Source organism: Fulvivirga ligni (assembly GCF_021389935.1).
GTDB lineage: Bacteria > Bacteroidota > Bacteroidia > Cytophagales > Cyclobacteriaceae > Fulvivirga > Fulvivirga ligni.
In genome coordinates, this window is the sequence record NZ_CP089979.1 from 6198530 (window position 1) to 6256200 (window position 57671).

47 protein-coding genes and 2 pseudogenes (1 of these 49 cut by a window edge) are annotated in these 57671 nt (G+C 39.6%); 23 read left to right on the forward strand and 26 right to left on the reverse strand.

The features are described from left to right. The first annotated feature begins 68 nt into the window (after window positions 1-68). Complete coding sequence (locus tag LVD16_RS26340; protein WP_233771285.1) at window positions 69-776, forward strand: hypothetical protein; 708 nt, start codon at window positions 69-71, stop codon at window positions 774-776. A gap of 11 nt (window positions 777-787) precedes the next feature. On the opposite strand, the gene LVD16_RS26345 is transcribed toward LVD16_RS26340, so the two are convergent. The 7 genes from LVD16_RS26345 to LVD16_RS26375 form a co-directional block, all read right to left on the reverse strand. Continuing rightward, window positions 788-1351 carry a DUF3347 domain-containing protein gene (locus LVD16_RS26345; protein ID WP_233771286.1) on the reverse strand — a complete coding sequence of 188 codons (564 nt, stop codon included), beginning with the start codon at window positions 1349-1351 and terminating at the stop codon, window positions 788-790. 276 nt (window positions 1352-1627) lie between these two features. Next, entirely contained in the window at window positions 1628-3340 is a 1713-nt protein-coding gene (locus LVD16_RS26350) for an efflux RND transporter periplasmic adaptor subunit (RefSeq protein ID WP_233771287.1), read from the reverse strand. Further along, window positions 3327-4577 carry a TolC family protein gene (locus tag LVD16_RS26355; protein ID WP_233771288.1) on the reverse strand — a complete coding sequence of 417 codons (1251 nt, stop codon included), beginning with the start codon at window positions 4575-4577 and terminating at the stop codon, window positions 3327-3329. Before LVD16_RS26355 ends, LVD16_RS26350 begins: the two co-directional genes overlap by 14 nt. 17 nt (window positions 4578-4594) lie before the next feature. Next, entirely contained in the window at window positions 4595-8401 is a 3807-nt protein-coding gene (locus LVD16_RS26360; RefSeq protein WP_233771289.1) for an efflux RND transporter permease subunit, read from the reverse strand. 126 nt (window positions 8402-8527) lie between these two features. Then, window positions 8528-8947, reverse strand: coding sequence for an HYC_CC_PP family protein (locus LVD16_RS26365; RefSeq protein WP_233771290.1), 420 nt, complete (start codon window positions 8945-8947; stop codon window positions 8528-8530). 789 nt (window positions 8948-9736) lie between these two features. Beyond that, window positions 9737-10390, reverse strand: a complete 654-nt coding sequence (locus tag LVD16_RS26370; protein WP_233771291.1) for a hypothetical protein — start codon at window positions 10388-10390, stop codon at window positions 9737-9739. Between the two features lie 12 nt (window positions 10391-10402). Continuing rightward, the gene (locus LVD16_RS26375; RefSeq protein ID WP_233771292.1) at window positions 10403-11059 is read right to left on the reverse strand and encodes an ATP-binding cassette domain-containing protein; all 657 of its coding nucleotides are present in this window, start codon (window positions 11057-11059) and stop codon (window positions 10403-10405) included. Window positions 11060-11504: 445 nt separating this feature from the next. On the opposite strand from LVD16_RS26375, the gene LVD16_RS26380 reads away from it, so the two are divergent. Beyond that, window positions 11505-14093: a beta-mannosidase gene (locus LVD16_RS26380; protein ID WP_233771293.1), complete on the forward strand. Its 2589-nt coding sequence runs from the start codon at window positions 11505-11507 to the stop codon at window positions 14091-14093. A gap of 44 nt (window positions 14094-14137) precedes the next feature. On the opposite strand, the gene LVD16_RS26385 is transcribed toward LVD16_RS26380, so the two are convergent. From LVD16_RS26385 to LVD16_RS26405, 3 genes are all read right to left on the reverse strand, one after another. Further along, window positions 14138-15223 carry a serine hydrolase domain-containing protein gene (locus tag LVD16_RS26385; protein WP_233771294.1) on the reverse strand — a complete coding sequence of 362 codons (1086 nt, stop codon included), beginning with the start codon at window positions 15221-15223 and terminating at the stop codon, window positions 14138-14140. Window positions 15224-15445: 222 nt separating this feature from the next. Then, window positions 15446-17404, reverse strand: a complete 1959-nt coding sequence (locus LVD16_RS27820; RefSeq protein ID WP_305038994.1) for a carbohydrate-binding protein — start codon at window positions 17402-17404, stop codon at window positions 15446-15448. A gap of 447 nt (window positions 17405-17851) precedes the next feature. Beyond that, window positions 17852-20389, reverse strand: a complete 2538-nt coding sequence (locus LVD16_RS26405; RefSeq protein WP_233771295.1) for a carbohydrate-binding protein — start codon at window positions 20387-20389, stop codon at window positions 17852-17854. Window positions 20390-20711: 322 nt separating this feature from the next. On the opposite strand from LVD16_RS26405, the gene LVD16_RS26410 reads away from it, so the two are divergent. From LVD16_RS26410 to LVD16_RS26425, 4 genes are all read left to right on the forward strand, one after another. Continuing rightward, the gene (locus LVD16_RS26410) at window positions 20712-21446 is read left to right on the forward strand and encodes a copper homeostasis protein CutC (protein ID WP_233771296.1); all 735 of its coding nucleotides are present in this window, start codon (window positions 20712-20714) and stop codon (window positions 21444-21446) included. A gap of 15 nt (window positions 21447-21461) precedes the next feature. Then, window positions 21462-23732 (forward strand): GH92 family glycosyl hydrolase, encoded by a 2271-nt coding sequence (locus LVD16_RS26415; protein WP_233771297.1) that lies wholly within the window; start codon window positions 21462-21464, stop codon window positions 23730-23732. Between the two features lie 112 nt (window positions 23733-23844). Beyond that, complete coding sequence (locus LVD16_RS26420) at window positions 23845-24210, forward strand: BlaI/MecI/CopY family transcriptional regulator (RefSeq protein ID WP_233771298.1); 366 nt, start codon at window positions 23845-23847, stop codon at window positions 24208-24210. Continuing rightward, on the forward strand, window positions 24200-25942 hold the full coding sequence (locus LVD16_RS26425; RefSeq protein ID WP_233771299.1) for a M56 family metallopeptidase: 1743 nt from the start codon (window positions 24200-24202) through the stop codon (window positions 25940-25942). The genes LVD16_RS26420 and LVD16_RS26425 overlap by 11 nt, the downstream gene beginning before the upstream one ends. Here the strand turns inward: LVD16_RS26425 and LVD16_RS26430 are convergent. Continuing rightward, window positions 25914-26366, reverse strand: a complete 453-nt coding sequence (locus LVD16_RS26430; protein ID WP_233771300.1) for a DUF1801 domain-containing protein — start codon at window positions 26364-26366, stop codon at window positions 25914-25916. The genes LVD16_RS26425 and LVD16_RS26430 overlap by 29 nt on opposite strands. A gap of 157 nt (window positions 26367-26523) precedes the next feature. Between LVD16_RS26430 and LVD16_RS26435 the strand changes: the two are divergent. The 8 genes and pseudogenes from LVD16_RS26435 (at window position 26524) to LVD16_RS26470 (ending at window position 31152) form a co-directional block, all read left to right on the forward strand. Next, window positions 26524-26966: pseudogene (locus LVD16_RS26435) on the forward strand (IS200/IS605 family transposase). Between the two features lie 304 nt (window positions 26967-27270). Then, a complete protein-coding gene (locus tag LVD16_RS26440) occupies window positions 27271-27657 on the forward strand; it encodes a hypothetical protein (protein WP_233771301.1) in 387 nt (128 codons plus the stop codon). A 203-nt stretch (window positions 27658-27860) separates the two neighbouring features. Next, window positions 27861-28250, forward strand: coding sequence for a group III truncated hemoglobin (locus tag LVD16_RS26445; protein WP_233771302.1), 390 nt, complete (start codon window positions 27861-27863; stop codon window positions 28248-28250). 11 nt (window positions 28251-28261) lie between these two features. Next, window positions 28262-28594: a hypothetical protein gene (locus tag LVD16_RS26450; protein WP_233774633.1), complete on the forward strand. Its 333-nt coding sequence runs from the start codon at window positions 28262-28264 to the stop codon at window positions 28592-28594. Beyond that, a complete protein-coding gene (locus tag LVD16_RS26455) occupies window positions 28503-28769 on the forward strand; it encodes a GNAT family N-acetyltransferase (RefSeq protein WP_233771303.1) in 267 nt (88 codons plus the stop codon). The genes LVD16_RS26450 and LVD16_RS26455 overlap by 92 nt, the downstream gene beginning before the upstream one ends. A 50-nt stretch (window positions 28770-28819) precedes the next feature. Beyond that, entirely contained in the window at window positions 28820-29866 is a 1047-nt protein-coding gene (locus LVD16_RS26460) for a potassium channel family protein (RefSeq protein WP_233771304.1), read from the forward strand. A 34-nt stretch (window positions 29867-29900) separates the two neighbouring features. Continuing rightward, window positions 29901-30467: a pseudouridine synthase gene (locus tag LVD16_RS26465; RefSeq protein WP_233771305.1), complete on the forward strand. Its 567-nt coding sequence runs from the start codon at window positions 29901-29903 to the stop codon at window positions 30465-30467. A gap of 67 nt (window positions 30468-30534) precedes the next feature. Then, complete coding sequence (locus tag LVD16_RS26470) at window positions 30535-31152, forward strand: hypothetical protein (protein WP_233771306.1); 618 nt, start codon at window positions 30535-30537, stop codon at window positions 31150-31152. A 50-nt stretch (window positions 31153-31202) separates the two neighbouring features. On the opposite strand, the gene LVD16_RS26475 is transcribed toward LVD16_RS26470, so the two are convergent. The 3 genes from LVD16_RS26475 to LVD16_RS26485 are packed head-to-tail and all read right to left on the reverse strand — an operon-like array spanning window position 31203 to window position 34269. Next, window positions 31203-32369 carry a porin gene (locus LVD16_RS26475; RefSeq protein WP_233771307.1) on the reverse strand — a complete coding sequence of 389 codons (1167 nt, stop codon included), beginning with the start codon at window positions 32367-32369 and terminating at the stop codon, window positions 31203-31205. Between the two features lie 6 nt (window positions 32370-32375). Continuing rightward, window positions 32376-33104 carry an SdiA-regulated domain-containing protein gene (locus LVD16_RS26480; RefSeq protein ID WP_233771308.1) on the reverse strand — a complete coding sequence of 243 codons (729 nt, stop codon included), beginning with the start codon at window positions 33102-33104 and terminating at the stop codon, window positions 32376-32378. 4 nt (window positions 33105-33108) lie between these two features. Continuing rightward, the gene (locus LVD16_RS26485) at window positions 33109-34269 is read right to left on the reverse strand and encodes a hypothetical protein (RefSeq protein WP_233771309.1); all 1161 of its coding nucleotides are present in this window, start codon (window positions 34267-34269) and stop codon (window positions 33109-33111) included. Between the two features lie 166 nt (window positions 34270-34435). Between LVD16_RS26485 and LVD16_RS27795 the strand changes: the two genes are divergently transcribed. Then, a complete protein-coding gene (locus LVD16_RS27795) occupies window positions 34436-34558 on the forward strand; it encodes a hypothetical protein (RefSeq protein WP_255697750.1) in 123 nt (40 codons plus the stop codon). A gap of 87 nt (window positions 34559-34645) precedes the next feature. Here the strand turns inward: LVD16_RS27795 and LVD16_RS26490 are convergent, their stop codons facing one another. The 3 genes from LVD16_RS26490 to LVD16_RS26500 all read right to left on the reverse strand — a co-directional run bounded on the left by LVD16_RS26490 (window position 34646) and on the right by LVD16_RS26500 (window position 38936). Beyond that, window positions 34646-36013, reverse strand: coding sequence for a M28 family peptidase (locus tag LVD16_RS26490; RefSeq protein WP_233771310.1), 1368 nt, complete (start codon window positions 36011-36013; stop codon window positions 34646-34648). Between the two features lie 106 nt (window positions 36014-36119). Beyond that, window positions 36120-36752 carry a hypothetical protein gene (locus LVD16_RS26495; protein ID WP_233771311.1) on the reverse strand — a complete coding sequence of 211 codons (633 nt, stop codon included), beginning with the start codon at window positions 36750-36752 and terminating at the stop codon, window positions 36120-36122. Window positions 36753-36782: 30 nt separating this feature from the next. Beyond that, a complete protein-coding gene (locus tag LVD16_RS26500) occupies window positions 36783-38936 on the reverse strand; it encodes a TonB-dependent receptor (RefSeq protein ID WP_233771312.1) in 2154 nt (717 codons plus the stop codon). A gap of 261 nt (window positions 38937-39197) precedes the next feature. Between LVD16_RS26500 and LVD16_RS26505 the strand changes: the two genes are divergently transcribed. From LVD16_RS26505 to LVD16_RS26520, 4 genes are all read left to right on the forward strand, one after another. After that, complete coding sequence (locus LVD16_RS26505; RefSeq protein ID WP_233771313.1) at window positions 39198-39788, forward strand: RNA polymerase sigma-70 factor; 591 nt, start codon at window positions 39198-39200, stop codon at window positions 39786-39788. Window positions 39789-39809: 21 nt separating this feature from the next. Next, the gene (locus LVD16_RS26510; protein ID WP_233771314.1) at window positions 39810-40811 is read left to right on the forward strand and encodes a FecR domain-containing protein; all 1002 of its coding nucleotides are present in this window, start codon (window positions 39810-39812) and stop codon (window positions 40809-40811) included. Continuing rightward, window positions 40798-41916 carry a hypothetical protein gene (locus LVD16_RS26515; protein WP_233771315.1) on the forward strand — a complete coding sequence of 373 codons (1119 nt, stop codon included), beginning with the start codon at window positions 40798-40800 and terminating at the stop codon, window positions 41914-41916. Before LVD16_RS26510 ends, LVD16_RS26515 begins: the two co-directional genes overlap by 14 nt. Before the next feature lie 65 nt (window positions 41917-41981). Further along, window positions 41982-43961: a PKD domain-containing protein gene (locus LVD16_RS26520; protein ID WP_233771316.1), complete on the forward strand. Its 1980-nt coding sequence runs from the start codon at window positions 41982-41984 to the stop codon at window positions 43959-43961. Window positions 43962-44034: 73 nt separating this feature from the next. Here the strand turns inward: LVD16_RS26520 and LVD16_RS26525 are convergent, their stop codons facing one another. Beyond that, the gene (locus LVD16_RS26525; protein WP_233771317.1) at window positions 44035-45084 is read right to left on the reverse strand and encodes a UDP-glucose--hexose-1-phosphate uridylyltransferase; all 1050 of its coding nucleotides are present in this window, start codon (window positions 45082-45084) and stop codon (window positions 44035-44037) included. 149 nt (window positions 45085-45233) lie between these two features. Between LVD16_RS26525 and LVD16_RS26530 the strand changes: the two genes are divergently transcribed. After that, window positions 45234-45464, forward strand: a complete 231-nt coding sequence (locus tag LVD16_RS26530; protein ID WP_233771318.1) for a DUF2188 domain-containing protein — start codon at window positions 45234-45236, stop codon at window positions 45462-45464. 183 nt (window positions 45465-45647) lie between these two features. Here LVD16_RS26530 and LVD16_RS26535 read toward each other — a convergent pair whose 3' ends face one another. From LVD16_RS26535 to LVD16_RS26545, 3 genes are read right to left on the reverse strand one after another with little or no spacing between them, the layout of a single operon-like run. Continuing rightward, the gene (locus LVD16_RS26535) at window positions 45648-46076 is read right to left on the reverse strand and encodes a hypothetical protein (RefSeq protein ID WP_233771319.1); all 429 of its coding nucleotides are present in this window, start codon (window positions 46074-46076) and stop codon (window positions 45648-45650) included. A 23-nt stretch (window positions 46077-46099) separates the two neighbouring features. Then, window positions 46100-46681: a chorismate--pyruvate lyase family protein gene (locus LVD16_RS26540; protein WP_233771320.1), complete on the reverse strand. Its 582-nt coding sequence runs from the start codon at window positions 46679-46681 to the stop codon at window positions 46100-46102. Further along, a complete protein-coding gene (locus tag LVD16_RS26545) occupies window positions 46678-47388 on the reverse strand; it encodes a class I SAM-dependent methyltransferase (RefSeq protein WP_233771321.1) in 711 nt (236 codons plus the stop codon). Before LVD16_RS26545 ends, LVD16_RS26540 begins: the two co-directional genes overlap by 4 nt. A 637-nt stretch (window positions 47389-48025) precedes the next feature. On the opposite strand from LVD16_RS26545, the gene LVD16_RS26550 reads away from it, so the two are divergent. Further along, window positions 48026-48907 carry an alpha/beta hydrolase gene (locus tag LVD16_RS26550; protein ID WP_233771322.1) on the forward strand — a complete coding sequence of 294 codons (882 nt, stop codon included), beginning with the start codon at window positions 48026-48028 and terminating at the stop codon, window positions 48905-48907. A gap of 256 nt (window positions 48908-49163) precedes the next feature. After that, a complete protein-coding gene (locus LVD16_RS26555) occupies window positions 49164-50051 on the forward strand; it encodes an alpha/beta hydrolase (protein ID WP_233771323.1) in 888 nt (295 codons plus the stop codon). Window positions 50052-50125: 74 nt separating this feature from the next. Here the strand turns inward: LVD16_RS26555 and LVD16_RS26560 are convergent, their stop codons facing one another. The 3 genes and pseudogenes from LVD16_RS26560 to LVD16_RS26565 form a co-directional block, all read right to left on the reverse strand. Further along, entirely contained in the window at window positions 50126-51322 is a 1197-nt protein-coding gene (locus LVD16_RS26560) for a M57 family metalloprotease (RefSeq protein WP_233771324.1), read from the reverse strand. Between the two features lie 248 nt (window positions 51323-51570). After that, window positions 51571-51732 (reverse strand): annotated as a pseudogene (locus tag LVD16_RS27920) (GNAT family N-acetyltransferase); the annotation flags it as partial. A gap of 12 nt (window positions 51733-51744) precedes the next feature. After that, window positions 51745-52137: a hypothetical protein gene (locus LVD16_RS26565; protein ID WP_233771325.1), complete on the reverse strand. Its 393-nt coding sequence runs from the start codon at window positions 52135-52137 to the stop codon at window positions 51745-51747. A 317-nt stretch (window positions 52138-52454) separates the two neighbouring features. Between LVD16_RS26565 and LVD16_RS26570 the strand changes: the two genes are divergently transcribed. Then, window positions 52455-54956, forward strand: coding sequence for a Kelch repeat-containing protein (locus LVD16_RS26570; protein WP_233771326.1), 2502 nt, complete (start codon window positions 52455-52457; stop codon window positions 54954-54956). Window positions 54957-55012: 56 nt separating this feature from the next. On the opposite strand, the gene LVD16_RS26575 is transcribed toward LVD16_RS26570, so the two are convergent. Further along, complete coding sequence (locus LVD16_RS26575; RefSeq protein ID WP_233771327.1) at window positions 55013-57532, reverse strand: glutaminase domain-containing protein; 2520 nt, start codon at window positions 57530-57532, stop codon at window positions 55013-55015. Between the two features lie 63 nt (window positions 57533-57595). Further along, window positions 57596-57671: the 3' portion of a hypothetical protein gene (locus tag LVD16_RS26580; protein ID WP_233771328.1), read on the reverse strand. Its footprint extends 2129 nt past the window's final position; 76 of the gene's 2205 nt are visible here — the last part of the coding sequence; the start codon falls outside the window, past its right edge; it ends in the stop codon at window positions 57596-57598.

The window sequence follows — 57671 nt, forward strand, 5'->3', positions numbered from 1 at the left end:
ATTCTGCTCCCTGTTTATTTTCATTCAATTAAAGATTTTATACTATCTTATATGAAAATCACTGCATTATGTTAAGAGATCCATTTTTTAATATATATTATGTTATTTCAGAAAAACTAGATAATATAAGCCATTATTCTGAATTCTTAAATTCTAGTCTATATCAAGAGCACGGAAGATTAGATAAATTAGAAAAAGACTCAAGGTTCAATCAACAAGAAATATACGAAGATGATTATGAAGATAAGGTCGCAGCTCACCTGATGGAAAAATATAATATCAATGATGTCTTCCCTCAACAAATATTTATTTCGACTATACTTTTATCTTATGGAGCATTTGAATATTTACTAATCTACTTATGCAGCTATTACGATAAAAACGTTGATATAGAAATAAAATATGAACTGAATACCTTTAAGAAGGGGCAATTTCTGAAAATTTCCGAGTGTGTACAATTTCTCGATAAGAATTTTACTACTGACTTAACTAATAATCCATCATTGGAATTTCTCTCTCAAATTAGAGAATTAAGAAATACTTACGCCCACGACAATGGCAAGTTAAAGAAAAACTCTAAGCGATATAAAGAAATAGATTCTCTCGCACAAAAACACCCCAACGTAATACGCTTAGTTCCCTTAATTGATTTATTTGATCATAATAATAATGAGAAAACTCATTATCAAGTTCAGATTCTGAATAGTGACATCAACTATATCACCATTCAGAATTTTAAACGATTTTTTGAAGATTTAGAAAAAGAGCTTCCCTGAAAACTTAAAAGTTACTCAATAGTCTCGTCTACCTTACCACAGTGAAGCATTTTATCTCCGAAGTAAGGATTGTTCACTTCTTCTTCCATGCTTAACCAATAAGCACCTTCGTTATTAAAAGCCATTGGGCAAAACTGTCTGTAAACGGTAGCATCATTAGCTTTAGTAGATTTCACCAAGGTGTACATATGCTCAGAAAGCTCGTTGAAATATTTACGTTGTGTTTCTACATCTTTTACGTTGGCAATATTCTGAGCATCAGCGTATAGTGTTTCTGCTGAGCTGGCATCATTAGCCTTTAGCGTATTGGCAATTTCAGCAGCGGCACTGCTCGCCTCTTCTGCATTGGTTTTTACTAATGCATTCTTTACTTTAAGATATGAGACAAGCACCGCTTTGGCATCTTCTTGAGACATTACACCTGCTTCGCTTTCTTCGGCAGGGGCTTCTGTGGCTTCGGCTACTACTTCTGTTTCTTCTGTGTTTTCTTCTTTTTTAGTGTCGCCACAAGCTGTTATTGATAGAGCGATGGCGGCAGCCACAAATAGTGATGGGATTAATTTCATAGTTTTCATATTGTTGTTTTGTTTTAATTCAATTGTTTACAAATAGTATTCTTCTTTAAAGCCACTGTTTGTGTCTTCACAAACAGTATTCTCTACATCATTTGCATGTCCTATGGCCGGACGGGCCCATACTTTTTTCATTCGATAAAAAAGTATGCAAAAAATCTTAAAAGTTTGAAACTCGCTGCGCTCAGACAGCAAACTTTTATTTTTTTGCTTACCGTTTATGCAAGCATAAACAGTATCGCTGATTAAATAGCCTCGGTTCGTTCTAACGAATCGCAACTACTCAATCACCTTTGTTACTTCTCCGCAGGTGAGCATGGATGCACCGAAGTATGGATTTTTTACTTCTTTCTCACTGCTCAGCCAATCGGCCCCTTTATTATTATCTGCCATGGGGCAGTGTTGTACATAAAGTGTTGAGGCTGACGGGTTCATTCCCTGGATCAAGGCTATCATTTTTTCTGAAAGCGATATAAAACTTGCCCTTGCTGCCCCAATATCTTTGCTGTCAGCAATTAGTGCTGCGGCCTCTTTGAGGGGTTTAGCCTGCTTCATCCACAGCATATGAGCATCTCCAGTAAACACTTCCATATTAACGGCCTTTAAACCCGCCAATAATTCACTAGCCTGTGATTTCCCTTCATTGAAATTGTCACTTACCAGAGCATCTTTCAATAAGAGGTATTTATTGATAACTGGTTTTAGAGCACTCTTTGCATCATTAGAAATATCCATTTGCTTACTAGCTTCCTTTGGATTCATCATGCTGGGTTTACCTGCTAACTGAGCTGCGGCATCTATGCTGAAAGTACCGTTTACCACTACCCTTTCTCCAGCTTTCAATCCACTTTCAATCACATAATGATCTCCTTTTTCTGCTCCTAATATCACCTCTCGATATTCAAAAGTGGGCTGATCGTAGTTATCCAGCTTCACATATACCAAAGAGCGTTTTCCTGTCCAGAGAACAGCTGATTGAGGAACGGTAATCACCTCGCCACCATTTGATTGATTATCATTTTTAATAGCTGCCCTAACGAACATTTCTGGTTTTAACTTTCCTTTGTCGTTAATCACTTCAGCCCTAATACCTGCCACGCGATTCGATGGATCAATAAAGGGATCAATGAATGTCACCTTCGCTTTAAAGTTTTGTCCAGGTAATGAAGGAACAGTGAACGTTACTAAATCACCTTCTGAAATATGGTTCAAATCCTTTTCATAAGCATCTAAAACTACCCAAAGCTTGCTGAGATCAACAATTCCGAACAATGACTCTCCTTTATTTACATTATCTCCCGCTGAAACATGGAGCTCGCGCACCACACCCGCATAGCTTGAACGAACAGGTACTGCAATACTAACTTCTCCGGTCGATTCAATCTTATTGATCTCAGCATCGGCCACCTGCAGGTTTTTCAGTTTATTTCTGACCGCCTGATAGATAGCTGGGCTAGAATCCTTGTATTTGGCAGCTTCTAATAATTCCTGCTGTGCGGTAATCAATTCAGGTGAATATATGGTAGCCAATACCTGACCTCTTTTTACTTTTTCGCCAGTAAAATTCACATACAGCTTTTCTATTCTGCCTTTAAATTGAGCCGAGACTTGAGAAATATTCCTTTCATCGGCCTCAATTTTTCCGCTGAGCTGCAGGTTTTTAGAAGCCGCTGCTCCCTCCCCCACCACTATGGTCTGAACATCTGCCAAAGCTGCTGCTGACTCACTCATTTGAAGGGCCTCATTGGAAACCAGCTTTCCTTTGCTATCGCTTAACGGAATCAATTCCATACCACAGATTGGGCACTTACCAGGCTTTTCTTGTCGAATTTGAGGGTGCATGGAGCAAGTCCATACTGTAGACTCTTCAGAAGCCTCATTTTCTGCATGCTGGTGTTCATCATCCTTTCCTCCGAAGAAGAGGCTTCCGAGCAACACCCCTACTGTCAGGGCGGCCAGCATCAATAGTATTGTTGATTTATTTAGTTTCATGATCAATATCAATGTTTTTAGCCCATAATTTTTCAAGTAATGCTATCGCAATGTGAACGTTAGCCTTGGCCTGCTCTGAAGCCAGCTCATAGCGCAGCATCTGCTGTTCTATATCCAGCACTTTTTCATAACTACCATCTCCTCCTGCATAAGCCTGAGTAATAATATTAGATGCTTGTCGCGATTGGATCAACAGCTCATCATAAAGTTTGCGCTTACGCTCGGCATCTTTGTATTGGTTAATAGCCTGGATCAGCTGAGCTTCCAATGAATTTTTCTTTTGCTCAATCTGCTGCTGCAAACTTTGCTGCATATAATCCACCTCACTAATCTTCGCTTTATATTTTTTACGATACAAAGGAATACTCACCGTAGCCATTGGCATGAGAATATCCTGACCGTTTTGTGGCACATCCATATCAGTACGTGGCGTTACCAAACCATAATTCACACCTACTCCAAAAGAAGGCTGACCTTCCTTTATAGCAATATTCTTCTGGCTTTCCAAGGCTGTATTCTGCTGATATAGAGCGTTTAACTCAGGATTTTTCAATAGCACGCTATCCAGCATCATCTGATCATCCACAGGCAGAGATAAGATTTGCAGGCTGTCTTGCATATGCACCTCTTCACGAATAGGTCTACTTAGCAAAGCATTGAACTGAGCCGTTTGCGTTTGCAGCTGATCTTTTAAAGCCTCGAGTTGAGCCACTCGCTCCTTATTTTCCATCTGCACCTGCAGCACATCCACCATAGAGCCTTCTCCTCCTTCAATTCTCCCAAGACTTACCTGTTCATCCCTATCCAGAATTTCCAGGTACTTCTCAGTAGTAGCTATGCTTTTTTGGGTGATATATATCTGATAATAAGCCGATTTAACCTGATAAAAGAGCTCATTTTTCGTCTTCAAAAATTCCTGATAGCTCACTTCTGCCTGCTGAGAAGCGGCATCTCTTTTCGCTGCCAGTGTACCAAACCAAGGGAACGACTGCGACAGTTCAAGCCCTAAAACCCGCTCTCCCACTCTGGTTTCGGTGGGTAAAATGGCATAACTAAGACTAGCCTTTGGGTCTGGCAATGCTCCAACCTGAGGAACCTTCTGCAAGTCAGCATAATACCGATGAAACTGTGCCTGGAGCATGGGGTTATGATCGGCGGCTTCTTTTAGGTATTGATTTAGCTGAGCATGGCTATGGAAGCTTAGTGCCAGCAACATCATTATTATCAATGCTTTCATTCTATTAATTTTGAAAATCATTTCTCTACCCTCCTTTCTTGCCACATGCTGTAAAGCACTGGCACTACAAACATGGTCATCACCTGAAGGAGCATGCCTCCAAAAGCGGGGATGGCCATGGGCACCATAATATCCGAACCCTTTCCTGTGGATGAAAGCACTGGGAGAAGAGCGATAATGGCCGTAGCCGCGGTCATCATGGCTGGTCTCACACGCATCATTCCTGCGTGCAATACAGCTTTTCGAACCTCCTTTTTAGTAGTTGGCTTTTCCTTTTCAAAAGTCTGTGTGAGGTAAGTTCCCATGATCACACCATCATCGGTAGCAATACCAAACAAGGCAATAAATCCTACCCAAACCGCAACACTGAGGTTAATAGTATGCATCTGAAAAAGATCACGCAGGTTGGTTTCCGCAACCGAAAAATTCAGGAACCAATCTTGTCCATAAAGCCAAATCATTAAAAACCCACCAGAAAAGGCCACGAATATTCCTGAGAACACCATGGCCGACATGGTTACAGATTTGAACTGAAAATACAGGATCAGAAAAATGATGATAAGCGATAAAGGCACTACAATCAGTAGCCTTTTAGTGGCTCGCACTTGGTTTTCATAATTACCGGTAAACTGGTAGCTAACGCCTGCAGGTATACTTAAGCTTCCATCATCTATTTTTTGTTGAATGGCGGCCTGGGCTGCCTCCACCACATCTACTTCAGCAAAACCTTCCTTCATATCAAAAATCACATAGCTCACCAGAAAGGTATTCTCGCTTTTTACATTTTGTGGTCCTTGTGTGTATTCAATAGTGGCGAGCTGGCCCAAAGGAATCTGAGCTCCGGACGAAGTAGGAATTAAAATATCCTTCACTGCCTGCGGACTATCACGATACTCCCTTGCGTACCTCACACGGACAGCAAATCGTTCTCTGCCCTCCACGGTTGACGTTTGCTCCATACCGCCAACAGTGCCACTGATATAGCTCTGAACATCCTGAATGGTAAGTCCATATCTGGCAATAGCCTCTCGGTCAATATCAATATTTAGATATGGTTTGCCTACTACCCGATCAGCGAAAACTGTAGGGCCATCGATGCTGGGTACTTCTTTTAGAATTTTCTCCAATTCAAAACCAACTTTCTCAATAGTTTTTAAATCCGGCCCATACACTTTTATGCCCATTGGAGCACGCATGCCGGTTTGCAACATCACCAGTCTGGTTTGAATGGGCTGCAACTTAGGAGCCGAAGTAAGCCCTGGATAGTCCGACTGAGCGACTATCTGCTGCCAAATATCATCAGGCGATTGAATTTCCGGCCGCCACTGGCGAAAGTATTCACCATTGGGATCATCCACCAGAGATTGGGAGTCAAACTCACTCAGATTCCCAGTCTTAGGATCGAAATAACTACCATCACTCAGTTCAAACTGATCATCTGCATTGACTTTAAAGCGCTTTCTATGGCCTTCTTCATCCAGTATATATTCTGGTTTATAGTTAATGATGTTTTCAAACATGGAAACCGGTGCCGGGTCTAAAGCGCTATTGGTTCGACCCCATTTACCCACCACGGACTTCACCTCTGGAATAGCATTTACTCGCATATCCAGCTGCTTGATGACCGCCACATTTTGTTCTACACCTGTATGAGGCATAGTGCTAGGCATTAAAAGAAAAGAACCTTCATCTAACGTGGGCATAAACTCCTTCCCTACTCCTGGAAAAGCATCTGTCATGGATTGCCAGGCTTCACTATCTCTAACCTCCCAGCCGATTTTTTGTGCACCATCGGCTGCAAAGCCAAACACCTTATTAAAGCCTTGCCAAACGAGTATCCCAAACAAGATACTAATGATGGGTATGGTTAAGAATGTCCATTTATTATCAAGACACCAGGGTAAAATTCTAGGGTAGAAATGTACAACCGATAAAAGAAAACCGAGAATTCCGCCGACCAGGATTACCACAAAAAGGAAGTTAATGATCAAGCTATTCTGCGGTCCTAGAGGCATCCATTCCTGGGTAAGGAAGAACACCACAATGAGTACAGAAAGGCCGATATTAATCCGGCCAGGTATGTGCGGATTTCGCTGTGCCCAATACTCATGAGTAAGCGCAACTACTCCAAATAATGACAGTAGCAAAGCCATCCACTCACCAAATACCATAGAAAGCACTACGCCAGCAATAATTAAAAGCACTCCCCAGATCTTACGTGATCTATTTTTATCGATCCGAATGGAAAATACTAATTGTGCCAATGCCGGAATGACAATAAGACCCAAAGCCAAAGAAGAAAGAATAGCAAAGGTTTTGGTAAAGGCCAACGGTCTAAAGAGCTTGCCTTCAGCAGCTTCCATAGCAAAAACAGGGATGAAGCTCACTACAGTAGTAGCCAAGGCCGTCATAATAGCAGGTGCTACTTCCTTTGCCCCTTCATACACAACTTTTTGCAACTGACTTCCTTTTACTCCTTCATTTTCAGGCAGTTCCAGATGTCTTACAATGTTTTCAACAAACACAATCCCGACATCCACCATAACCCCGATGGCTATGGCAATACCTGATAGCGCCACCACATTGGCATCTATGCCGAAGTACCGCATGCTTATGAAAGTGATCAGTACTCCAATGGGTAGTAAGCTGGAAATAAGGATGGAAGCCCGTAAGTTCATCACCAAAACAATTACCACCAAAATACTGATGAGAATTTCATGAGATAAAGCAGATTCCAATGTTCCTAATGTCTCATGAATCAACCCTGAACGGTCGTAGAACGGCACGATGGTCACTTTGGAAATAGTACCATCCTCGAGAGTTTTTTGAGGCAAACCGGAGCTGATCTCATCAATTTTGGTTTTCACGTTATTGATGACCTCCATCGGATTAGCGCCATATCTGGCCACTACCACGCCTCCCACAGCCTCAGCGCCACCTTTATCCAGTCCGCCACGCCTTGGGGCAGGACCAAAAGACACATGAGCGACATCCTGTATTCTGATCGGCACATTATCACGAACTGTGACAACGCTCTCCTTGAGGTCATCCAGATTTTTGATATAGCCTAAACCGCGAACCAGGTATTCGGCTTTGTTAAATTCAATGGTCCGAGCACCTATGTCGAGGTTGCTCTTTTTTACCGCCTGCATAATCTGGGCTACGCTCACCTTGCTGGCCTTCATAGCATCAGGATCGATATCTACCTGATACTCTTTCACATAGCCACCAACAGAAGCTACCTCTGCCACTCCACTAGCCGAGGTAAGACCGTACTTCACAAAGAAGTCTTGCAGCGTTCTCAGCTCTTGCGGATCCCAGCCCCCCGTTGGCTTACCCGTTTTCGGATCACGACCTTCAAGCGTGTACCAGTAGATCTGACCAAGAGCTGTAGCATCTGGCCCTAAAGCAGGTGTAGCCGCTTCAGGTAGCGTTCCGGCCGGCAGTGAATTCAGTTTTTCCAGTATTCTTGTTCGGCTCCAATAAAACTCAAGGTCTTCATCAAAAATGATGTAAATGCTGGAGAAGCCAAAAACAGAGTTGCTACGAATGGTCTTCACCCCGGGAATACCCAGAAGGGCGGTGGTGAGCGGATAGGTGATCTGATCTTCAATATCCTGAGGAGAGCGACCTTTCCATTCTGTATAAACTATTTGCTGGTTTTCACCTAAATCTGGGATGGCATCTACCGGAACAGGATCGCGGGGCAAGCCAATATCCCAACCAAAAGGAGCTGTAACGATACCCCAGACAATCAGCGCCAGAAGCAGCAGAAAAGTGACCAGCTTATTTTCTAAGAAGTATTTAATGATTTTATTCAACATGATATAGTGTCATATAAGACAAGAATGAGATCAAAGAGATCTATCAACTAATTTGCTGGATGGGCAGCGTTGATTAACGCGCAGACCATTCCTGCAGGCTTTTGCAAGCCTCTCTATATCATGTATTTATAAAAGAAACGACTGATTCAGGATATGTAAATCCTGATCCAGCAACGGAGGGGGATCAATGGTTTGAGGATACTCTACATCGGCATTTACCGGCTGTAGATTAAAATGGGTATAAGAAAAAGCAACCAGAAACTGTAGGTTAATACCATCAAAGGCCACTTTTGATATAACAGAATCATCAGCACTCACGGTCTGATATTCATTATCGCAGCATTTTTTGATAGGCTTACCAATGGTTTCTAAAGGGGACGAAGCTGAGCATTTCATATCCATTTGCATACCACAGCCCAGTTCGTGCTGCCCAAGCATCACCTCTGAGCTCATCGCATGCCCACCACAGTAGTGAGTAGCCAGAGTGACCCCAGTGCTAGCCATCAGCATCAAAGACGCCAGGAATATGGATAATAGTTTTCTCATGCTTTCATTCTCCCTTACGTGAAAGACCTTGAAAAAGGTTCATTTGGCAAGGGTTAATGTAAAGGTAGTGAATTTTTGGGAATGGTGGAGGGAGTGATAAATGCTAGCCTTCGTTAGAAAAAAAATTGGGAAGACAGCAAGTAGTTTCGTAGGTGAAGACACCTACGAAGGCGAAGTATAATCAGGTCAGCAAATTTTAAGGTGTCACACGGGAAATAGGGATGCAATCCTGATCGTCTACCCTTCGACGGGGCTCAGGGTGACTCGGTAATGCAGTAAAGCTTGCTGCCCAGTCGGGCGGTGAAAGAATATTAAAAAACAGGCTCATCTCAAGTCCTTAGTGGCAGGCCATATCTATGAAATACTCTCGGAAGACCTTGCAGCAAAAAAGACTTTTTTGTTACTTTTTTGGTCGATTGCAAAAAAGTAAGGGAAGCTTAGCTATGAAATGAAACCTCAGCAATAATCGCATTACAAATGCTCGATTCTACAAATCCTCGTTGGAAACAAGGATTAGGTTGGATCGGCAGGCAGTTTCGTAGGTGGAGACACCTAGGAAGGCGAAGTATAGATAGTTCGGCAAAACTTGAGATACCGGGAATAAGGATGCAATCCTGATCGTCTACCCTTCGACGGGGCTCAGGGTGACTCGGTTATGCAGTAAATCTTGCTGCTCAGTCGGGCGGTGAAAGAATATTAAAAAACAGGCTCATCTCAAGTCCTTAGTGGGTGAGAGAACCTTAATTCCAAACTATCTTCCTAACATAGAATGGAATTGATTTGGCGATACTAATCCATTGACCTATCAAACTCCTGGAGCATGTTAAAAAGCTGATATACTTTTAGGCTTTGATTATAATCTAGAAACAACCCTCTATCATCTTCTATTTGATTTTCACCGAATCTGAAATAGGCTATGCTTTGGCCATGAAATATTATGATATTATGCCATGTTTGATGTGAAACTAGAGATTCTGTAAAGGAGATTCTTTCATCTTTCCTAAAAGCCTTAATAATAACTGGCATAAAGAATTCTGATTGGATTTCAACGTAATTGCTTTCAGCATAAGTCAGTATCCTATCTTCTATTTCAACTTCATTTCCTTTGCATTCGCCATTAAGGTTTTGAGCATAATACTTCCCTTTTTCACCCCACAGAAACCAATAATTTGACATTGATTCCCTTAGACAAGGACCAATAGAGCCATAACCAGGATAACTCACAGAATAAACAATGAAAAAATCCGGCCTTTTCCCCGCTATTTTGTCTAATAATTTAAGAGCCTCATCATTCAGGAAGACATCGAACAAAGAGTCATTCTGTTCAAGCCCATTAAAATTAGGGTAAGCTGCTAATGCTTCTTGCATTGATAATTCCTGGCAATGGCTTCGATTCACCATTGACACCATTACTAATAGGATAAGTGTTAATTTCACTCTCATATCTCATCCAATTTACCCCTTCACATACCCAAACCTCACCAAATCCTCCTCATGCTCAATGGCGTGGAGTACGCAGGAAGATAGCACGTATAGGTGGGTACTCACCTTAAAGACAGTTTCGTAGAGGTGGTCAGATAATATAATTCCTTTTGCTCTTGATTGCGCCTGGATATGCGGGATGATGTGTTCTATCATCACCGGAGATAGATGACTGAAAGGTTCGTCGAGAATAGCAAATTTGCCTGGTGTGTAAAGTACAGTGAGAATTTGCATCACTTTGCGCATGCCATAGGAAAGGTCTTTAAGCTTCTGGCCTTTGTTTTTCTGGATTTCTGGTATTGTGTAAATTTCATGCAGATAAGGATGTAGTTCAAAAATAGAGATCAGATCCTGGAATGTATGCCTACCAAAAACAAAACCATCTTGCGGCATAAAATGAATAGTATTGGGTACGGTAAAGGCCTGAGTATGATATTCTCCGCTGATCCTTACTGATTGATGCTCCCCTTTCATGCTTCCGAAGATCATTTTCATTAGGCATGATTTTCCTGTTCCATTCCGACCTAAAATGCCTACTATTTCTGTGGTTTTGCATTGCAGATATATGTCATTCAGAATAGTTCGGCCCGAGAACATCAGGGTAACACCGTCAATTTCTAGCTTATCCATAAATAAAATAATGTGCGGTGGTAAGGATTAAACAGAGTGATAAAACATCAATTATTAAGGCAGGGATGAACAGCCTTCTTCGATTGACGCCGAGGTTGTAAAAAAAGTAAAATCGATCTTTTCTATTGATAAGATAATAAGCGGTGGTACAGAAATACCCCAGCACTTTAAGCCAAAAAATATATTTGATACTTTGCAGCGGCGAGAGATACAATAAGTATACAGAAATGAAGCAAAATAAGAGGTTATAAATGGTGTATTCCCAATAAAACACTCTGGTGCAATAAAGCCAGTTTTTGAAGTTAATCATACTTGAAAAGGAGGTTTAGACATATGCTTTTAATCAAATATGATACCATAGCTCCAGACCTTCTTTTTTAGCGATTTTTTTCGCATTTTTATACTGCTAAAAAGATTTAGCAAACCTTAAACTTATTCTACTACTATGAAATATTGTTATTATCTGCTTGCCATGCTCATATGCTTTGGCTGCCAGACCTTTAATCAGGAACAAGCCCTGGAAAATACTCGTATTATGAGAGAGATTAGCCAGAACTGGTCATATGCACAGGTTAATGGAGAACTAAAAGGTAAAGCCACTGTGCCTGGCACTATTCACACGGATCTGTTAGCTGAAGGGAAAATTAAAGATCCCTTTTATCGCACCAATGAAAAAGACCTTCAATGGATAGATAAGGAAGACTGGGTGTATACCACATCTTTTGAGCTAAAGGCAAATGAACTTAAAAAATCACATTTGATACTGGACTTCAAAGGCCTGGATACCTATGCTGATGTTTACCTGAATGATTCGCTTCTTTTGAAGGCTGATAATATGTTTCGTGAGTGGGAGGTGAATATTCTTCCAGTAGCTAAGGAAGGTGTTAATCAGCTAAAAGTGTATTTACATTCTCCAATTAACAAAGGTTTAGCTATGCTTGAAGCTTCACCCTATGCTTACCCTGCTGGCAATGATCAATCAGAAAATGGTGGCCTTGGCGATAAGCGCGTTTCTATTTTCACCAGGAAAGCGGGCTATCACTACGGCTGGGACTGGGGTCCTCGCTTCGTTACCTCTGGCATTTGGAGACCTGTAATTTTAAAAGGTTGGGATGATATGCGCATTAGAGATGTGTTCATTAAGCAACCTTCTGTAACCAAAGAAAAGGCCTCACTTGAAGCTCAAGTAACCGTGCAGGTGGATAAGGCAGGAACTTATAACATAGCTGTTTCTCATGAAAATGGAGAGCTTACCTCAAAAGAGTTAAAACTTACAGAAGGTGAGAACGTGGTATCACTTCCATTTACCATGGATAACCCCAAATTATGGTGGTCTCACGGTCTGGGTGATGCGCACATGTATAATTTCAAAACATCCGTATCAGGGAATGATATGCATGACAGCTACGAGGTGGCTACCGGCCTGAGAAGTTTGAAATTAGTGAGAGAAAAGGATGAGGACGGAGAGTCATTCCTTTTTGAACTTAATGGAGTAAGAGTATTCATGAAGGGCGCTAACTACATTCCTAATGATAATTTTCTTCCTCGTGTTGATAAAGCTGAATATGATAAGGTGATAGCAGATGCGGTTAATGCTAACATGAATATGCTTCGTGTTTGGGGTGGTGGAATTTATGAGAATGACTACTTCTATAAACTATGCGATAAAAATGGACTTCTGGTTTGGGAGGATTTCATGTTCGCCTGCTCGTTATACCCAGACGATAGTGCTTTTTTAAATAGCGTAAAACAAGAGGCCATTGATAATGTAGTCCGTTTGAGAAATCATCCGTCTATAGCTCTTTGGTGTGGGAATAATGAAATTAACACTGGCTGGCACTATGGTTCTGAAGGTGGCTGGGGTTGGAAAAAGGAATATACCACAGAACAACAGGAAGCATTACAAAAAGGCTACTTAGATGTGTTCCATAAAATTTTACCTGAAGTGGTGGATCAATATACAGATGGAGATGACTATTGGCCTTCATCACCTCAGGCAGGTTATGAGTGGGACCAGCATGCCGGCTATACTTCTACCTCAGGAGATATGCACTATTGGGGTGTGTGGCATGGCCTTCATCCATTTGAAGATTTTGAAAAGTATAAAGCCCGTTTCATGAGTGAGTATGGCTTTCAGTCATTTCCTGATTTTGAAACCGTAAAAAAATATGCGGAGCCAAAAGATTATGACATTGAATCTGAAGTAATGGCCGCTCACCAGCGCAGTGGTATTGGCAACTTGAGAATAAGAGAGTACATGAGTTGGGAATATAACGTACCGAAAGACTTTAAACAGTTTTTGTATATGAGCCACGTGTTGCAGGCCAGGGGAACAAAAATGGCCATTGAAGCACACCGAAGAGCCATGCCTTACTGTATGGGAACATTGTATTGGCAGATTAATGACTGCTGGCCTGTAGCCAGCTGGAGTAGCACCGACTATACCCATAAATGGAAAGCCATGCACTACACAGTGAAAAAGCTATATAAACCAGTAATGCTCAGCGCTTTCCATAATGAAGGAAGATTAGAAGTTTACGGAGTATCAGATTTCCTAGAAGATAAAGAAGGAACGCTTTCTCTTGAAATAATTGACTTCGACGGTAAAAGCATCTGGAAACAGGATGAAGACATTGCTCTAGCTGCCAACACCAGTTCCAAGCTCTTTGAATGGAATTACACTCACTTATTGAACAGCCTCGATTCAACTCAATCTGTGCTAAAAATGACCTTCAAAGCAGGTGACGAAGAGCTGGCAAATAACCTTTATTATTTTGCTAAACCTAAAGACCAGAAACTACCAACACCAGAACTAAAAATAGAACTGGTAGAAAATGACGGAAAACCTGCACTGGAAATCTCAACAGATAAGCTAGCCAGAGATATATATTTCAACTTCCCAGACAAAGAAGCTCATTTCTCTGATAACTATTTTGATCTCTTACCAGGAGAAAAACGAGTAATATCCATAGATGGTGCTAGTGGACTATCTAAAGATGACTTGGAAATTATGCATTTGGGTGAAATTAAGTGATGATATTTTTCACCACATCTAAGTCCTCTCCTTGAGGAGAGGACTTACTCAACTGCAGCCAAGACTCTACTCATAATATTATACGCTCTTTTATGAGCATACACCTGACCATAAGCGCTCGAGGTGAGCGCTATTATCATATTTTCACTTGGTATAACTATTAGGTGGTTGCCTCCGTTTCCTGAAGCAAATAGATAGTCTATTTTTTTATGCCCAAATGTTCGATGTGATTTATACCATAGCATTCCATAGGCATCAGCATAAGGGTTGTTTTCCGAGATATTAAAAAATTCAGAGGTTATTAGGTTTTGCATGTACTTGAAATCGATAAGCTGCTCATTATTCCAACTACCTTCATTGGCTACTAACATTCCAAGTTTGGCGAAATCTAATGTTGAGATATAAAGGTTGCCAGCTGCACCAGTTTGATTAGAGCGATTTGTGTACCAATAGAATTGCTCTATTCCTAGTGGCGCGAAAAGCTTTTCATTTGCATAATCTCTAAGACTCATCCCTGATTTCTCTTCAATAACAGCAGCAATTAGCAATGGATTAATATCTGCATAAACCCATTTGGATCCTGGCTTAGCCGTTAGAGGAATACTCAGAATATAGTCCTTCCAGTTGTCTTTGGCAATCCAGTTAGATGCATTGCCTTTGGTGTGCGAGTCGTCTGAGTCAGCATCCAACCCTGATGACATATTGAGGAGATGTCTTAAGTTAATGTTTTTATAATCTTCAGTTATGGTAGGATATTTATTCTTGGGAAAAAAGGAATATAAATCCTGATCAAGGCTTTTCACCAAACCATCCTTAATAGCCACACCTAACAAAAGTGCCGTTACACTCTTACCTGCAGAACGAATATCCAGGATAGAATTCCTCCAAAAGGTATTATAATATTCCTCTATAACTATCTTATTATCCTTGATCACCACCAATCCTCTGAAATCATGCTGTGCGATGTTGGATATATCATCTAAAAGATGAGCAATCGAATCCTTATTTATTCCCGCTTCTTCTAAGGAACCTTTACTCATCATTAAAGCTGTGCTGTTATCCTGAGCACCTGAGTTGATTATAGGTAATAGAATTAATAAATATACTAGAGAGAAGGTTAGTGGTTTCATGGCTGGCTGAACGATAATGAGGCGATAATTATAATTTAAATTTAATTATTTATAAAGACATTGAAATTTGTTAATAGTTGCATCATCTTCGTTTTTCACCGCACTAAACCCCATCCTCAAAGTAAAAAACTTCACCTTCTGTCTCATACCAAAGGCTGGAGATGAGGTCATAAAAAAAGGAGCCTTAGCGGCTCCTTTTTCATTTCAGGATTATCAAATTAATTAATTCGCGCCTTTCATCAGTTTACCTGAAGTACTGCCGCTTTGGGTGGTGAGGTTATAGAAATAAATACCGTTAGAAACTGTATTTCCACGGCTATCAGTTCCACTCCAGATCACTTCTTGGCTTCCCTCCTGCAGGTCTTTATTATCAAAAGCCCGGATTAGCTTGCCAGATATATTATAAATCTGAAGTTGGAATGGCGCTCCGTCTTTGGCATTAACAGGAATGGCCACCTCCCTTTCAAATGGGTTAGGATACGGCTTGGATAATGCCATATTTTCGTTAACTAACTCGTCATTACTAACTCTGGCTGCGCTGCCTCCAGCTGGAGTAATAGAGAACCAGTTGATATTCCAACCGCCAGCAAGTGCCTTAATTCCAAAGCCTTGTGATCCTGCATTGAGATAAACATTCATATAAATCGTAGTCCAGGTCTGCCAGCCGCCTGTAGAAGGCACGCCTATTGATCCATAAACTGTTCCACCTCCAGCTTGCTCAAACTGCAGTGTACCGCCACCACTTTGACTAGCCACGCGGAAGCCAATGGTATAATTACCACTTGAAGCAATATTCACCCCAGTGTAAGACATCCAGTCATTGGCATCTATATAGCCTACATTTTGGCCTCCACTGGCATCAGTAGTGGCTTCCACTTGCACTCCGCTCATGTAGGCATAATCTTCAGCCTGCACGTAAGTGGTGCCACCGCCTGTATTTGTCGAAAATTCAATGTAATTTAAATTAAATCCGCCGGAAGGCACCGCTACACCTATCTGCTGCTGACCTGCTGATAGTTGTATCTGCTGAGAAATGGTGGTCCAGGTCTGCCATCCACCTGTTGAAGGCACATTGATATTACCATACACCGCTCCACCACCTGCTTGCTCAAGCCTGATACTACCACCACCGCTTTGGCTAGCCACGCGATATCTTACAGTATACGTTCCGCTGCTGGCAACATTTACATTGAAAGTCATCCAGTCGCCAGTATCAATGTAGCCTACACTTTGACCACAATTACCGTCTGAAGTAGACTCTTTTTGAACACCACTCATATTACTATAGTTAGCAGCACAAACGGTACCCGGAACAGGATAATAAGTAGATGGGTTCGGGTTATTGTCACCACTACATACATTACCAAGGGTATTATAAATGGCCGTTATATCTCCGTAAGTGGATATTTCCCAGATCATGATACCACCAGCACTTGACTTGGCCAGATTTGCTTTTTGCACATGCAGACTAGTGTTATTATCGCTGCTGTAAAACGGCACGCCCAGCATTCTTTTGTTTTGAGGCACACCTCTGCCTGTCCAATAATTCAGTGCATCAACTGCCTGACTATAAGGAGAGTTAGTAGGACAATTACAATCATAAGCCATAATATTTACCAGATCTAGCATGGAAAGATCACCATAGCCATTACCAAAATAAGAGCCAGCAGATACGGCCGCAGTCAGCATTTTTCCCATGCCGTGAATTCTGGTTCCTAATGGTCTCATCAAAGCATTCCAGCGGCTTTGTGCCGTAGGATACTCCCAGTCAATATCAATACCATCCAGGTTATATTGATTAACTAAATTTTCACAAGCATTAACGAACTGATTAATAGCAGATTGATTAGTTGCAATGGACTCAAAAGGTGTGCTACTCGGCGACGAACTCAACCACCCTCCTATGGCTAGTAAAACTTTGGTGTTATTCGCATGAGCCTGGTTTACCAGATCCACAAGCTTGCCGGAATTTTCAACTGCAGGAATAGTTCCGTTAGAGTTAGGTATGGCAAAGCTGTAATTAATATGTGTGTACTTGCTATAATCCAGGTTAGACGGTGACCCTTGCCAGGATGGGAAATATCCCACAATTTGATAACAGTCTACTTGTGCGAATGATGATATGCTGATCAGCAAAGCGCAAATAGCACTTAACAGTAGTTTAGTTTTAAAGTGTTTCATATGTATTTGGATTTAGGTTTAGTTACAGGTTCATATATCAGTCAAGCCCGTATCCATCAAAAGGGCATGACCTAGCAATAGCTCCTAAATTGTTGAGCTTGAAAATGATTGATTACGATTTAAAGATTTGGGAAATAGAGGTTACGGCATGACGGAGTACATGCATTACATTCTAAAATGTGCATAAGTAATAGGTTTAGGTGTTGAACATAAAATTATAAACTATTCCCTGTAGTTATAATTTCATAAAATGCAAGACTACATTCTTTTACTCTAAACTGTGTACAAAGTACATATAATATGCGGCTCTAAAAATTCAAACTTGCCTGAAAAATCACATCCAATTGAATGTATATTTTAACCGCCTGAAACGTTTTAGAACAACCAAATATGAGTATAAAAGTAACAAAATGGCCTGCAATAGTTACATGCAGGCCAGTAATCTATTTAATCCAATTTAACCAATTTCCCGGTTGAAACATTGCCATCACAGTTTAATTGATAGAAATAAACACCACCAGGTACCCAATGATTATCATCGTTTACTCCTTTCCAAATTACCCTGTCTTTTCCTGGTTTATCAAAACCATCCTGCCAAATTAGGCTTCCTGAGAGGGTATAAATTTTCAACTCATACTGATTCTGATAATTCACAGGAATGATCACCTGATCACTAAATGGGTTAGAATAGGGCTTTGAAGCTTCCGACAAATTCTCAACATATCCAGATTTTCTGGCTCCTGATGCACCTGATGGCGTAACTGACCACCAGTTAATATTCCAACCACCGGATAATGCTTTTATACCAAAACCCTGATTACCGGCATTGAGATTGACATTCATATAAACAGTAGTCCAGGTCTGCCATCCGCCAGTGGAGGGTATATTCACAGAACCGAAAACCTGAGTTCCTCCTGCTTGCTCAAACTGTAAAGAGCCTCCACCATTCAAACTCGCTACTCTAAAAGCTACGGAATAATTTCCACTTTGAGGAACTTCAAAATACGGGTAAGACATCCAGTCATTGGCATCAATCCACCCCACGTAACTTCCACCTCCTACATCAGTAGTGCTACCGGTTTGAATACCACTCATGTTATTGTAATCCTCTGCCTCTATTTGTATACTACTGGCAATGCTGCTCACCACAATTGAGCTGGTTTCATCATTAAAACCATTGGCAACCAAACAGCTATTAGAGTTAGTCAGCACTAAAGACTGATCAGTAGAGTTATTTCCCATGTATAATGTTACCTGATAACCGCTGCTAATTTCTACTGAAGAAATATCATCATTGGCCACTCCCAAAGCCTGCAGATCTGCAAGATTATATGTACCAGTTTGTAATTGTGCACTGTATCCACCGTAGGCACAATCCTGGAAAACTCTGGCAGCGTAGCCTCCACCCTGGCCAGTGGTAAAAGTAACTGCATTACTAGCCGCCGAATAATTCCCTGCCGCATCAAAAGCCTTCACCACCACAGTATAATTGGTTGGAGCACTTAGGTTATTTAAAGTAATGCTGGTAGATGATGTGGAACCTAGAAAGACATCCGCATCAGTATAAATATCATATCCCACCACGCCTACATTGTCTGAAGACGCTGACCAACTCAAGCTGGCCGAGGTAGTGCCAGAGCTGGTCAAAGCAAAATTAGCGGGTGCAGTTGGTGACTGTTGATCAGTGCCTCCGCTGCCTAAATCTGCTATAAAGGTATTGAAACTATTGGCCTGAAGATTAACACTTAAAGTACTACCATTGGCTGAAAAATTTCCTTTATCTGAAAGCCTGTCACCGGCTTCACTGGTTCTGATCAGCTGGAATTGTGCATTAGATGGCACGCCATAAAAGTTAACATTTCTAGCATAATTAGACATGTTCAGGACCTGAAGCACCACTTTATTATCGCCCACATTCTTATAAGCCAGCGTAAGTAATTCACCACTGGGCTGAGATGCCCCTACTATGGCTCCTCCTGGCTTAAAATATCTCATATAGGCCTTGTTTACGTTTAAAGATGCCCAGTCACTTCTCCAAAACCATCCTGCTGCAGTGGATGCCCGTGCCTGATAAAAGGTTCTCCAAAAGTTCTTTGCTTCGTTCTCAACTCCCTGCCAGGTATATCTATCTGGATTTTCCCAATAGTACGCATCGAAGCCCGTTTCTGTGCACCATAGGTTACGATCTATACGTTGCCTGAAAGCACCCCAATCTTTGAAGGTCTGGTCCTCATCTGAAAGATCACCACCCCGGTAAGAATGAAAGGCAGGATAACCTGCCACCTCTCTTACACCGGGAGTATTATAAATCTGCTCCAGATACCAATCTTGCCACTTCAGTACGCTACCAATGTTCATCTTAGTTTGAATACCATGCTGCTGGAACAATGCCGAGGTTTTAATGATGAGTGAAGCATATTCGGTTGCTGACAGGGCAATGTTAATTCCATGATATGAAGTCTCATTGATATCTATATAATCGATGGTAAGACCGTAGGCGTTCTTAGCATGCAGGCAGTAAGCGGCAATAAATTCCGCAAACTCATCCAGGTTATTGATGTGCCTGGCGCTGCCAGAACCAGGGTTGGTAACCATCCAGTTGGGAACATCCCAGATGCCCAGAATAGTAGTGATTCCTCGATTTTGCATCTCCTTCAATCGTAGAAAGCTGTTTTTCACCCGATCATCACCGGTGTTGAAGGCATTCATGTTAATATTATAAGGATTGCCGTCATCGTTGTAGCTTTCCCATAGTTTATTAGGAAGCATATCTCTAAACAACGTCATTCCGTTATTGATCATATCCTGAATGCCTCCGCCATTGAGCACATAATAATTCCCATATTGACGATCCCCTTCATGACAAAAGCCAACGGCATCTACCGGCTGACGTACGTTGTTCAGATCTATGTAAACATCTTGAGCTGACGATGGAAAATAAATTAAAGCTATAAAGACAAGTAGTAGTAATGAGGTTTTATTCATATTCTAAAGGTTAGGTTTGGTATTTCTTGACATAAAAAAGCCGTTCGCAGATTGAAATATCCGCTAGCTATAAGACAAAGAAGAATTGTGACTAATCTTTAAGGAAAGAAAGTGTTGAAAAAGAAGATGATCATGATTAGGTGGTTTAGGTTTAAAATTGATAAAAGGAGTTAATCCCACTTTAAAACAAAGCACATCATTTATTGAGAAAATCCTTTTGTAAATTCAGCTTATAAGTGGTAGAATTTTGAATTAAAATCAATTTACACCACAAATACTTTATTTATATTCCTTAAATTTCGGTTGCTAAATCAGTTTACTAATGTCAAAATTAATTATTGAAGTTGTTACAGATTCCGTAGCCTCATGTGTAAATGCAGAGGCAGGTGGAGCGGATAGAGTGGAGTTATGCGATAACCTATTTGAAGGTGGAACTACTCCCAGTGCAGGCATGATAAAACTTGTGCGCGAAAAGGTAAGCATTGGTCTTATGGTAATGATCAGGCCACGTGGTGGAGACTTCTTATATTCTGATGAGGAATTTGAGGTGATGAAAGAAGATATTCGAGTAGCCAAGTCATTAGGTGTTGACGGTGTAGTGTTTGGATTATTGACTCCCAAAGGGAAAATTGATAAGGTAAAAACAAAAGAATTAATTGATATAGCTCGCCCCCTTTCAGTGACCTTTCACAGGGCGTTTGATATGGTGGCAGATCCATTTCAAGCTTTAGAAGATTTAATAGATCTTGGGGTAGATAGAATCTTAACTGCTGGCCAGGAACGTACAGCTCCTGAAGGTATTGATCTTTTAAAAGATCTTATGGAAAAAGCAGGAGACAGGATTATCATTTTAGCAGGAGGAGGCATTAGGCCTTATAATATTGAGAAGATAGTGAGTAAGACTGGGGTCAAAGAATGTCACGTTTCGGGCAAGCAGCTCGTGGAGAGCAAGATGGAGTTCAGAAATGAAAGGGTGGCCCTTGGAGGTTCATTACAACAACCTGAATACGGCATTTCTATGGTGCAAAGTGATACCATAGCATCTTTCAGAAAATAGAAATCAAAATTACCTATGTATAAATTATCAGCTTTCGTTTTATTGATATTCCTTTTTGCTCAGTGCAGTGATGTGCAGCCAGAGCAAACAGCAGAAATCAAGACCGCCAATTTTACACAGTATGTGGACCCATACATTGGCACCGGTTATCATGGTCACGTATTCCTGGGTGCTAATGTGCCTTTTGGAGCCGTGCAGCTCGGGCCTACCAACATCACCCAAGGTTGGGACTGGTGTTCTGGCTATCATTATAGCGATTCTACACTCATCGGCTTTGCCCATACGCACCTTTCCGGAACAGGAATAGGCGATTTAGGAGACATTATAGTTCTTCCCACCACAGGAGAAGTTAACTGGACCCGCTATGATGAAAAAGCTCCTGAAAAGGGTTATATGGCTTACTATTCACATGATGATGAAAAAGTGCAACCTGGCTATTATAGCGTTTGGATAGATAAATATCAGGTGCAAGCCGAGCTTACTTCTACTAAAAGAGTAGGCTTTCATAAATATAATTTCAAGGATAAATCAACCCCTGCTCATGTCTTAATTGACCTTGATAGAGGTATTGGCTGGGATGGACCAGTAAAAACTCATATAGAGCAAGTAAATGATTCATTAGTAACAGGTTATCGTTATTCCGCGGGCTGGGCCAAAGACCAGAAAATCTATTTCGCGCTAGTGACATCAAGCCCAATCACAGGAATATCGTTCGCAGAAAATGGCAATCTTATTAATGCTAAAGATGCAAACGGAAAGCAACTGAAGGGTACATTAAACTTCGGAAAGTTAGAAGATAAGGAGCTATTAATGAAAGTGGCTATCTCACCTGTAAGCACTCAAAATGCATTAGAAAATATGCAAGCAGAGCTTTCTCACTGGAATTTCGATGCGGTAAAAGAAGCGGCTAATGATGCCTGGAATGAAGAATTGGCGAAGATAGACGTTAGCATTGCTGACGATGAGAAAATGAAAGTGTTCTACACGTCATTATATCACACTATGATAGCTCCATCTGTATTTCAGGATGTTAACGGAGATTACAGAGGTGCAGATGGAAATAACTACACAGATAAAAACTTCACTAACTACACTACCTACTCACTTTGGGATACTTACCGTGCAGCACACCCATTGCTCACGCTTACCCAGAGAGATAGAGTGAAGGATATGGTGAACAGCTTTCTGAAAATATATCAGCAGCAGGGCAAGCTTCCTATCTGGCACCTGATGGGCAACGAAACAGACTGTATGGTAGGCTATTCTGCGGTTCCGGTGATAGCGGATGCATATTTCAAAGGCATTGAGTTTGATACAGAGCTGGCCATGGAAGCTATGCAGGCATCAACCACCAGAGATGATTACGGTGTTAAATTCCTAAAAGCTGATGGTTATATTCCGGCAGATAAAGAAAATGAATCTGTAGCTAAGGCTTTAGAATACTGTGTGTCAGATGCTGCAATAGCCAGAATGGCCAAAGCACTGGGTAAGAATGATGTTTATGAAAAATATAAAGAAAGATCAGAGTCATATAAGAAGTATTTCGATAAGGAAACGCAGTTTATGCGTGGTGTAATGGCCGATGGAGGCTTCAGAACTCCATTCAGTCCGTTTAGATCTAACCACCGAAGTGATGACTACACCGAAGGAAATGCCTGGCAGTATACCTGGTTAGTACCAGCAGATGTAGAAGGGCTAATAGAACTTTTTGGTAGTGAAGCTGCTTTCGAAACAAAACTAGACAGCCTTTTCATGGTAGAGGGAGATATGGGCGAGCATGCCTCAGCAGATATCTCTGGACTTATTGGCCAGTATGCTCATGGCAATGAGCCTAGTCACCACATCGCCTATCTTTATCCATACATAGGTAAGCCATGGAAAACGGCAGAAAAGGTAAGATACATTATGGACAGCCTTTATTTAGCAAAACCTGAAGGATTATGCGGTAATGAAGATGTTGGTCAGATGTCTGCCTGGAATGTTCTTTCTTCGCTTGGCTTCTATGAAGTGAATCCGTTTAATGGCCAATATGTACTTGGAAGCCCCATCGTAAATGAAGCACATATAGCTTTGAATAATGGAAAAACTTTCAACATAAAAGCCACTAATAACAGCTCTGACAACATTTATATTCAAAAAGTAAGCTTAAATGGAAAAGAGCATCCACAATCTTTCATCACTTATGATGAGATTCAAAAAGGTGGTGATCTGGAAATAGAAATGGGTCCTAAACCTTCTGAAACCTGGGGCGTAAAAGCTGAGGATAGACCAAAGAGTGGAGAATAATTAAATTGATATATAGTGAAAAGAGCTCCTCTTTGAGGGGCTTTTTTTATGACCAATTTCAATAAACTAATAATTTAGTTGTATAACTGAAAAATCAGTTATATATTGAAATATGGAAAAATTAACCAGAACGGAAGAACCAGTGATGCAAATTATCTGGAAGCTGGAAAAGGTCTTTGTTAAAGACATCATTGATAAGCTGCTAGAACCAAAACCGCCTTACAATACTATATCTTCTATAGTGAGAGGATTAGAGTCAAAGGGTATGGTAGGTCATGAATCATTTGGAAGAACACATCGGTATTTTCCATTAGTTACCAAATCATCATACAAGAGGCTCATTTTTAAGTCATTACTGACAGACTATTTCGAAGGCTCGTACGCCAACCTCATGTCTTTCATGATTAAATCCAATGACTTAAAAGAAGACGAGGAAAAAGAATTAAGAAAACTAATAGATAAGCACTATGGAGAATAATTACGTCACCTATCTGCTAGAGGCTTCATTGACCAGCTCCATTCTATACCTGGGCTACCTGGCCATTAAAAGGCATTCAAGCCCAACCCTCCTCAGAAAGTATTTGCTAGCTGTAATCTGCTTAAGCGTACTCTTCCCTTTATTGTCTTTCCACTTAAATGGTCCTGATTTAGCCACTAATCTACAGCTCACCAATGCGTATGACTCTCCCATGGATCTAGAAATAACATCTAGGGAGCCTGTGGAGATGCATGAAACTCTTCCGGCAATTCATACTGATTCACCCCCTGTATCTGAGCCAAATAAAGAACACACACGATCTCTGACAGATTGGTTAGCAATAGGCTACTGTATAATTGCGTTCATTTTCGTTTTAAGGATAATCATAGCTTTCCTTTCTTTATGGAGACTTCGCTTAAGAGCAAAACCTGCACAATATCAAGGCTTTACTTATTTTATAGTAAATGTTGAAAGTTTCGCGGGAGCCAATTTTTTCAAAGCTATTTTCATAGGCAGTAATTATTTGCAAAATGATTGTCTTCAAGCCATTATAACTCATGAAAAAATTCATGCTGATAAATGGCATACCGTTGACATTCTTCTATCAGAGTTTTACAAAGCTATTTTCTGGTTCAACCCTATAAGTTGGATGCTCTCCCGCTCCATCAGGCTCAATACTGAATATGAGGTGGATCAGACAATGACCTCTCTTTTCGGCAGAAAATCATATGCCAATACTCTTATCCATCTTTCATCACAAAAGTCATCTCTTATGCTCTATAATTCATTCAGTGCTTTCTACATTAAAAGCAGAATTAAAAATATGTATTCTCAAAAGCCAACCAGGTGGTATGTATCCTTTCCCACCATGATACTGACTTTGGGGCTTTCATTTTGGCTGGTTTCATGTAATAATGAAATTGAAAATGATGCTCCCTACACAGATCAGGCATATGAAAATGTAAAAAAAATAACTACCACATTTACAAGCCACCAGGCAGATACACAGGATAAAAACAGTAAAGTAGTGGCCATAGCTGAGTATGCTCCAGATCATACCATCAACCGCTTTGAACAGTATACTTCTTACCCCTACACAAGAGAATATGCTACGCCCAGAACCTTTTGGATTAACCCTAAACGTATAGAAGTAATTATGGATGGCCTTGATTTAGGTGATGCGGAAAGAAACTTTCTTTATGGTAATGACTGGCCTGTAATTTACGCTCAACTAGCTGAATTGGGCAAGCATCCTAAATTTGGTAATTGGGAACATGTAGAATTAACTACCAAGACAGAATATGCACAGAGTAACTTTCCCGAAAAGATAATTACCGAAAGTAGATATGATTTTTTAAGGTCAGGCCGTAAAAGTCTGTATGTGGAAGAATTTGAATATGAGGATGATAAAGTGGTTAAATTTCTGGAAACAGCAGATATATTTCAGACATCAGAGGAGCAGGAAGTAGACTTTGCGTATGAGAACGATCTTCTAACAGAGGTTTCAAAGGGCAATAAAAAAATGAAATTCATTTACGATGATGGCCTTTTGGTTCGCTCTGAATATTATATAGGGGCTAATATGTACAACTACAGGAAGTACATCTACAACAATATAAATCTAAAAATAAGAACAGAGATTTATAACAGATATAATCAGCCAGAGTATACTATTAATTATGATTATGAATTTTACGAACCACTCATTTCAGAGAATTCTCATAATTATTAATCCACTGCTCCACAGTCATTTTCCTGGCCAACTCACCAATGAGTTCAAAAGGAATTTTATCTGGTTTTTTAAATCGAATACAGCTCTTGCCCATGTCTAATTTGGTAGAACAATGCTTAGGGTACTCCTCCTGAAACCAGCTCAGAAGCTTTTCATCAGCATATAATCCCATATGATATAAAGCAATGAAGTTTTTCTGAGAAGCTATATTAATAAACGGCAAAGGCAATTTGGTATCACAGTGATAACCAGCCGGATAAATACCATGAGGCACCACATAACCAATCATATTATAAGACATGGTCTCCTCAAATCCATCCGGTAGATTTTGACTCAAAACCTCTCGCAATTTCTGCATGGCTTGTTGGCGATCTTCAGGTAGTTTTGATATGTATTCGTCGGGACTTGCGGCTTCTATTTTCATTTTTAGCAGTGGTTTATACCCAATAATATAATTAACTTATATAAACTCCAAAGGAATCAGCCCAGACCAGCTATGTCTACACATCAATTAACCCCGAAGGGGTGACATTTATATAAGCAAAAAGCAACTTTAAAAAACCCCGAAGGGGTGACACAACATGCCAGGAACCTTCTCACAACTATACATACAATGTGTTTTCGCCGTAAAGGGTAGAGAAAATCTACTCAAAAAAGAGTGGAGATCTGAGCTGTTTAAATACATGGCAGGCATCATCACTAACAAAGGACACAAATGCATGCAGATCATGTCCATTTATTTATAGGACTACGCCCAGTTATGGCCTTAAGTGATTTAGTTAGAGATATTAAAAACAATTCGACCAACTTCATAAAATCAAATGGTTGGGTAAAAGGAAAGTTTTCCTGGCAAGAGGGCTATGGCGCTTTTTCATACTCTCATTCACAAATAGGAAGAGTTTATGAATATATATCGAACCAAGAAGAGCATCATATGCGCAAGACTTTCAAAGATGAGTATATTGAATTTCTTGAGAAATATCAGATATCTTATGAAGAGCGCTTCCTCTTTGATTGGTTGTAATTTGGACGGTGGTTATAATATCACCCCTTCGGGGTTCAAGTTTTAACGCAAATAAATGATCAGTTAAAAAAATTATAATCTTGATTTTAACGAGGATTAGTCGTGAACAGTATTTGTATGCGACTTAACTCGAACAGTCATATCGACGCCATGAGATATTTATTTAGATTGTAAATACAACCCCAAATCCTTGGCTCAAAATCATAGATTTCTCATCACTATCTAAAAAAACGATATTAATAAAGGAATTAACCACTACTATTAAAAGTAAAAATTAGTACATTACAAGATCAAAAATTAATACATGAGTGTAACTCCATATTTAAGATTTTGCGTAGTAGCTTATATTGTCTACGCCATAGGTGTAAGCATGTATGACACGAGCCTAAATTCTTCATTGGACTTGTTTACAGCAGGGTCTGCTCTTTTCTTCAACATTTGTTTTATTCTATACCTGATAGACCAGGCTACAAAAGAGTTGCGCGGTGAAAATTCTAATGCCTGGATGCTTAGAATCTACGCGGTAATATTTGAATCCTTCTGCCTAATTAAAGTCACCGTAGAGATGTACACTTATAACTATTTCACGATCAACAACATCCTTATTTGGAGTGTATCTAGCCTCATTTCCGGGTTCTTACTAGTCCAAGATGCAAGGGCTATTTTCACCATTAAAAGAGTGAAAAACTAATATAAAACCTTCTTTTCTGACAAATCCACCTTTTTAAAGAGGATTAGTCTTGAACCGTATTTGTAATACGACTTAACTCGAACGGTCATATCGACGCCAGGAGATATCTATTTAGAATTTCGCACTGCCTTTCGAAAAGAGAAGTTAAACAATCCATATTCCAACTGACATCCCTTAACTTTGGTGACCTAAAGCAAGTCAGTATGGAAAAAGCGACTGAAAAGCATGATATCCTTAACCTGGATGATGTAAAATTACTCGTCAATACTTTTTACGATAAGATAAAGGTAGACCCAATGCTGGGGGGTATTTTCAATGGTGTAATTCAGGACCGATGGCCAGAACATTTGGAGAAAATGTATCGTTTTTGGCAATCTATTTTACTGGAAGAAAACACCTACACTGGCCGACCTTTTCCTCCACACATGCATTTACCTGTAGGTAAGGAGCATTTCGATCAGTGGATTAAGTTGTTCTTCGATAATATTGACACTCAGTTTGAAGGTGAAAAGGCTCATGAAGCTAAATATCGAGCTTATAAAATAGCCCAAACCTTCCATGCTAAAATTGAGTACATCAAAAATAATAGCTAATCTCCCTATTCATGATTCAAATTTTAAATGTGGAGCAAGATGAACAGCTCCACGAAATAGAACGTCTGGCAAAAATCATCTGGACCGAACATTACACACCGATCATAGGAAGTGATCAGGTAACGTATATGTTGGATAAGTATCAGTCGGTAGCTACTATGCAAGAGCAGTTGAAGGATGGCTACCAATATTTCCTGGTTCTTGATGATCAGAATGAATCATGTGCATATTTATCTGTGCAGCCCCGAGAGGATGGGAAAGTACTTTTTTTTAAGCAAAATATACGTTCTCTCTACCTGCAGAGGCAAAGGAATCGGCAAAAAGATGATGGAGTATGTTGTTAACCAGGCAAAGACAATCAACGCAGGGAAAATCAGGCTTACAGTGAACAAATATAACTCTGGCAGCATAGCAGCTTACCATAAGATGGGTTTTGAAACCGTAGACTCTGTGAACACAGACATCGGAGAAGGCTATTTTATGGATGATTATGTCTTGGAACTACCCGTCAACCAATAGTGCTATTCTCTAACTTTTAACATTCGCCTACTAAATCTGGTTTGGTTAATATGAACTGGATTTTTATCGTCAGCGGAGCTACCCTTGTGCTTCTTGCTTCTTATGACATTGTTAGAACTACTATTAATAATAACGGAGCCGGCCTGCTCTCTAGCCGGATAGCTTCCAGTGTATGGAATCTTATCTTTTGGATATCTGGAAAAAAAGGCGACAGCAAAATTTTAGCTCAAGCTGGTCTTATCATCATTATTACGCTGGTTCACACCTGGATATTAGCCACATGGTTTGGCTATACGCTTATTTTTGCATCAGATCCGGATTCTATAGTAATATCTTCATCAAAAGAAGCCACTATTTTTCAAGAGAAATTTTATTACGTAGGCTACACGCTTAGCACTATGGGTAATGGAGATATGGTGGCGAACAGTTTAACCTGGAAGGTATTTTCGGTCATAGTATCCTTCTCTGGTCTTATATATCTCACGTTGGCCATCACTTACCTCATTCCTCTACTATCTGCCGTGGTAGCCAAACGAAAACTTTCTGCCTACATCTTCTTCCTGGGCAGCACGCCAGTAGAGATGCTCAATAATGGATGGGACGGCGATGGATTTAAAAACTTACAGCAACACTTCCGTGAATTGGCAGACCTTATTCTACATCACAAAGAGCGACATCTCCTCTACCCCATTCTCCACTATTTTCACAGTACTGATGATAAGTACGCAGCCCCAAAAACCTTAACCGTACTGGACGAAGCCATCACGATCTTACTTTACCACCCAGACCTGAAAGAAAAGTTTCATAAGCTAGATGTGAAAGTGCTACGAAATACATTGGATGAATATCTAATTACATTAAACTCCACTTACATAGGTAAATCAAAAGAAAATCCATCCACACCTGATCTCAATCTTTTAAAAATGACCTCCTCTGAGGGCAACGAAAAACTGAAGCCTGTTTTTGATAAACTGAGAGAACGACGTACCCTGCTTGCAGGATTAGTGAAAAAAGATGGCTGGATATGGAAAGACATTAATCAAACCAAGAAAATTACGCTGACTTTAGATTTGGAAGATGTACTATCCGAGTTGTAAATTTCCTTAGCTTTGAAAGCTTTAACTTTAAAGCATGTCTGATCACCGTCATTTTCTTCTTCACAAACCTTTTGGGTATCTCTCTCAATTTGTTTTTAACCAACCTAAGCGCCGAAACAAGAAAATGCTGGGCGAGTTGCATGATTTTCCTGATGGTACCATGTCTATTGGTAGGTTAGACAAAAACTCAGAAGGTCTCTTAATGCTTACCACCGATGGCAAAATGAGTTACCATGTACGAAGCCGAAAGGTTGAAAAAGAGTATCTGGCACAGGTGGAAGGAGAAATTACCAGTGAGGCCATAGAGCAATTGAGATCTGGTGTGGAAATTAGAATTGATGGAGCCCCCTATATCACCAGACCTTGTAAAGTAGAACTTCTGAATGAACCCCCTGACTACATAGAGCCTAAAGATTTTGGCAACCGTACCAGTCGCTGGATTTCTATGACTTTAACAGAAGGCAAGTTCAGACAAGTGCGCAAGATGACTGATATGGTAGGTTTTAGAACCCTTCGACTAATCCGAATACGTATAGGTGACACACATTTAGAAGGACTAGCTCCAGGGGAAGTAAAAGAGGTAAATGAACTGATTTCTTGATTTTGATATTCAAGAGCAATATAATGCCTTATTACAATAAAATTAACCGTTATAAACGTTTGATGCCATGGACCAAATAAAGACTATCTTAGACTTTATAGCCAATCTGTACAAAGAGTATGAGCTGGAATTAATTTGGGCGGCACTAATACTCACAGTTCTGAGGATGGCAAAGGATTTATCTCAAGGTAGTCTTTTTAGTAAACACTCAATTGCTAACAATAAAGAGACCTTTCTCATTGACGTTGGTTTTTACAGACATCGTTTAAAGGACAATTGGATACACATAATTACTGTGCTCATAACCTTATCTTCTACCATCACGAGCTTCTTCAGTCAAGATTATCACCAGCTTTTTCTTAGCTTGGGAACCTTCCTTCTAATAGGAGTAAGTGTCTTGAACTCATGCAAATTTTATATAGAAATTAAGAACGACAGTATCCTACTTGATTCTATCAAGTTTAAAGCGAAGAATATAGATAGGCTGGAGGTATGGGATAATATGATAACCGTTCATATTGAGAAAAAAGAACAGGATATTAAATTGACTTATAAAGCCAAGGATTTTGAACTGGTAAAGCAGATGATCTTAAAACTGAAAGCCTTTTCCTCACAACATAATATCACTTTTGAGGATCATAATTTTCAATATGATCTGGCCCAAAATGAAGTGGCCAGAAAATAAAAAATCCGCTTCCCTCACCAGAAAGCGGATTTCAATAAAGTTACGGAAGACTATAAATTGAGTACTAAGCCTACTCTTATTTGCTCCTTCCACTTCAAAGCATCAATAGCCTCTTCCTCTGAGAGTACATTGAAATATTGCGCTTTAAACATAGCATCAAACCCTTTTAGCTGATAAGCCAAAGCCGCTGAAAGTCTTTTGGAATCGCCTTCTGCCAGGTCATTTAAATTCAATTGTTCGTAGCGAACACTAAGAATAGTTTTTAAGCATTTAGCGAAGTAACTTAACTGACCATAATACCCCCCGGCCAGAAAATATCCATCCGTTTTATCTGATGACAAACCTAACAATAATGGATTAGCAGGATCCTGAGGTTCACCTTTTACCTGATGCATCTCAAACTGACCAGAAAAACCCTGATACATCAATGAAACATCGAAGCCATACACATACTTCTTCCCATCTATCACGCTCATGCCATACTCTCCCTGACTGTTTTCAGGAAAATCTTCTCCTTCTGGTAAGCTCTTATTAGCATATCGGCCATTGATACCTACCGAAAACAAAGGAACCGGCGTGTGCACATAATCCACCTCCCTTTTCTTGCTGCCAGCAGGATATGAAAAATCCACTCTACCAACATATTCCAGGTTTCCGCTGGCATCATTATCACCTTTTAATGAATATTCACCTAAACCAGTATAGGCTCCAGCGTATACATTAATTCGGCTTTGCCAGATATCTTTATAAAGCGTAACACCCACATCTCTTCTACTGAAAAGATCTCCTCTGGCAATTTGTGATCTCTGCCAGTAAGGCGAATATGGGAAGGGAGTCATAGAACTTCTCGAATAAGGAAGTTTGCCATATCCAACTTTCACATTTACAAATGATAACCCTTTATAAGTAACATAGGTATCCATTAATCCAGGGTTAGCAGGATCTATTTCACCACCAGCCGCAAGGTCTGCAAAATCTACCTGAATCTCATATTCCCAGATATCTTTGATGCGCCCTTCCAGATCTATCTGTGCATCACGCAGTTTGAAGCGATCTTTCTTCTGATCTTCCTCTCCATCTTTCAAAAACCTCTGGTTATAATAGGTAGAAAGTCGGCCTTTTATTTCAATAACATGATCTCCCGTACCGAAGGTCACCTGAGCCTGCACTAAACCGCTTGCACAACCCAATATCAATATTAATAATACTCTTTTCAAGACTTCTTAATTTTCAGGGTTATTGAAATAATAGATTTTACGCATGGCATCAGATATCACTATGATATTGCCATTCGTATCAAAAGTGAGGCCTTCAGGGTTAAGAACAGGAATTTCCCACTGGGAAAGTACTTCATAAGTTTCTGCATTTAACTTATAGATGCTTCGGTCCTCATCGCTTAGCAACCACACATAGCCATTATAAACGGTTGCAGCTGAAATATCTCGTGCTATGTGACTGATGTCGATTGTATTGATTTTCTCAAAACTTTTATCCAACTCAAAAAGATAGGTAGGATCCTTTTCTGTTATCAACAAGAAGCGATTTCTGGCTTTGTTAAAAGTGAAAGCTTCATAACTCTTGTTTCTACCGCCATGGTAAGGCATCTCATAAGTTCTTTGCAGTGTAAGTGTCTCTAGATCAAACAGCTTAATAGTTCTTGAGAATTCCTCCACAGCATAAACATAATTTTCATCTGCATAAACTGCCTCATCATCTACACCTTTATAGGTCTCTGCCTTTCTCAGTACTTTCCCTTTAAGATCTGTTTCAAACAAATAACCATCATCACTAACTATAAAGAGGGATTGTCCACTATGAGCCAAAGCCACATCAGAAGGCTCAGGAATATCTATTGAGAGCTTTTCCGTAGGTTTTAATTTTAAATCTTGTGCAAAAAGACAAGTGCAGCTAAAAACCAAAGCCACACTAAGCACCTTTTGAAGTAATGTCATCGTTTTATATTGAAGTTCCTTCTAATGTAATATTGTCATATCGGGTGTTACCCTTTTCTGTGGCCTCTGAGGAGAACTTCACTTTGAAGTCCGCATTATCATTCACATCAGAAATTGCGCTGAAATCTATCGTGATCAGCACATAGCCAAGCTCGGCATCTTCTGGATTTTCTTCCGGCACCTCAAAACTGATGGCATCAAGATTATCCTGAATAAAGTCAGTACCATTCACAGAATAGTAAATATCTTGGGTAGTAGCACCTTTACCAGATCTCTGAACGGCAAATTTCATCACCAAATTCTCATAACCAGCAGAAGGCAACGACAAGACAAAATCACCTGATGGGTTTCTAAGTCTTAAACCTGTTAAAGCTTCATCTGCATTTAATGCATTGATGTTAGTCCCCTCCACATCGTCATACTCTTCTCCGCTGTAAGTCCAGCTTCCTGCGCCAGTATTTGGAGTTTCTAAATCTTCAACATTATTGAAATTCCAGTAATGAAGTACCTCAGGCTGTTTTTCACCGCTAGGGAAGTCAGGAATAACTTCACCATTTCTAATACCATCTACGGTAAGGTTATCGAAACGTGAGTTTCCAGAATCACCGTCAGCATTCACATCGAAAGCGATTTTTATTTTAAAGTTGGGATTATTATCAGCGTCTGCTATGTCCTGAAAATTGTATTGATGCAATACAAAGTTCTCAGTAACAGCATAATCAGTATTCTCAAGGTCAGTCTGGATAAAGTTAACGCCATCTACAGAGTAGAAGAACTGCTGCTCCTGCGGACCACTGCTGGTTCTCTTCACAGCATAGGTAATGATCACATCATCATACCCAGAAGTAGGCATGCTAACCGTAAAATCACCAGATGGATTTCTCAGCCTCAGTGCATTTGCTGCTTCATCATTATTTCTGGCGTTTAATGTTGATCCTTCATCGGTATCATCATAATAACTGCCTTCATAAACCATTGAAGTACCACCAATACTATAGGTGGGGGTTACTAAAGTTTCTTCTGATGTGTTATCATTAAAATTCCAATAATGTACTACATCATAGCTTGTGGTATCAACGCTTGTTTCAGGGATCACTCTGTCCTCAGTGCATGAGAACAAACCCAATAAGCCCAATACCATTGTAATAGATATCCTACTGTTCATTTTTCAAAAAATTTCCGCAAAGAAAGATATCTCGTATTAACTCATTGTTTCAGGTGTGTTACGTATATGTTGTAATTGTTAAGTCCTTCAGGAACATCTCATGTAATTATGGGTGTATTTCGAATTATTTATACGAATTATCACATTACCAAAAACCAACAAAAAGATGAAATTAGAGAGATTTCAAAATAGAATTCTACATCAGATGAACATTACAGAAGTATCTTTTAAGATGTACCTTTTTAGAAACTTTGAGGTGATTTGGTGGGATCTGGGATTGGCAACTTAACATTAAGGTAATATTGATCTGACAGTCCTTATTGCAAAACAAAAAAGGCCGATTTCCATCGGCCTTTCATAAGAATTTATCTTTTCATCAATGCTTGTGTTCTTCACGACTATAAACCCCGCCAGGGAAAACCACCACACTTTCATCTCCATTCTTACCGACGGCAGCTACACCAAAGAAGTAGTTATCAATTACTACGTGCTCCAATAGGTATTCTGAAACATTACCCACGAATTTGGAGTATTGCCATTGTGCTTCTGTAGTTTCTCTCCAATAGATCTTATAACCTGCAAGGTTATCATCTTCTACCTTTTCCCATCTTAGAGAAGTGCTTGGCTGCACGGCACCTGCTATCTCCACCTTGGTAGGTGAAGGTGGCGCCCAGGCTAGTCCCGCTAATGTGATGGCATTTACAGCGGTGAGCTTAGCTGCGTAAGGGAAGTTCACATGCTCCAGTACATCCCCATAAGCCACGCCATCTTCAGTTCTGATGTCCTGATGCTGCCATGTATAGTTTTCATTGGTTTCCATGATTCTTACTCCAGGGAAACCTGCATCGTTAAATGGTTTGTGATGTCCTCCACGTCCAAATCTATCTAACCTATAAATCATCATAGGCTTCATTTCTGGCATGTATGTATTGGTCATTTTAGCTATGTATCTGGCCAATTGTCTGGAAACACCGTCTACCTCACCGCCATAATATCGTCTCATCATGCGAGTACGATCGTCTTCTGTTACGGGAGTTGGCTCCGAAAATATGCGAAAGCTTCTATTGTCAATCACCTGATTCACTCCTTCTATGTTCCCGATCATATCATTATTCAAGATGCCTATTACCTCCCAATTGTTGTTCTTAGCATATTCGGCCATGGCTTTACCTCCAAACAGACCTTGCTCCTCACCAGAAAGACCCACATAGATGATGCTTGACTCAAATTTATACTTGCTTAGCACTCTGGCCGCTTCCATAACCCCAGCCATTCCTGATGCATTATCATTGGCTCCTGGCGCATCTGACTTAGCATCCATCACATCCGTAACACGACTATCAATGTCACCACTCATAATCACATATCTGTTAGGGTATTTGGTACCACGCTGAATAGCTACTACATTCACTATTTCTACATCATTTTTAATTCTGGTCTTAGGATCGCCCTTTACCAGATCACGCATAAAGCTCACCTCAAGGCAGCTTTTACAATCTTTAGAGATATTATCAAACTCAGACTTTATCCACCTTCTGGCAGCGCCGATACCTCGTTTCTTAGAAACAGTATCTGACAAAGTGTGTCTGGTACCGAATGAAACCAGTTTTTCAATATCTTTTTGAATCCTGTCTGCAGAAATGGCCGATACAATATCATAATGTCTCGGATCTGTAGCAGGTGGCACCTGGGCAAAAGATTTGCCTATGATAAACAAGGCAATTAGGCTGTATATATACTTCATATGTTTAGAAGATAGTATTGAGTAATTTGAATTTATTACTCAATTATAGAGTATCCCACTAAATGATGCCACCGTTATTCTTTGAGTGGTAAAAATAATTAGGAGTTTACTGGCACTGCTCTAGCATTTTCACCGCCCGGTCCTTTCCCCATATGGGCAGCAGGCCCTCTGTCTTTCCCTTTTCATATTGAGCAACAGCCTTTTTGAGCGTAGCGCAGGCATTTTCCGTGCTTTTACTAAAAAACTGAGCGGCACCATATTCCATTTGAGCCATCAAGAAAAGTGCCCGTGGATTATCAGGATTCTGCTGTATGGCCTCCTGAAAAAACTTCACTGCCACTGGTGATAATGACTGCCCTCTTCCTGCCGGATCTACGGAGAGCTTACCCATAACCACATAGCCTTTTAGCGCTGTAATCTCAGAATTGGTCTCCAGCTGTGCAGCTTCGTTGGCAAGTTCCTCCGCCTTTTTATAATACTGATCTTTTTCAGACATACTCAGAGACTTATCAAAACCCATGATAATATAGGTCAATGACTCATAATATAGAGGAAGCCACTCTTTTGTTTCTTTCTGGCCGATGCGCTCAAAGGTATTAGCCACATTTTGCAGATCATCAATAGATTTTACATCGTTGAACTGTTTCAATGCTTTCGTCATGGCTTTTTCATAAGGCGACTGAGCCCAAGCTGAATTCGCTGCAATTAATATCAGGGCATAAATCAGGAGATTTTTCATTGTATCAATATTTTTAAAGTTGAAAATCAATTATAGGTTGTTCATCATATTGGCTGTTTTGTCCTTGGACAGCGTAATGAACACGCCCAAAAACAAAAACCTGTCGGCCGATTGGATGATTGGTTGGCTGGCATATTGACCATTCTCACCTCTTGCGGCACTAAACTCATAGCCAAACACATTTTCACTTCCTAATACATTACTACACTCCGCATGGATGATAATGTTGGGTCTTGGCAAATAGCTCCAGCTTAAACTCAGATTATTATAGGCTTTGGTCTTGGCTGACATTTCTACATCGGCATTGAGGTCATTATAGGTGTAGCCATCATTCCAGGAATATGAGAAGCCCACCTGCGACTTGAGAGACCGAACGAAGTGCTTCATTACCAGAGAAACATTGTGTTTTGGAGCATATCCTGGAGTAACTTCAGCATGAAACTGATCGTAGTTTCTTTTACTATCTATAAATGAATAAGTTATCCAAAAATCAGTACCTGATATGCTTTTATTATCTCTGTAAAAAACATCAAACCCACGGCTATATCCATCTCCTGAATTATCAAGACCGTAATAGGCTTGGTTGATCAAAGAGTCGAATTTCACCAATTGACTATATTTTTTATAGAAACTCTCGATTCGAAAAGTTCTTCCTCCACCTTCTAACAGGTAGTTAAGAATAAGGTGCTCAGCCTTTGAATTATCAAGGCCATTTGATTGAACTATCCTTTCATGCTTAGGCATCTGTCTAAAGGCGCCATAGGCCAATGAAAACTGACTATGTTCACCTGATTTATAAGCCAAAGAGGCTCTCGGCGTTGACCAAACTTCATTCAGGTAGCTGCTATAGGAAGTTCTCAAACCACCTCGCAATACAAATTTTGAGCTGAGATAGTAATCACCTTCAATAAAATGATCTACGAAATCATTATCATAAGTACGCTTTGCACCTAGATTTAGATTTTCCTCCTCATAGTGATCGGCGTAGAATTCAAGTCCATTCTTCAATGAAAATCGGTCGCTAAAGTCTTTCACAGCGGCTAGTTTACCATGGGCGAGCGTAGCTTTTCTTTTGAAAGAAGAAGCCGCTATACTCACATCATCTGTGTTTGAAGAGAAAGAAGCCCCACCGTATATAAACCAATCTTTGTTTAAGGATTGCTTAAAGCTGGCGCTACCGAAATGATATTGGTTATCCATATCAATAGACTGTTTATAGTTTTCCCCTACCACTGGTTGATTAAGAGAATATTGAGCCCTTTCGGTATGTGCAAACACTTTCAGCATCCCGCTTTTACCATATTTCTGTCTGCCCAGCACCTCTGCATTCCAGCTGTGGGGTGCTCGGTTCCAGTCATAATTCTGTGATATAATGGATTGATAAGGCTTTAGATCGGTGAAGCTACCATTGAAACTGATGGCATTTTGTTTTCCAACCAAAGTCTGAGAGTAAGCCGCACCTACGGTCATCAGACTTATATCAGCCTGATTTCTTAAAGGCATATCCACTGAATTAAGCACCAAAGCCGAAGATAGAGCCTGGCCGTACTCAGCAGAATAGCCGCCGGTACTAAAAAAGCTACCTTTGAAAAGATTGGCATCAAAGCGAGACCGTGTAGGAACGTTAGGAGCAGCACTACCATAGGCATTGGACACTTCCAATCCATCAATATAAATATTTGTTTCAGAAGCATCTCCCCCACGCACAAACAAACGACCGTCATTCCCTACGGTAGCTGTACCGGGCAATTTAGTAAGGGCTCCAATGAGGTTGCCAGCCGCACCGGAAGTAGTAACTATATCCAGCGGTTTCATAATTACTGATTTAGCCTCATCGCTAGCCTCCATGGCTCCGGCAGTTATGGTCACAGCTGTTAACTCATTAATACTTTCTTTTAAAACTATGCTTAAAACTACCTTATCACCAGTACAGGAAATCTCCTGTTGCCATTGATGATAACCCACCATTGAAACGATCAGAATCTGCGTACCAGATTCATCTGTTTGAAACTGAAAAGCACCTGCAGCATCAGAACTAGTACCATCATAAGTATCTTTCAGATAGATATTTACACCAGGAAGGGATGTGTCAGTGGCATCTTTTACAGTACCGGAGATAGTAGTTTGCCCAAAGGCCAATGAACTAACAAAAAACAGTGCGAAGAATATTATATTGAGTTTCATGTGAATGTGATTTTAGGCTCGTTATGAGTACTAAACTGAGTAGTTCAGAGATCACATTAAAAATTTAATAACCCAGTCGTAGAATTAGGATACTGAACCGTAAAATAGTCCTAATAAAGTCAGAACATTTATCAAATCATTCACATACTAATACGTTTAAATAATAGTTATAAGAAAAATATTATTCACTGGTTTTGAACAAAACCATATTACAAAAAGTATTATATCTATAATATTTATTCTAATTTAACGCCTGTTTTATTGAACAAATCTGATCAGCACCAGTTGGTACCGAAAAATATTATAGAAAGGATTAAGAAGGGGGAAAAGCAGGCTTTTGAATTAATATTTCGGGAGTATTACAAACCGCTATGGAACCTGGCATTAGGTTTACTCAAGAGTGAAGAACTGGCTGAAGAATACACTCAGGAAGTTTTCATTAAACTATGGGAAATGAGAGCGTCTTTGAAAGATGATCTTAAACCACTCCCCTACCTACTCACCACCGTTAGAAACAAGTGCTTTAACCATTTAAAAAGAATTCAGGTAGAGCAAAAGTACCTTACTCATACCCAAAAAAGTTATCAGGATCAGATACTCAATTACACCTATGATGATGTGGAAGATGAGCTCATTGACAAGATGCACGACGTAATCAATGCAATGCCTGATAAATGCAAAGAAGTTTTTCAGCTCAGCAGGTTTCAGAATATGAGCCACAAGCAAATAGCTGATCATTTAGATATTAGCACCAAAACAGTGGAGAATCACATCACCAAGGCGATGAAGTTATTGAGAGAGTCTTTACTGGAGATTTTGATATTTTTTATTTTGCTAATAGGGGATTTTTAATCTATGATTGTTTGATAATAAATGGACCACACTGAAAACCATATTGATGAAAGCTTAGTTTTGGCATATCTTAAAGGAGAGCAACTTCCTGAAGATGAGGCACAACGTGTGGAAAGATGGCTGGAAAGCGCCAGCAATCAGGATGAAGCTCAAAAGATCTATCAAGCCTGGGAGCTATCGCTATTAGCGGGCACCAGAAATGTAGACGTAAACGACGCATTTCAAAAAGTACAGCAACAAATTGAAGATTCATCACCCAAAGGAAAAACAGCCAAGATTACTCCTGTATGGTGGTACGCAGCAGCTAGCGTTATTATAATTGCCGTGTCTGTTTTCCTCTTCACCAAAAATCAGACAGTAGATACTCAGGCAAGCATAAAGCAACTTACCGCTGAAGCTGCCAAGCAAGAATTTGATCTTGAGGATCACACTACCATAAGTCTTAAAAAAGATGCTGTAATCACCTATGATTCAGTACTATTCAGTAGCTCACCAGAGAGAATAGTTAACCTTAAAGGAGAGGCTTTTTTCGAGGTAGCTCATAATAAAGAAAGACCATTCTCAGTACTCACCAGCGATGCTAAAATCACTGTACTCGGTACCAAATTTCTTGTAAAAACCTTCCCTAATGAGTTAACAGAGGTGTTAGTCTTAGAAGGAACAGTAGCTGTTAAATATAATGACAATGAAAAAGCCATTATATTGCAAGCTCAAGAAGAAGTGGTGAGCAAAAACGATAATCAACCTATCATTAAATCCTCTGCTGATGTCAACCAGCTTTATTGGCAAACTGGCATTATGCAATTTAAAAACGACTCCTTATCAAACGTGTTTGAGACTTTATCCCATGAATTTAATCACAAGATAGTTGTTGAAAATGAGGCAGTTAATCATTGCAAAATCACTGCTACGTTCAAAAAACAATCATTAGAAACAATTATTAAGGTTATTGAATCTACGCATGACTTAACCAGTTATGTGAGCGGCGACTCAATCATGATCAAGGGTAATGGGTGTAAATAAAAATTTTATTACGTTATTTCTTTTAGTGGCCTTTACTACAGCAGCTTCTGCTCAGACAAAAAGATCCACGTTTCATTTCAAGGATGAAAGCCTATCTCAGGCGCTTCAAGATATAGCCGATAAGTTTGACTTATATCTTTCCTACAACCCTAAACTCTTTTTAGAAGAACCCAACTTAACAGCCGATGTGAAAAGCAAAACCCTCACGGAAGCCTTAAGTCAGCTACTGCATCCAAAGTTCGAATTTGAGATCATAGAATCTTATATAGTCATAAAAAAAGCTCCTGAAATAAAGAAAGCACCACCTGTAGCAGAGCATATTGTATATGACACTATTAGAATTGAGGAAAAAATCATTCAATATGACACTCAAAGAGTAGAGATCACCGTGTATGACACCATGGTAATAGAAAAACCAAAATATATTTATGACACAGTTAAGGTAGAAAAAAAGGTTGATCTCAGTAATCAAAAATGGAGATATAGCATCTATGCCAGCCCAAATATCTGGTTTACAAGCGAGAAGAATGATAAAGCTTTTAAAGGTATTGCCACTGGTTTTCAGGCCTCCTACTCCCTGAAAAATCTATCCATTAATGCCACCTTAGAATATAACTACCTCCTCAGGAATATTCAATATTCCACCTCAGAAATGATGTCCAACACCAGGATAGATACCCTTTCCACGTACTTTATAATAGAAAATGGAGAAAGAATACCTGTATATGTAACCGACACGGTAAGAACTGAATATGAGAGCATACAAAATATTGACAGATCTGATAATGCACAGAGAATCAGCCTTTCACTAAGCTTAGGTTATATAATTAAAAAAGGCAAAATTTCGGTAGAACTGTGCCCCGGCATTCTATATTCGAGAACGTTCAGAGATGAGCAAAACTTCGACAACAACACTGCATCAGACAATGTCATTATTACCCGCCCTCAATCTTATCAGGTAGATGCGTCTCTCAGCCTGCCCATTTATTTTAATTCATTTAGGGAAAGTAAACTTTACGTCTCTCCATATGCCCAATATGGTTTAAGCCATGCATCCAGCTTCAAAAGATACAATACCGGTCTTAGGTTAGGAATTATATTTTAAAAAATTAGAGAATCAACTAGGGGATTTCACTAATGAGATGGTCTATAGATAAAGTCCTCTTTAAAATGAAAAAATTACTAGAAAAATTTCGATTAAAACTGATCGTAGCAATGATTCTGATTTTAGCCACAGAATCCTCATATGCTACGTCTATGGGAGCGTTCACCGTTTCAGCTGCATTCAATAGTGCTGATATTTCAACCAGATCCAATTCAATCATCATGTCCGACAGCACCTGCTACGGCTTTACTTACGTGGTTGATAGCCTGGATATTAACCATCTTACCTTCACCGCTAGCGGCACGGCAGATGAATATCTTTGGACATTTGACAAAAATGACACTGATAGTGGCGCCGTGGCAGACAGAACCTTTTTACCGGGGTCGCATACAGTATCTTTAACGTATATAAATGCTTCCGATAGCTGCACTACTACAGCAGTAATAAGCGTACAAGACGTTGATAATCAATGCGCTCTGGAATATTATTTCGAATCACCTGATTCCATTAGAGTCATCCCTATTTTAACAGGTAGAGCAGCGTATTATACAATAAGACTGAACTTCGGTGATGGAACTGTTATTTATGATAGCATTCCAGGCACTATGCATGAAGCCATCTATCGACATAAATATGAAGCTCCTGGTAATTATGAAATATGCCTAACATCAAATCTATCATGCAATTCCTGCCGACCTATCACCATCGGAGATAGCACCAATTGTGATGCATCATTTGATTATCAAAACCTGGGAGGTTTAGAGTATCAGTTCAGAGCAAACGATCAAGACTCTAGCAAGAATTATAGTTGGCTTGTTGATGGTGAGCCTAGCGGTTCATCATCAACCTTTATCTACAACTTCCCCTCGGCGGGTCAGTACACAGTAGGACTAAGCTTGGGTGATAGTACATCTTCATGCGCCACTACACAGCTTATCAACGTCCAGGACTCGAGCCTTCAATGTTCATTTGATTATGAATATATCACTAACAATTTGGTGAAGTTCACTGCCTCTGACTCCAGCCTAACGTATATCTGGGACTTTGGCGACAGCTCTCGAGCTACCACACCAATAGTATACCATGAATTTCCTTCCGATGGAACCTATAATGTGTGCTTAACCCAAACCGACAGCCTGGAAAGCTGTATTTATTGCACGAATGTTATTATTTCACCTCAAGACAATGACTCCCTTTACATAGAAGGTAGCCTCTATGCAGACCTGCTCCCGGTAACCAGTGGAACCGTGGAGCTCTATCAAAATGATAGTATCACCTCACGATGGACCAAGATTGATGAGCGCGAAGTGTATCAGGGAGCCTTCAGATTTAATAACCTCATGCCTGGCAGATACTTAATATATGGCAGAGGCGCGGAAGAAATATATGGTCCGTATGTGCCTACTTACTTTGTAAACGGTATTAGCTGGAGAGATGCCGATGCCATTAACCTCACAGGAGCAGCCGAAGACATCAAAATCACCTTGATTAGGTCATATCAATTATCCTCACCTGGTGCGGGTTCTGCCACAGGACGACTTGTAGATGCTGAACAAGAAAGCGGTGATTATGTAGTTATCCTTAAAGACGCCAATGCCAATAAAATCTTAGGTTGGGATTTAACCAATAGCGGCCGAGACTTTCACTTTGGGCAGTTGCCTTTCGGCAAATATAGGGTGGTGTTAGAAAGACCTTCATCATCTATGTCTCAAACTTTTGAACTAACGGCCGAAAACCCTAATGTAACCGATATAGAGCTGGGCCCTAACCTGGTTTCTGGAGTTGAGTCTCAATTGAATGGCGTCAATGTATATCCTACAGAAATAAAGACACATATAACTCTCGAGAACAGAAGCTATGAGAATAAAGAGCTCTCTGTAAAATTAAGAGCAATAACAGGAACTGACTTTGTCAATGAATCTGTACAAATTGCTCCAGGAGAAACTTTAGAAATGAAAGTTTCGGAGCTGCCAACGGGCATGTACATTCTATTTATGAGTGATCAAAATGGAGAATCAAAAAGCTACAAACTAATAAAGCCTTAATATAAGCTGAAGTTTTTGCTATCTGCTTTACTTTAAGTAGAGAGGGGCTGTTTTAAGACAGCCCCTTTATTTTTTAAGCCAATTGAGCTTTGTAATGAACATTACTAAGTGCTTGCAAGGTTTTAGCGGCCTGTTCTGGAGTAATATCTCTCTGCGGATTTCCAAACATTTCATACCCTACCATAAACTTCTTCACTGTAGCCGACCTCAACAGTGGCGGATAAAAACTCATATGCCAATGCCATTCAGCATGCTCTCCGCCATCAAAAGGAGCCTGGTGAATGCCCGATGAATATGGAAATGAGGTTTCAAATAAATTATCATATTTGATTGTCAGCTGCTGAATGGCCTCGGCAAAGGCCGCTTTTTCGCCTTCTGACATTTCAGTAATCTGAGCCATTTTTCGTTTAGGAACAATCATCGTTTCGTATGGCCAAACCGCCCAAAATGGCACCAAAACTATGAAATGTTCATTCTCGAATATAATCCGCTCATCCGCTTCAGATTCTTCTTTTAAGTAATCCGATAAAAGTGAGCTTCCTGTTTTATCATAATGATTTTTAAAATGTAAGGCCTTTTTTACTGGCTCCACAGGTACAGATTCCTGAGCCCAAATTTGCCCGTGAGGGTGAGGATTAGAGCAGCCCATAATGCTGCCTTTATTTTCAAATATCTGAATATGATTGATATAGTCTAACTGCGAAAGCTCATTACATTCTTTCACCCAAAGATCAACCACCTCCTTTATCTCATTAATTTCCAGCTCTGGAATGGTTAAGTCATGCCTGGGAGAAAAACATATTACTTTGCATAGACCCTTTTCACTTTTAGCTTTCATTAGCCCCTTCTCAAAACCTTCTCCTTCAAAGTCAGAGGTTAGTGAAGCAAAGTCATTCACAAACGAATAAGTACCGGTATAATCAGGATTCACCTCTCCATTAGAGCGTGTATTACCAGCGCACAAGTAGCATGTAGGATCATGCTGGGGTCTTAGTTCGGCATTACCTTCCTCCTGCTGCCCTTGCCAGGGTCTCTTAGCACGGTGAGGTGATACTTGCACCCACTCTCCCGTTAAAATATTATATCTGCGATGCGAATGATTCGAAAGATCAAAAGTTTCCATGTAGCGTAATTCAAAATTTTTATAAACGTAAATAATACGCTTATAAAACACAAAGCTTCCACATTATTTCTGTATCAATTCTACAGCCTTGGCACAGACCTTGAATTTAAAATGGTAAATAAATTAGATCATTATAAAATATTAATATTATGGACTTTTATCATTTAACTAAAGAAAACGATAGCTGGAACTTGACAAAAGAAGGAAACGATAGAGCTTCAAAGGCGTTTCATACCACTAAAGATGAGGCTATTAAAGAGAGTGCAACCTATTTAGAAAGCCATGGTGGCGGTTCTTTGAAGATTCATAAGGAGGATGGAACCATTCAAGAAGAAAGAACTTATCCTAGAAGTGCTGACCCTGTGAGCAGTGAGGGGTAAGAGCTCAAAAAGCATAAATTAAAACAAAAAGGTCTCAAGTTGATATTTGAGACCTTTTTGTTTTAATACGGCTCATTTCTACAAATTGCAGTTATTTGTGGAGCAGTGTTCCCATTATAACTGTCATAAAAAAGCCACTTCTTTTCAGAAGCGGCTCTCCTACCTAATTGAATGTGAAAATCTTTAAGCGTTTACAGCGGTCTTTTCTTTAAACCATTTTTTAGCCTGATCTATGGTAGAGAACATTCCTATATGCATGGTTTCCTTACCATATTTCGCCGTTTGATTCATATAGTTTTTAACGGCCATTTCGCCGAAAACATTTTCCGGTACTATAAAAGCTACATAAGCGACACCGGCCTCTAATGCTTTAGGGTTCCAATCTGTAGCTACCCAATCTGTATCTTCCTTTTGTTGTACAGAATGAGCGCGCGTATCTGCCAACCACATAATTGGCTTCCCCTTTGGTTTGTATTGCTTACAGTAATCCAATCCTTTTAATAGAAAAGACCGGAATTCTTCACTTTTCATAAAACCGTTAAATCTGCCTATCACACACGGAACACTTTCATCGTATTCCAAAACGCCCTTACTTTTTTCTAAAAGAATCATATCTACTTATATTTAAAGAGTTGTTAATCCGTAACTAATGGTTTAATTGTTGGCAAAAAAGATTCGGTGATGAGCAAGAAAGTCTCGTCCATTAAATTAAAAGTGGACTGACGATTCCAGATAGGAATAGACATAATATAGCGCTGGCGATTAGCGAATCTACCTTCCGGACTGTACTCCATAAACGGCAAATGAGCCATAGCAAAGGCTCCCACCAAAAATGGTGTTCGCGTAATAGCAGGGTTATTATATAAAATACTCTCACCTATGGGTCTATCACCCAGATTATCAAATAGTTGCTTGTATTCTGTGTAAACTTTTAAAGGCACTGTGGTTCGGGCATACACCTGTGGATGTGAATCTCCCAATAGAAAAATCTGTCTGATGTAGGCGTAATCACCTCTCATATACTGCTTTTCATAATCAGTAATACGACCAATACCTTCCTGAATTCTTACCAATTCAAATTGATCGTAGGTCCTTCTTATACCATCACTCAAACGGTACGCCTTGGGTGTTAACCAATCATAGACGTTTTCCGGTACATGGCTTTCGGATAGTTCTGAAACATTTGTCCAATCTTGCATAATAGTCTGAGTTCTCATAAATCTAGTTTTTTGGCTACCATACCTACTCGCTCTCTGTCATCATACTTTATCCACTCTGGGAGCTCATTTCGAGCATCTCCAAACAGGTATAGTTGTTCAATTGAAAAAAATGGAGAGAATACTCTCCTCAAATCGTCTTCATCTACATGGTTTATGCTCTCGGGAAGCTCTGCAGCCACAGGGTTATTCTTACTGAACTCAGGAAGACATTCAATGTATCCTGCCCAAGGCTCATCCTTTTCCTTTTTTAGGTGGTAAATTTCAAGGTAAGATTCACAATGCCTCAAATAAGGCGTGAAGCTCACCACATACAACTTACCCCCAGGCTTTAACCAGGCGTGAAGTTTTTTAGCAGCGCTTACAATTTCAAAAGGCTTTAAAAAGGGAAAAACCTGAGAAATGTAAATAGATTGAAAATAATTATGAGGGAAATCAATATAAGGAAAATTGCTTTCTACAGTTTCCAAACGATGTGCATGCGGCTGAGGTGTGTTGGCCTTTAAATATCTTAGATGTTCCTTATTGATATCAAGCGCTACTACCTGCAAACCTTTTTCTAAAGCTGGTAAAGTTGCTACGCCATAAGCCGCCCCCACATCTAACACAGGACCCTGGTCTAAAACAGCCTCATCAATGAATTGCTGACCTATATCCGGCAAATTATATGTAAAACCTCTCTTATTTTGTGTTGCAACTGTAGCCATAACTTATTATCTTCTAATGCATCTGCTATTATAAGGCCTATTTCAACATCACATTCAGCATTTATTAGCTAAAAAGCACTCACTTTAGTAAAGTTTTCAAAATCAATGATTAGCAGATTTTTTTCATAAATAGCTCAGACTGTTATACTTAAAAACATAAAAATTCTTGTTTAAATGGACATTACGACAATCAACGATTCAGTTATTGTCTTTTTCCAATACACAATATAAATAGGTGTTGTTAGATATTTTTCGTATAAATTTTATAATTAAGTATCTAGAACATACATAAAAATGCTTTTTCAGCATACGAATTTATACTTAATTAACCTCATTTCTACCTCTTCTACTTCTATAAAGACAATATACTATACTTCTTAAAATAAACTAATGAAAGTGCTTTTGCTTGATTAGTTAAGAATTTACTCTACCACTCTTTTATCTACGATAGGATTTTTATTCGAAAAATTATATCTATATAATCACAACATTCTAACTATCAATACTTTACACTCAGCCACTTAGCACAACAGGTAATAATAGCATTTGGTAAGCAATTGCTTCAAGTTCTCTTGTCACCATCTAGTTCAGAAAGGTAAATTCATTAAAACCATCAAAAAACTTTAATAAGACTATTATGAAAAGACCTTTACTATCCATTTGGCTGGCATTATCGTTAATTATTGCTTGTCAAAAATCAGAAGACCTTCTCCCAGTCTTCCCATCCTCCACAATCTCAACTCCATCTCAGGAAGGATCTAAGACCATTAACGCCAGCAAGCACAGGACAAAGAAAAAATTTTTATTAGTACATGGGGCATGGCACCCCGAAGGCTCCTGGACCAAGATCATCGTAGGTTTGAAAATCTATGGGCATGAAGTATACACGGTACAGCTTCCAGGCCTTGGAACGGATCGAACTCCGCTTAATCAGGTAACGCTGGCCAGCCATGTAAGCGCAGTTACTAACAAGTTATTGGAAATTGGCCCGGATGTGACACTAGTTGGTCATTCGTATGGTGGAGTTGTGATATCGCAGGCTGCGGAAAACCTGTCATCCTACATCAATAAGGTAGTCTATGTTTCGGCTTTCATGCTACAAAATGGAGAGAGCCTGTTAGATATTGCCATGAATGACGCCAACTCGGTAGTTACAAAGAATATTATGATCACCGGGGACAGTGTATATATTCCGGCCCAGTTTTATGATGAGGCTTTCTACAATTATGGGCTTGATAGTGAAAATAGAAATTTACAAGCAGATGTTCTTTTCATAAAAACTCTGCTAGTCCCACAACCACTCAGCACCTTTGTAACACCAGTGTCACTTTCCAGCGCTTATTATAATCTGGAAAAAGTGTACATATCCTGCCTGCAGGACCACGCCATAACACCTGGCACACAATGCTTTATGTACAGTAGGTTTCCCAATGTAGATTTACACATCATGGCACAATCTGACCATTCACCCTTTCTATTTAAGCCCAAAAAATTGGTTGAAATTCTAAACGGCCTGTAAGAACTTATGTCTGTAGGGTTCGGAAGTAATTTTATTCTTTAATGCTTTACAATAATAAAAATCAATCAATTCTTGAATCGACATGAAGAGTTGGCCCTAGGATTATGACATTGAGTACTAGTTGGAAAGATCATTTTCCGGGGTCAATAATTTTCATTGCATCAACAAACATCAGCAGGTAAGCTCTAGCAAAAGCTTAAGTGGAACTGCATCCTTTCTCACTGCTAATTTTGTGTTGAATTAAAATAAAATAGCTATGAGAAAATTAACGTACGGTGTATTGTGTATGATTTTAGTGATGTTAAGCTGTGAAGAAAGCCATGAAAGCTATGAACCCTTACCCTCTTTTAACCAAAGTTCGAGTAGTATTGAAAACACTGATGATGAGCCTATTAGTGATGCAAATAACTCAGACAAAAAAACGTTTTTATTTGTACATGGTGCCTGGCACCCTGAAGGCTCCTGGACAAAAATGGTATTAGGATTAGAAAAACTGGGCCATGAATGTCATACTGTTCAACTACCAGCTTTAGGAACAGATAAAACACCTATAAACCAAGTGACCCTAGCAGGCCATGTGGCCGCTGTCACGAATAAAATGCAGGAAATTGGAACCGGCATTACTTTAGTGGGTCACTCCTATGGTGGCGTGGTAATATCTCAGGCCGCTGAAAATCTGTCGAGTTATGTGGACCGCGTAGTTTATGTGTCAGCTTTTATGCTTATGGATGGAGAGGCTTTGCTTGACTTCGCCATTGCTGATGTTAATTCAGTGGTCACGCAAAATATAGTAGTTTCTGGTGATAGCGTATTTATACCAGAAGATGCCTATGAGAATGCTTTTTATAATTATGGACAAAATTCAAACAATGTTAATATTGATGAGGATATATATTTTACAAAATCACTGTTAGTCCCACATCCATTTATAACATTTGCCACACCGGTTTCACTAACCTCAGCCTACTATAACCTGGATAAGGTTTATATATCTTGTACAGAAGATAGAGCCATTACATTACAAGCACAAGTGAGTATGTATAGCCGCTTTTCTGATGTAGACTTGTACACTATTCAAGGTTCAGATCATTCTCCCTTTATATCCAGACCCAAGCAAATGATCAATATTTTGAAGGGTTTATAAAAAACGAGGGCCGATCAACCCAACATTGACCGGCCCCGTTTCATCAATTATAAAAAAACTGTTTTTTATCAATTTTATGGACAGTACTCACCTGGACCTGGTCTTCTTGCAGTCTGTCTCACAGTAATAGACTGAGAACCAGCACTACCTCCATTAATTGTCACCGTTCCTGTTCTTGGTGGCTCACAAAGCATATTATATGGACTTACAGTAACAACAAATGTTCCATTATTAGCACCTCCTGAAGCAGAAAGTGAAATCCATGATTGATTGTCAGAAACACTCCAAGATACATTTGAACTTACATTAATAGTTCTACTACCTGAAGAGCTACCGAAAGTAACTAAAGTAGGTGTAACTGTTAGAGTAGGGTCTGTAGGAGGAGGCGTAGTTCCACCCGGATATAATGTAGTCAATGCGGTAGCATCATAAGAGCTAAACTCACCTGTTACACTGCTGTTAAAACAAGCTAACATTATAGAATTAAGGTCTACACTTGGTTGAGCAGGAGTGCCAGGGATATGAATAGCACCATAAGTACCAGGACCTTCATTACCTCCTGCGCCACAAGATATTGATCTATTGAAGTAATCTGTATGTCTTAGCCCCACGCAATGTCCCATTTCATGGGTAATAACATGCTCTACCACATCTAAGCCATAGCTTGTGGTTCCACTTTGGATCTGAGCCCATTTGTATGGATTTCCAGCAGAAGGGAAACCAGCCTGTCCACCACCAGCACCAGATACTCTATATACAACAATATCAGCTGCTGCCGAATTAGTACCAAAGGATAGAGTAAAAGTTAAACCCAAATTAAGATTATTATAGTTCTCAACGGCCATTTGCAAAGCTGAACGCATTGTGGCATCAAGATAAGATGCGTTACTTCCAGTAGCATAATACCCTAATACTGTAATAGTTCTTGGGTTTCCTGTAACTAAGTTGGTTGTTCTGTACTGCTCCGTTTTAGGCTGTGACTGATCATTACCCTTTTGCATTTCTGCAAGTTCTTCTGGAGAAACCATGATATCATTTTCCAGAACATAAACTGGTTTAGATTCTTTGGTGATAGGATTGTAGAACATTTCTGATCTCATGTCACTAGGATCGAAACCAAGATTCAAAAACTGATTCATCACATTTTCACCAATTTGCAATGGCTCATCTGGTGGTGCTACTTCGGTTTCATCATTACATGAAACAGCCACCATTAAAATCATTAGGATAAAGAATACCCCTGAAAACAAAGTTGTCTTCTTGTTCATCATGTTTAAAAGTTTAGGTTTTTTAGTTGACAGCGAATATAAATATCTTTTGTTTTTTTACTAAAAACTAAACATTAACAAATCTTAACGATGTAATATTCAATTATAACAATAATTTATATAACTATCTATTTTATTGAAACTTAGATTATAGAACAGGGGATAAAGAAAAATTTTGAGGATGTAAGGAATAGCTTCATTCTATATTGCCACCTTGAAATCAGGCACAACAATTGACAGCTCGCATACCCCTATTTCATACACAACATATACAAAGTAGAGGCAAATAACAGCTCTTTATAAATTTGAAATCCATGTTTTTGGTACCAGGGTAGATTTTTTAAAGTAGAGGTTTCTAAATATAAATCCCTCATATTTTGCCTGGCATAATCTATAACCTCAGCTAACAGCTCCGAGCCATATCCTTAATGTTGCGAGGAAGTATCTACACCAATGAACCACAGATAAAAGAAGCTATTTAACTCCTTAGGATGAAAGGAATTTATTTTAGATTCTCGCTGCAATACTTTAAATACTCGACTGAGTCCGATTACTCTGATGGCTAATTGCAAGTCCCAAATCAGGTTTGATTTCTTCTGTTCTGGGTGCAGCATAAGTGCGCAAGCAGTTTTGCTTTCATTCATAAACACCTTACCATAAGCCATGCACATGTTTATAGAATAATCCATTAAAGCCTCTAGTCTTTTATCCTTATCTCCCCTTGGGTTAATGACATAGTTAACACTACCATTGTCCTTAAAAGAGTTTCTGAGGATATTTATTAATTGGGATTTATCTTGTTCAGTTGCTTCAATCATGATACGGTATGGTCTATTACTCCCGGTAAAACAATGATATTACTACTTCAGAAAAAACGACATGTAAGGAATAAACCTTTTCTAAATTTTGTTAAGAAAATAAAAGAGCTGTAGTAAATCATTTTCTTAAGTGACATTATCTCTCAATTTTCTGCCAATTCATAAATTTCTACTTATATTCAGAATTAAACCCAATCATCAAATGTCGATTGTTTTACTTCACTCCTTTATTTATTTTTGCCATGAAAGAAATTGTAAGTAACTCTTAGAGTTTAAGTTGTACAGGCATGTGTAGTGTTTCTTCTGTATTTAAATCTATGCGTTTATTCAAAAGATTAATCCTCCCCTATTTAATAATTTTTAGCGCATTCTCTTCTTATGCATCCACGCCAGGAGGTCTAAAATTTCATGGCAGTGAGCAGCCTATTAATCAGCGTACATCATATGATGTATTTGGCAAAGAAGATGTAGAATTCTCTGATAGTTTCGATATAGCATTTCAAACCTTCTTATTCTCAACATCCGAGTTTGGATATATTCTACGTATTAAGAATAGCGAGAGCAATACCATCTACAATCTTTTTTATGACGGACAGGGGGACAATCTGAAATTTAAATTTAATGAGGAAGGTAATGACCATCTGATTGCGGTAGAACTTGAAAGAAGTGAGCTGCCAAGTACTCAATGGTTCATGATGAAAATTTCCTTCGACCTTAAGAAAAATACGATCACACTGAGCATCAATGACAAAGATTATACTGCCAGCGATCTTGATCTGCCTGACACTTATCATCCCATAATTCTATTCGGCAAAAGTGATTACATCATTGATGTGCCTTCTTTTGCCATGAAAACTTTATCTGTGAGCAATGCCGATGAGGCATATCAATTTCCTTTAAAAGAGAATGAAGGCTCTGATGTGCACGATATTGATGGAGATGTAGTTGGGTATGTTTCTAATCCGGAATGGTTAATGAATGATGCCTACCACTGGCGAAACAAGACTTCCTTCCGGTCTCAGTCTGTAGCGGGTGCTAATTATAATCCTCGCACTCAGGAAGTTTACTATTTTAATAGAGATTCACTGCATGTTTACAACGTGTGGACTGGCATTAGTAGAACTGAGGTCTTCAAAAATTCTTGCCCTATAAATCTTTTACTCGGTACAAACTTCATAGATCCTGATGCCAATAAGTTGTATGCTTATGAGGTATATTATGAAAATCAGGATTCTTTACCAACCATGGCCAGTCTAGATCTGAGTACTTATGAATGGAGTGAAGGAATACACCAGCAACTGCCTACTCAGCTTCATCATCATGGGCAATTTTTTGACACTAAAAAGGACGAATTCATAATTTTTGGTGGCTTTGGCAACATGCATTACAGCAAAGACTTCTTCACTTATCAGCTCAATGACAGTATATGGAGAAAGTCTGAAAGCTTTAGTGGTGATCGGATTTCTCCGCGTTATTTCTCTTCAGTTGGGTATTTAGAAAGCAATAATTCATTATACGTTTTCGGCGGTATGGGCAATGAGTCTGGAGAACAGACAGTGGGAAGGAAGTACTATTACGACTTACACAAAGTTGACCTTGATAAAAAGCAGGTGACTAAGCTTTGGGAAATTCCATGGACCGAGGATAATGTTATTCCTGTAAGAGGCATGGTAATTCCCAATGACTCATCATTTTACACTTTGTGCTATCCAGAGCATTTTACGGAGTCATTTTTAAAGCTTTATAAGTTCTCTCTTAAAGATGGTAGTTATGAAATTTTAGGTGATTCAATTCCTATTTATTCTGATAAGATCACCACCAATGCCAACCTTTATTATGACAATAATCTAAAAAACTTTTATGCTCTGGTGCAGGAGTTTGATAACAATGATATCTCCTCAGAGCTAGAGGTATATTCATTAGCATCGCCTCCCATCACTATGGAGCAACTCAAAAACTACTCTAAACAGCCTAAGAGCTATACCTCATGGCTGATTTTCATATCATTTGTATTGATGATCGCCATAGCATATTTGATTCTCAGATGGTTAGCATCGAATTCTTCAAAAAATGAGGCAGCTCAGGCAGCATTGACTAATCAGCCTGAAATCCCACTTCAACCGAATTCTATTTATTTATTCGGAGGCTTTACTGCAAGAAATAAGAATAACAAAGACATAACCTACCTTTTCAGTGCTCAGCTGAAGCAGATATTCTGTCTTATTTTACAATATAGCACTACTGAAAATGGCATCACCTCACAAAGGCTGAGCAATATACTTTGGCCAGATAAACCTGCGGACAAGGTGAAGAACTCTCGTGGTGTAACGATTAAAAATCTTAGAAAAACCCTCACCGAACTCAATGGCATAGAGCTGATCTATGACAAAGGGTACTTCAAAATTGTGTACACAGACGAGTTTTATTGTGATTACACCAGATGCCTTGAGTTAATAGCCGACGGAGAGGTAGAAACGCACCGAGAAGAGTTTATTGGCATAGTAACGAGAGGCAAATTTTTACAGCTGTCTAATGATCCTATTTTTGATTCTCTGAAACATAAGACTGAAAAGAAATTAGAGCCTGTATTACTACTTGAAATAGAGAAAGCCTTTGAAACTGAAGATTACTCGCAGACTATAGCGCTAACTAACGCCCTGTTTAATATCGATCCGCTGAACGAGGATGCTTTAAATTATCATGTGAAAGCACTTCAAAGGCTTAAAATGAATGATGAGGCAAAGATAAGATACCAGGCTTTTGTGATCGAGTATAAAAAAATAATGGGCACGGACTACCCGCACCCATATAAGGTTTAAAAAAGGTAGCCCCGATTACTCCGGGCTACCCAAACACAAAACCTACCTTATGAAACTTACTTTTCTAACATTTTAATGTAATAACCTCCCACCACTGAACGTGCCTGGAAGCCTACCTGCTTAGCATCTGGCGTTTCGTACCAGTCACTCATAGGAACTCTGTCTGGTGTATCAGTAACGTATGCATAGACAGGATCAATGAATTTCTCGAAAGTGGCCTTGTCTTCCGCCAAAGTAGCTGTCCACACGATCCAATCAGACTTGGTATATGTTCTTCTGTTATCTAATGGAAGACCATACTTATTTTGCTTGGTCAGATAGTAGGCAATTTCTTTCTTAGCCACATCTTCAGGGAAGATTCCTAAATCCAGAAGCTTATCCCATACCAGGTTATATTTTTGACTCCAGGTTTCTCCTTTATCAAAGGTTAAACGGAAGTGATCTCCATCATCAGCCATTCTTATCCATTCCTGAGCCATTCTCTTGGCCTCTGCAGTATACTTTTCTGCTACATCATCTTTACCTAACATTTTAGCCAACTTTCCATAACCTGCTATACCCATGATAGCTTTTACAGAAAGGTTAACATTATGAGCAAAATGTCCAGCAAAATCATCTGTACAAAGCTGATTTTCAGGATCTAACCCTTCTTTCAATAAGTAATTAGCCCAGGTAGTGAGCGTTTCCCAGTGCTGCTCCGCATAATCAGCATTACCTTCTGTGGAAGCTATGGCTGTAGTAAGGATAAGCATGTTTCCAGATTCTTCTACAGGCATATCGCCACCGTAAGTCTGGCCATTTGCCTGAGGATAAGTACCTACATCATGCGCTGCGAAAGGCTTAGTCCATTTTCCACTTTCAGAATAATAGAAAATAGGATTAAGCATTCCTTTTAGGAGCTCTGGATTATATTTTAAGAATAAGGGAGCTGAAGGATAAGTTACATCCACTGTACCGATTGATCCATTACTAAAGTTCTCTTTAGATAGGAATAATGTAGTTCCTTTGGTATCCTTTACTAATTTATGAGCGGCAATTGATTGTCTATACGCTAATTGGCATAATCTGGCATAATGTTCACCACCGGCATTCACTGCCTCTTCATATACTTCCTTATCAAAAGCATCACAACGAGACATTACATCATCATGATCAGCGGCGGCTGAGGTAAGTGCTTTATCAAAACTTACTTCACCGTTTTTAGTCCACCATGCTTTCAGGTTATCCCCGAAGTATTGGATGGATTCAATGTCATTGTAACCGATCATGATATATCCTGAAGCGGCTTTATCAGACACATCAGCCATACTCTGAACGAAAGTCATTACAGGCATTTTTTTAGTAAGTACAGCGTTCATTGAAGCACTTTCAGACTTTGTCTCGCCATTTTCTAAAAAGGCCGATTTAGTGCCAGTGAAATCACCAATGCTAATCACCTTATCATCAGCAGCTTCTGAGGCTAAATAGAAATGTCCCCAGTCTATACCTACATTATCTCCTTTTGTTTTTAATATGGCCTGCTGTGTAGTACCTGCCTTAGCAAAGTTTACACTACCCGTTTTGCCGGTGCTCACTTCTACTTCCTGGTTAAGCTCATTCACAGCCCATTCTGGTGTAGCCTCGAAATATACTTTCACATCGTGAGATTCGCCATCATTAGCTGTAACCTCATAGTTTACATAGTTTACAGGGCGAGAAAGTAAATCTAAATCGTCCATTAATAATGGTGAAGCAAATTCAAGAGCCAAATCTACCGGACCACAAGTAAAGTTATACTTAGTTTGTGTAGCAGTAATCTTAACACTGTTCTGAACAGCTGTTTCTCCAAAAACTGGCTTCTCATCACTTTCTTTAAATATACCGAAGTCTACATAGGCAAGACCTCCACGATCAAGACAATGAGCTGCGATTACATTCTTACCATCCTTATTCAAAAGGCTCTTATCCAGCTTCATAGAGAGGTTGCTCTTAGCTCTGTTGCCAGTGTTCACTATTTCCTTTCCATTCAGGTAAAGCTCAAAATCATCATCGTGAGAATAGACAAGATATAGCTCTGCACCTTCGCTTATTTCAGGCATAGTAAATTCTCTTCTCACCCAAATCTCTTTAGTTTCCCAAGGAGTAACTGTTTTAAAAGTGTTTGGTGTACCGAAAGCTCCTTTACCGCTAGTCCATGGACCGTCGTTAAAGTCAGCTTGTTCCCAGCCTTCAGCTGGTTTTTCAGTCACATATTTACCTTCCCACTCTTCATATTTTGCGGTGTTAATTACAGGCTGCAACGGAATTTCTTCCTTACCCATAAATCGGTACGTTTTGCCATCTACCTGTACAGCTCCAATTAGTGAATGATTACGACCAGTCCAGTGCTTCACGGGCGAATCATACAAATTGTCTGTAGTAGACCAGGCACTTGTATAAGGGTCAATGGTAATTAAAGGATAAGCCGGAGCTCTAAACTCCTGACCAAATTCTTCCTTTGCAGGTCCTGCCGTATGCTCTTCTTTTTGAGCACAAGACCCTAAGGATAATCCTGCAATAGCTATCGCTAATGCTTGATTCAAATACGGTTTGAACATAGGGTTATTTTTTGTACTAAATATTTCTGAATTAAAACTTTAACTCCTCACTTTAAGAGGATCTTACCAGCCCAATCTCACCTGAATTCCTTCAGGATTATTTTCAAAACTTAAAAACTGTGTTTTACTGCCCGAATCC

Excerpts from the sequence above, each read along its gene's own strand:
- LVD16_RS26340 (WP_233771285.1), top strand. The coding sequence starts at position 69 with ATGTTAAGAGATCCATTTTTTAATATATATTATGTTATTTCAGAAAAA.
- LVD16_RS26345 (WP_233771286.1), bottom strand. The coding sequence starts at position 1,351 with ATGAAAACTATGAAATTAATCCCATCACTATTTGTGGCTGCCGCCATC.
- LVD16_RS26350 (WP_233771287.1), bottom strand. The coding sequence starts at position 3,340 with ATGAAACTAAATAAATCAACAATACTATTGATGCTGGCCGCCCTGACA.
- LVD16_RS26355 (WP_233771288.1), bottom strand. The coding sequence starts at position 4,577 with ATGAAAGCATTGATAATAATGATGTTGCTGGCACTAAGCTTCCATAGC.
- LVD16_RS26360 (WP_233771289.1), bottom strand. The coding sequence starts at position 8,401 with ATGTTGAATAAAATCATTAAATACTTCTTAGAAAATAAGCTGGTCACT.
- LVD16_RS26365 (WP_233771290.1), bottom strand. The coding sequence starts at position 8,947 with ATGAGAAAACTATTATCCATATTCCTGGCGTCTTTGATGCTGATGGCT.
- LVD16_RS26370 (WP_233771291.1), bottom strand. The coding sequence starts at position 10,390 with ATGAGAGTGAAATTAACACTTATCCTATTAGTAATGGTGTCAATGGTG.
- LVD16_RS26375 (WP_233771292.1), bottom strand. The coding sequence starts at position 11,059 with ATGGATAAGCTAGAAATTGACGGTGTTACCCTGATGTTCTCGGGCCGA.
- LVD16_RS26380 (WP_233771293.1), top strand. The coding sequence starts at position 11,505 with ATGAAATATTGTTATTATCTGCTTGCCATGCTCATATGCTTTGGCTGC.
- LVD16_RS26385 (WP_233771294.1), bottom strand. The coding sequence starts at position 15,223 with ATGAAACCACTAACCTTCTCTCTAGTATATTTATTAATTCTATTACCT.
- LVD16_RS27820 (WP_305038994.1), bottom strand. The coding sequence starts at position 17,404 with ATGAAACACTTTAAAACTAAACTACTGTTAAGTGCTATTTGCGCTTTG.
- LVD16_RS26405 (WP_233771295.1), bottom strand. The coding sequence starts at position 20,389 with ATGAATAAAACCTCATTACTACTACTTGTCTTTATAGCTTTAATTTAT.
- LVD16_RS26410 (WP_233771296.1), top strand. The coding sequence starts at position 20,712 with ATGTCAAAATTAATTATTGAAGTTGTTACAGATTCCGTAGCCTCATGT.
- LVD16_RS26415 (WP_233771297.1), top strand. The coding sequence starts at position 21,462 with ATGTATAAATTATCAGCTTTCGTTTTATTGATATTCCTTTTTGCTCAG.
- LVD16_RS26420 (WP_233771298.1), top strand. The coding sequence starts at position 23,845 with ATGGAAAAATTAACCAGAACGGAAGAACCAGTGATGCAAATTATCTGG.
- LVD16_RS26425 (WP_233771299.1), top strand. The coding sequence starts at position 24,200 with ATGGAGAATAATTACGTCACCTATCTGCTAGAGGCTTCATTGACCAGC.
- LVD16_RS26430 (WP_233771300.1), bottom strand. The coding sequence starts at position 26,366 with ATGAAAATAGAAGCCGCAAGTCCCGACGAATACATATCAAAACTACCT.
- LVD16_RS26440 (WP_233771301.1), top strand. The coding sequence starts at position 27,271 with ATGAGTGTAACTCCATATTTAAGATTTTGCGTAGTAGCTTATATTGTC.
- LVD16_RS26445 (WP_233771302.1), top strand. The coding sequence starts at position 27,861 with ATGGAAAAAGCGACTGAAAAGCATGATATCCTTAACCTGGATGATGTA.
- LVD16_RS26450 (WP_233774633.1), top strand. The coding sequence starts at position 28,262 with ATGATTCAAATTTTAAATGTGGAGCAAGATGAACAGCTCCACGAAATA.
- LVD16_RS26455 (WP_233771303.1), top strand. The coding sequence starts at position 28,503 with ATGGGAAAGTACTTTTTTTTAAGCAAAATATACGTTCTCTCTACCTGC.
- LVD16_RS26460 (WP_233771304.1), top strand. The coding sequence starts at position 28,820 with ATGAACTGGATTTTTATCGTCAGCGGAGCTACCCTTGTGCTTCTTGCT.
- LVD16_RS26465 (WP_233771305.1), top strand. The coding sequence starts at position 29,901 with ATGTCTGATCACCGTCATTTTCTTCTTCACAAACCTTTTGGGTATCTC.
- LVD16_RS26470 (WP_233771306.1), top strand. The coding sequence starts at position 30,535 with ATGGACCAAATAAAGACTATCTTAGACTTTATAGCCAATCTGTACAAA.
- LVD16_RS26480 (WP_233771308.1), bottom strand. The coding sequence starts at position 33,104 with ATGACATTACTTCAAAAGGTGCTTAGTGTGGCTTTGGTTTTTAGCTGC.
- LVD16_RS26485 (WP_233771309.1), bottom strand. The coding sequence starts at position 34,269 with ATGAACAGTAGGATATCTATTACAATGGTATTGGGCTTATTGGGTTTG.
- LVD16_RS27795 (WP_255697750.1), top strand. The coding sequence starts at position 34,436 with ATGAAATTAGAGAGATTTCAAAATAGAATTCTACATCAGATGAACATT.
- LVD16_RS26490 (WP_233771310.1), bottom strand. The coding sequence starts at position 36,013 with ATGAAGTATATATACAGCCTAATTGCCTTGTTTATCATAGGCAAATCT.
- LVD16_RS26495 (WP_233771311.1), bottom strand. The coding sequence starts at position 36,752 with ATGAAAAATCTCCTGATTTATGCCCTGATATTAATTGCAGCGAATTCA.
- LVD16_RS26500 (WP_233771312.1), bottom strand. The coding sequence starts at position 38,936 with ATGAAACTCAATATAATATTCTTCGCACTGTTTTTTGTTAGTTCATTG.
- LVD16_RS26510 (WP_233771314.1), top strand. The coding sequence starts at position 39,810 with ATGGACCACACTGAAAACCATATTGATGAAAGCTTAGTTTTGGCATAT.
- LVD16_RS26515 (WP_233771315.1), top strand. The coding sequence starts at position 40,798 with ATGGGTGTAAATAAAAATTTTATTACGTTATTTCTTTTAGTGGCCTTT.
- LVD16_RS26520 (WP_233771316.1), top strand. The coding sequence starts at position 41,982 with ATGAAAAAATTACTAGAAAAATTTCGATTAAAACTGATCGTAGCAATG.
- LVD16_RS26525 (WP_233771317.1), bottom strand. The coding sequence starts at position 45,084 with ATGGAAACTTTTGATCTTTCGAATCATTCGCATCGCAGATATAATATT.
- LVD16_RS26530 (WP_233771318.1), top strand. The coding sequence starts at position 45,234 with ATGGACTTTTATCATTTAACTAAAGAAAACGATAGCTGGAACTTGACA.
- LVD16_RS26535 (WP_233771319.1), bottom strand. The coding sequence starts at position 46,076 with ATGATTCTTTTAGAAAAAAGTAAGGGCGTTTTGGAATACGATGAAAGT.
- LVD16_RS26540 (WP_233771320.1), bottom strand. The coding sequence starts at position 46,681 with ATGAGAACTCAGACTATTATGCAAGATTGGACAAATGTTTCAGAACTA.
- LVD16_RS26545 (WP_233771321.1), bottom strand. The coding sequence starts at position 47,388 with ATGGCTACAGTTGCAACACAAAATAAGAGAGGTTTTACATATAATTTG.
- LVD16_RS26550 (WP_233771322.1), top strand. The coding sequence starts at position 48,026 with ATGAAAAGACCTTTACTATCCATTTGGCTGGCATTATCGTTAATTATT.
- LVD16_RS26555 (WP_233771323.1), top strand. The coding sequence starts at position 49,164 with ATGAGAAAATTAACGTACGGTGTATTGTGTATGATTTTAGTGATGTTA.
- LVD16_RS26560 (WP_233771324.1), bottom strand. The coding sequence starts at position 51,322 with ATGATGAACAAGAAGACAACTTTGTTTTCAGGGGTATTCTTTATCCTA.
- LVD16_RS26565 (WP_233771325.1), bottom strand. The coding sequence starts at position 52,137 with ATGATTGAAGCAACTGAACAAGATAAATCCCAATTAATAAATATCCTC.
- LVD16_RS26570 (WP_233771326.1), top strand. The coding sequence starts at position 52,455 with ATGCGTTTATTCAAAAGATTAATCCTCCCCTATTTAATAATTTTTAGC.
- LVD16_RS26575 (WP_233771327.1), bottom strand. The coding sequence starts at position 57,532 with ATGTTCAAACCGTATTTGAATCAAGCATTAGCGATAGCTATTGCAGGA.